The 45,545-nt window shown below is 33.7% G+C and carries 47 protein-coding genes (1 of these 47 cut by a window edge); 16 read left to right on the top strand and 31 right to left on the bottom strand.

Annotated elements, in window-relative coordinates; translation table 11 throughout:
• Positions 1-25 precede the first annotated feature (25 nt).
• From GQ40_RS17810 to GQ40_RS06940, 16 genes are all read right to left on the bottom strand, one after another.
• On the bottom strand, positions 26-262 hold the full coding sequence (locus GQ40_RS17810) for a DUF6095 family protein (protein WP_047546993.1): 237 nt from the start codon (positions 260-262) through the stop codon (positions 26-28).
• Positions 252-1,070: an N-acetylmuramic acid 6-phosphate etherase gene (gene murQ, locus GQ40_RS07010; RefSeq protein WP_047551629.1), complete on the bottom strand. Its 819-nt coding sequence runs from the start codon at positions 1,068-1,070 to the stop codon at positions 252-254. The genes GQ40_RS17810 and murQ overlap by 11 nt, the downstream gene beginning before the upstream one ends.
• 150 nt (positions 1,071-1,220) lie before the next feature.
• Positions 1,221-2,033 (bottom strand): DUF4249 domain-containing protein, encoded by an 813-nt coding sequence (locus tag GQ40_RS07005; protein WP_047546991.1) that lies wholly within the window; start codon positions 2,031-2,033, stop codon positions 1,221-1,223.
• Between the two features lie 3 nt (positions 2,034-2,036).
• Positions 2,037-4,412, bottom strand: a complete 2,376-nt coding sequence (locus GQ40_RS07000) for a TonB-dependent receptor (protein WP_047546989.1) — start codon at positions 4,410-4,412, stop codon at positions 2,037-2,039.
• A gap of 57 nt (positions 4,413-4,469) precedes the next feature.
• Positions 4,470-5,405, bottom strand: coding sequence for a threonine/serine dehydratase (locus tag GQ40_RS06995; protein WP_047546988.1), 936 nt, complete (start codon positions 5,403-5,405; stop codon positions 4,470-4,472).
• A 135-nt stretch (positions 5,406-5,540) separates the two neighbouring features.
• On the bottom strand, positions 5,541-7,760 hold the full coding sequence (locus GQ40_RS06990) for an NADP-dependent isocitrate dehydrogenase (protein ID WP_047546986.1): 2,220 nt from the start codon (positions 7,758-7,760) through the stop codon (positions 5,541-5,543).
• 865 nt (positions 7,761-8,625) lie between these two features.
• The gene (gene rplS, locus GQ40_RS06985; protein ID WP_047546984.1) at positions 8,626-8,976 is read right to left on the bottom strand and encodes a 50S ribosomal protein L19; all 351 of its coding nucleotides are present in this window, start codon (positions 8,974-8,976) and stop codon (positions 8,626-8,628) included.
• A 148-nt stretch (positions 8,977-9,124) separates the two neighbouring features.
• Entirely contained in the window at positions 9,125-9,802 is a 678-nt protein-coding gene (trmD, locus tag GQ40_RS06980) for a tRNA (guanosine(37)-N1)-methyltransferase TrmD (RefSeq protein ID WP_047546982.1), read from the bottom strand.
• Between the two features lie 122 nt (positions 9,803-9,924).
• On the bottom strand, positions 9,925-10,341 hold the full coding sequence (locus GQ40_RS06975) for a hypothetical protein (RefSeq protein ID WP_047546980.1): 417 nt from the start codon (positions 10,339-10,341) through the stop codon (positions 9,925-9,927).
• Between the two features lie 21 nt (positions 10,342-10,362).
• A complete protein-coding gene (locus tag GQ40_RS06970) occupies positions 10,363-10,707 on the bottom strand; it encodes a DUF2834 domain-containing protein (RefSeq protein ID WP_047551626.1) in 345 nt (114 codons plus the stop codon).
• Positions 10,708-10,765: 58 nt separating this feature from the next.
• Positions 10,766-11,032: a GNAT family N-acetyltransferase gene (locus GQ40_RS06965; RefSeq protein WP_081990182.1), complete on the bottom strand. Its 267-nt coding sequence runs from the start codon at positions 11,030-11,032 to the stop codon at positions 10,766-10,768.
• Between the two features lie 225 nt (positions 11,033-11,257).
• The gene (locus GQ40_RS06960) at positions 11,258-11,866 is read right to left on the bottom strand and encodes a hypothetical protein (protein WP_047546977.1); all 609 of its coding nucleotides are present in this window, start codon (positions 11,864-11,866) and stop codon (positions 11,258-11,260) included.
• A 133-nt stretch (positions 11,867-11,999) separates the two neighbouring features.
• The gene (locus GQ40_RS06955; protein WP_047551623.1) at positions 12,000-12,740 is read right to left on the bottom strand and encodes a hypothetical protein; all 741 of its coding nucleotides are present in this window, start codon (positions 12,738-12,740) and stop codon (positions 12,000-12,002) included.
• 19 nt (positions 12,741-12,759) lie between these two features.
• Positions 12,760-13,284 (bottom strand): hypothetical protein, encoded by a 525-nt coding sequence (locus GQ40_RS06950; protein ID WP_047551620.1) that lies wholly within the window; start codon positions 13,282-13,284, stop codon positions 12,760-12,762.
• Positions 13,285-13,398: 114 nt separating this feature from the next.
• Positions 13,399-14,847, bottom strand: a complete 1,449-nt coding sequence (locus GQ40_RS06945; RefSeq protein ID WP_047546974.1) for a glyceraldehyde-3-phosphate dehydrogenase — start codon at positions 14,845-14,847, stop codon at positions 13,399-13,401.
• A 143-nt stretch (positions 14,848-14,990) separates the two neighbouring features.
• Positions 14,991-16,409 carry a trypsin-like peptidase domain-containing protein gene (locus tag GQ40_RS06940; RefSeq protein ID WP_047546971.1) on the bottom strand — a complete coding sequence of 473 codons (1,419 nt, stop codon included), beginning with the start codon at positions 16,407-16,409 and terminating at the stop codon, positions 14,991-14,993.
• Positions 16,410-16,563: 154 nt separating this feature from the next.
• On the opposite strand from GQ40_RS06940, the gene dapF reads away from it, so the two are divergent.
• The 5 genes from dapF (at position 16,564) to GQ40_RS06915 (ending at position 20,619) form a co-directional block, all read left to right on the top strand.
• Positions 16,564-17,337 (top strand): diaminopimelate epimerase, encoded by a 774-nt coding sequence (gene dapF, locus GQ40_RS06935; protein WP_047546969.1) that lies wholly within the window; start codon positions 16,564-16,566, stop codon positions 17,335-17,337.
• Positions 17,337-17,861, top strand: coding sequence for a GNAT family N-acetyltransferase (locus tag GQ40_RS06930; RefSeq protein ID WP_047546968.1), 525 nt, complete (start codon positions 17,337-17,339; stop codon positions 17,859-17,861). Before dapF ends, GQ40_RS06930 begins: the two co-directional genes overlap by 1 nt.
• Complete coding sequence (gene mltG / locus GQ40_RS06925; protein ID WP_047546966.1) at positions 17,862-18,905, top strand: endolytic transglycosylase MltG; 1,044 nt, start codon at positions 17,862-17,864, stop codon at positions 18,903-18,905. It begins immediately after the preceding gene.
• Positions 18,906-18,910: 5 nt separating this feature from the next.
• The gene (locus tag GQ40_RS06920) at positions 18,911-19,825 is read left to right on the top strand and encodes a DUF2279 domain-containing protein (RefSeq protein ID WP_047551616.1); all 915 of its coding nucleotides are present in this window, start codon (positions 18,911-18,913) and stop codon (positions 19,823-19,825) included.
• Positions 19,826-19,932: 107 nt separating this feature from the next.
• Positions 19,933-20,619 (top strand): hypothetical protein, encoded by a 687-nt coding sequence (locus GQ40_RS06915; RefSeq protein ID WP_047546965.1) that lies wholly within the window; start codon positions 19,933-19,935, stop codon positions 20,617-20,619.
• Positions 20,620-20,663: 44 nt separating this feature from the next.
• On the opposite strand, the gene GQ40_RS06910 is transcribed toward GQ40_RS06915, so the two are convergent.
• The 4 genes from GQ40_RS06910 to dnaA all read right to left on the bottom strand — a co-directional run bounded on the left by GQ40_RS06910 (position 20,664) and on the right by dnaA (position 24,747).
• Positions 20,664-21,380: an SAM-dependent methyltransferase gene (locus tag GQ40_RS06910; protein WP_047546963.1), complete on the bottom strand. Its 717-nt coding sequence runs from the start codon at positions 21,378-21,380 to the stop codon at positions 20,664-20,666.
• Positions 21,381-21,383: 3 nt separating this feature from the next.
• Positions 21,384-22,778 (bottom strand): PQQ-dependent sugar dehydrogenase, encoded by a 1,395-nt coding sequence (locus GQ40_RS06905; protein WP_047546960.1) that lies wholly within the window; start codon positions 22,776-22,778, stop codon positions 21,384-21,386.
• Positions 22,779-22,854: 76 nt separating this feature from the next.
• Positions 22,855-23,310, bottom strand: coding sequence for a low molecular weight protein-tyrosine-phosphatase (locus tag GQ40_RS06900; protein ID WP_047546958.1), 456 nt, complete (start codon positions 23,308-23,310; stop codon positions 22,855-22,857).
• A gap of 9 nt (positions 23,311-23,319) precedes the next feature.
• Complete coding sequence (dnaA, locus tag GQ40_RS06895) at positions 23,320-24,747, bottom strand: chromosomal replication initiator protein DnaA (RefSeq protein WP_047546957.1); 1,428 nt, start codon at positions 24,745-24,747, stop codon at positions 23,320-23,322.
• 196 nt (positions 24,748-24,943) lie between these two features.
• Between dnaA and GQ40_RS06890 the strand changes: the two genes are divergently transcribed.
• Positions 24,944-25,354 carry an acyl-CoA thioesterase gene (locus GQ40_RS06890; RefSeq protein WP_047546955.1) on the top strand — a complete coding sequence of 137 codons (411 nt, stop codon included), beginning with the start codon at positions 24,944-24,946 and terminating at the stop codon, positions 25,352-25,354.
• Here GQ40_RS06890 and GQ40_RS06885 read toward each other — a convergent pair.
• Genes GQ40_RS06885 through GQ40_RS06865 form a run of 5 tightly spaced genes read right to left on the bottom strand, consistent with a single transcriptional unit; the run spans position 25,351 to position 28,901 of the window.
• Positions 25,351-25,971: an IMPACT family protein gene (locus GQ40_RS06885; RefSeq protein WP_047546953.1), complete on the bottom strand. Its 621-nt coding sequence runs from the start codon at positions 25,969-25,971 to the stop codon at positions 25,351-25,353. The genes GQ40_RS06890 and GQ40_RS06885 overlap by 4 nt on opposite strands.
• The gene (locus tag GQ40_RS06880; protein ID WP_047546951.1) at positions 25,972-26,835 is read right to left on the bottom strand and encodes an EamA family transporter; all 864 of its coding nucleotides are present in this window, start codon (positions 26,833-26,835) and stop codon (positions 25,972-25,974) included.
• Positions 26,832-27,449: an HAD family hydrolase gene (locus tag GQ40_RS06875; RefSeq protein ID WP_047546949.1), complete on the bottom strand. Its 618-nt coding sequence runs from the start codon at positions 27,447-27,449 to the stop codon at positions 26,832-26,834. Before GQ40_RS06875 ends, GQ40_RS06880 begins: the two co-directional genes overlap by 4 nt.
• On the bottom strand, positions 27,436-28,440 hold the full coding sequence (gene ribD, locus GQ40_RS06870) for a bifunctional diaminohydroxyphosphoribosylaminopyrimidine deaminase/5-amino-6-(5-phosphoribosylamino)uracil reductase RibD (RefSeq protein WP_047546947.1): 1,005 nt from the start codon (positions 28,438-28,440) through the stop codon (positions 27,436-27,438). The genes GQ40_RS06875 and ribD overlap by 14 nt, the downstream gene beginning before the upstream one ends.
• The gene (locus GQ40_RS06865; protein WP_047546945.1) at positions 28,437-28,901 is read right to left on the bottom strand and encodes an LEA type 2 family protein; all 465 of its coding nucleotides are present in this window, start codon (positions 28,899-28,901) and stop codon (positions 28,437-28,439) included. Before GQ40_RS06865 ends, ribD begins: the two co-directional genes overlap by 4 nt.
• Positions 28,902-28,954: 53 nt before the next feature.
• Between GQ40_RS06865 and GQ40_RS06860 the strand changes: the two genes are divergently transcribed.
• Complete coding sequence (locus tag GQ40_RS06860) at positions 28,955-29,455, top strand: GNAT family N-acetyltransferase (protein ID WP_047546943.1); 501 nt, start codon at positions 28,955-28,957, stop codon at positions 29,453-29,455.
• Between the two features lie 11 nt (positions 29,456-29,466).
• Complete coding sequence (gene prmC, locus GQ40_RS06855) at positions 29,467-30,336, top strand: peptide chain release factor N(5)-glutamine methyltransferase (protein ID WP_047546942.1); 870 nt, start codon at positions 29,467-29,469, stop codon at positions 30,334-30,336.
• A gap of 39 nt (positions 30,337-30,375) precedes the next feature.
• Here prmC and GQ40_RS06850 read toward each other — a convergent pair whose 3' ends face one another.
• The 3 genes from GQ40_RS06850 to GQ40_RS06840 all read right to left on the bottom strand — a co-directional run bounded on the left by GQ40_RS06850 (position 30,376) and on the right by GQ40_RS06840 (position 35,956).
• Positions 30,376-32,847, bottom strand: coding sequence for a beta-mannosidase (locus GQ40_RS06850; RefSeq protein ID WP_231565552.1), 2,472 nt, complete (start codon positions 32,845-32,847; stop codon positions 30,376-30,378).
• 34 nt (positions 32,848-32,881) lie between these two features.
• On the bottom strand, positions 32,882-33,589 hold the full coding sequence (locus GQ40_RS06845; protein ID WP_047546937.1) for a copper homeostasis protein CutC: 708 nt from the start codon (positions 33,587-33,589) through the stop codon (positions 32,882-32,884).
• A gap of 78 nt (positions 33,590-33,667) precedes the next feature.
• On the bottom strand, positions 33,668-35,956 hold the full coding sequence (locus GQ40_RS06840; RefSeq protein ID WP_047546934.1) for a beta-N-acetylhexosaminidase: 2,289 nt from the start codon (positions 35,954-35,956) through the stop codon (positions 33,668-33,670).
• Between the two features lie 48 nt (positions 35,957-36,004).
• On the opposite strand from GQ40_RS06840, the gene ligA reads away from it, so the two are divergent.
• Positions 36,005-37,999, top strand: coding sequence for an NAD-dependent DNA ligase LigA (gene ligA / locus GQ40_RS06835; protein WP_047546932.1), 1,995 nt, complete (start codon positions 36,005-36,007; stop codon positions 37,997-37,999).
• 98 nt (positions 38,000-38,097) lie between these two features.
• Positions 38,098-38,832 carry a hypothetical protein gene (locus GQ40_RS06830; protein ID WP_047546931.1) on the top strand — a complete coding sequence of 245 codons (735 nt, stop codon included), beginning with the start codon at positions 38,098-38,100 and terminating at the stop codon, positions 38,830-38,832.
• A gap of 3 nt (positions 38,833-38,835) precedes the next feature.
• Here GQ40_RS06830 and GQ40_RS06825 read toward each other — a convergent pair whose 3' ends face one another.
• On the bottom strand, positions 38,836-39,225 hold the full coding sequence (locus tag GQ40_RS06825; RefSeq protein WP_047546930.1) for a DoxX family membrane protein: 390 nt from the start codon (positions 39,223-39,225) through the stop codon (positions 38,836-38,838).
• Positions 39,226-39,371: 146 nt separating this feature from the next.
• On the opposite strand from GQ40_RS06825, the gene GQ40_RS06820 reads away from it, so the two are divergent.
• Complete coding sequence (locus tag GQ40_RS06820) at positions 39,372-40,148, top strand: hypothetical protein (protein WP_047546928.1); 777 nt, start codon at positions 39,372-39,374, stop codon at positions 40,146-40,148.
• A gap of 17 nt (positions 40,149-40,165) precedes the next feature.
• Here GQ40_RS06820 and GQ40_RS06815 read toward each other — a convergent pair whose 3' ends face one another.
• Positions 40,166-41,074, bottom strand: coding sequence for a bifunctional metallophosphatase/5'-nucleotidase (locus GQ40_RS06815; protein ID WP_047546925.1), 909 nt, complete (start codon positions 41,072-41,074; stop codon positions 40,166-40,168).
• A gap of 2 nt (positions 41,075-41,076) precedes the next feature.
• Positions 41,077-41,838 carry a 5'-nucleotidase C-terminal domain-containing protein gene (locus tag GQ40_RS06810; RefSeq protein WP_047546923.1) on the bottom strand — a complete coding sequence of 254 codons (762 nt, stop codon included), beginning with the start codon at positions 41,836-41,838 and terminating at the stop codon, positions 41,077-41,079.
• Between the two features lie 72 nt (positions 41,839-41,910).
• On the opposite strand from GQ40_RS06810, the gene GQ40_RS06805 reads away from it, so the two are divergent.
• The 5 genes from GQ40_RS06805 to coaBC all read left to right on the top strand — a co-directional run.
• Positions 41,911-42,429 (top strand): DUF6913 domain-containing protein, encoded by a 519-nt coding sequence (locus tag GQ40_RS06805; RefSeq protein ID WP_047546922.1) that lies wholly within the window; start codon positions 41,911-41,913, stop codon positions 42,427-42,429.
• Positions 42,429-43,307: a 4-hydroxy-tetrahydrodipicolinate synthase gene (gene dapA / locus GQ40_RS06800; RefSeq protein WP_047546920.1), complete on the top strand. Its 879-nt coding sequence runs from the start codon at positions 42,429-42,431 to the stop codon at positions 43,305-43,307. The genes GQ40_RS06805 and dapA overlap by 1 nt, the downstream gene beginning before the upstream one ends.
• A 135-nt stretch (positions 43,308-43,442) precedes the next feature.
• Positions 43,443-44,258: an outer membrane protein assembly factor BamD gene (locus GQ40_RS06795; protein WP_047546919.1), complete on the top strand. Its 816-nt coding sequence runs from the start codon at positions 43,443-43,445 to the stop codon at positions 44,256-44,258.
• Between the two features lie 12 nt (positions 44,259-44,270).
• Positions 44,271-44,600, top strand: coding sequence for a DNA-directed RNA polymerase subunit omega (locus GQ40_RS06790; RefSeq protein ID WP_047546917.1), 330 nt, complete (start codon positions 44,271-44,273; stop codon positions 44,598-44,600).
• A 5-nt stretch (positions 44,601-44,605) separates the two neighbouring features.
• Positions 44,606-45,545, top strand: the 5' portion of a protein-coding gene (gene coaBC / locus GQ40_RS06785; protein ID WP_047546915.1) for a bifunctional phosphopantothenoylcysteine decarboxylase/phosphopantothenate--cysteine ligase CoaBC. 275 nt of this gene lie beyond the right edge of the window; 940 of the gene's 1,215 nt are visible here — the first part of the coding sequence; its start codon is at positions 44,606-44,608; its stop codon lies off the right edge, out of view.

Genomic DNA, 45,545 nt, shown 5'->3' with positions numbered 1-45,545 from the left:
CTACACTTAAGGCCTAGGATTGTTTTTACTTTTTAAACATGCTATCCATTATGGTTTTTAAGCCTTTAAAAGCAAAGTAAATAGAAAGAAAGCATAGTATGCCAGCTACAAGGAGAATGGGTATGTACAAGGGTTTGTCGGGATTGCTTAATCCAATATAGAACAGGATAGGCCCAAGAAACATAAGTACAAGTGTTAGTCCCATGGTCTTAATTCCTTTTGCTAAGACCTCTTTATTGGTTCGTTTTGTTTCAGTTTGCATGCTTATAATTTTGAATAGCTGTTCTTACGTTTTTGTATTTTTCTAGTAAATGTTTAGCCTCTACTTCAGTTATATTTAATTCTTTGGAAAGCATTTTAATTCCTCTTTCTACCAGCTTGTGATTACTCAATTGCATGTCTACCATTTTATTTCCTTTTACTTTATTGAGCTTAATCATGGTAGCTGTTGAAATCATATTCAAAACTAATTTTTGTGCGGTACCTGCTTTCATTCTTGAACTTCCTGTTACAAACTCTGGACCCACCACAACTTCTATAGGATATATTGAGACGTTTGATAAAGGACTATTTTGATTACACGTGATACAACCTGTAATGATATTATTTGAATTACATTTTTCTAATGCAGAAATCACGTATGGTGTTGTGCCTGACGCAGCAATACCAATAACAACATCGTTTGAAGTCATATTGTATTCTTCTAAATCTTTCCACCCTTGAGTCGTTGAATCTTCTGCAAATTCGACAGCTTTTCTAATGGCTTTATCACCACCAGCTATGAGACCGACGACCATATTGTGAGACACACCAAAAGTTGGTGGACATTCTGAAGCGTCTAAAATACCCAAACGACCACTAGTGCCAGCACCAATATAGAATAAGCGACCTCCAGTTTTTAATTTAACAACTATTTGATCTACTAATTTTTCAATTTGCGGAATAACTTTTTCTACAGCTAATGGGACAGATTGATCTTCGCTGTTTATATTGGTTAATAATTCATTTATAGTCATTTTTTCTAAATGATTGTAATTTGAATCTTGCTCGGTAGTTTTTGTGAATGTCATATTGTAAAAATAGCCAAAATTTTCTTTCGCGTTAGTGGTAGAAGCGACATCCTTTTTGTTTTTCACAAAAAGATATAGCGGATGACACGACCCTTTAAAGTTTTTACTTTAAAGGGAAACGCCCAAATTATTATTTTTAAGATGAACGTTTTACTCTACGGTATATATTAACTCTGCTACTTCTGATAATCTAAAATACCCAAAAGGGAAATTTTCTGGATTTGTTTCATTGATGCAATTACCTCGAACAGTCGCAGGTTGGGTTTCAAATGGACCACCTCCTTCTTCGGAATTTTGCTGAAGTAAAATGAACATAAACTCATAAAACTGCTCAGAAACTCCATAATTTCTTATGGTGACTTGATCTCCGATTGCCAGTTCTTCTTCGGTGTAGAATCCAAAAATTTGATTGCCATCTGTAAATCGGTCTTCATAAACTTCAAGGCTTGGTATTTCTGGAATATCACTTATGAATTCAAAGAAATAGAAATTTTCTTCATTAGCAGGATCGGTGTAAAAGGCTTTGAGCTCTGTTTCTTCTCCTGTGAATCCGCCTTCATCGTTTTGCTCTACATAATCGATATCAACTACAGATTTTAAAGTTTCGGTAGCTGTGTAGGTTTCTCCTTGGTAGATGATTTCTAAGGTGTAACTTTCGTTAATTTGCGGAATAAAAATGTTGTTTTTATAAATCCCAGTCGATGCATCTTCGGTAAATATAAAAACATCATCGCTTGCTTTTGTAATGCTCACTTGAGCTCCATTTGCTGGAGGAACCTCGTCATTAAAATAGGGAGCAGATAGGGTTAATTTTATTTGTTGTTCATTACCAGCAGTACCCTTAAACCAGTTTATTGATGCATCAATAACCAACTTTGGTTCTGCATTATTGAGATCGACGTCTATAACATCTTCACATGAAAATGTAAAAAACACCAATAATATATATACATATTTTTTCATCGCTTAAAATTTAAAATTATAAGATACTGAAGGAATTATCCCAAATATCGCCAATCTAGTCGCATCATTTCTTCCTGTCATACGGTTTTCCCCAAAGGAGATTGATGCAGCATTTCTTCTATTATAAAGATTATAAATCCCGAAGACCCATTCACCTTTCAAACGTTTTTGAGAATCTGGATTTGGATTGTATGTGGCTGAAATATCTATTCTATGATAAGCGGGTAACCTACTTGAATTTCTGGATTCGTAGTTAGGAATTGTGATTCCGTTATATTCATATTGCCCGTTTGGAAATGTAGTTGGCTGACCGGTTTGAAACAGGAAATTACTACCAAATGTCCATTTTTTATTTAAATCATAACTAGTAGTTATAGAAATATCGTGCGTTTTGTCAAATCCAGTATTGTACCATTCGCCATTATTAATTCCTGTTTCTGCAGGTGTTCTTCCTTCGGTTTGTTGTTCAGATTTTGATAAGGTATATGCAAACCAGCCTTTAAATTTACCTTCATTTTTTTTGAATAGAACTTCCAGGCCATATGCTCGGGCTCTTCCATTTAAAATAACCTGTTCAATGGCATTATTGGCGATTAGGTTCGCACCATCGGTATAATCGATTCTGTTTTTAATGGTTTTATAGAAACTTTCTACTTCCAGAGAGTATAAATTATCTTTAAACGTTCTAAAATAACCAACAGCAACTTGATCTAATAATTGTGGTTTTACATATTTACCGCTAGGCGTCCAAACATCAAGAGGAGTTGGTGAAGACGTATTTGATAATAAATGTAAATACTGCGTCATTCTATTATAACTTGCTTTTACAGATGAGTTATCATTTAATTGATATGCAAGTGAGAATCGAGGTTCTAAGTTGGCAAAGGATTTAATTATATCTTTTCTTCGGAAATTCTCCGTCGCAATAGGCTCTGCTTTTTCATAGATTTGAAGCTGTTCATTGAAAATTAACGGATTATCATTTTCGTAAACATTGAGCTCATCTTGACCCAATCTTAAAAAGGAACTCAATCGCATGCCATACGATAATGCCAGTTTATCTGAAATATTATGCTCTGCATCCATATAAACTGCATTTTCAAATGCATACTTATCAATTAATTTAAAAGGATTTATTCCTGAAGTTTCGCTGGATGGCTTTATATCTCCAGGATTAAATTTGTAATAAATACTATTTACTCCATATTCTAACTTGAAATTATTAGTGATATAGTGTTTTAAGTCATACTTGAAATTGAAATTTTGAATTCCAGAATCCCAATCAAACTCAACAAAATTTAAATTTAGACCGTAGTAGTAATCGGAGTATATTAAAGACATGTTAGAAAATAACTTGTCTGAAAACAAGTGATTCCATCTAAAGTTTAACACCGTATTTCCGTAAGTATTTTCAAAACTATCTGAAATATTAAATACATCCCTTCCGAAGTAACCCGAAAGAAAAACACTATTTCTATCATTAAATCTATAACTCAATTTGGTGTTTAGATCATAGAAATAAGCAATATTATCAATATCAAAAAGAGGAAGGAATAAATGCGCATAACTACTTCGACCGCCAAATAAAAAAGAGCCTTTTCCTTTTTTGATTGGACCTTCAGCGAGTAATCTGCTCGATACAATGCCAATCCCACCATTCATGTGAAATTCGTTACTGTTTCCATCTTTTTGGTAAATATCCAAAACCGATGATACGCGTCCACCATATTTTGCGGGAATCCCACCTTTATACAATTTAATGTCTTTTATGGCATCTGGATTAAATACAGAAAAGAACCCAAAAAGATGTGACGAATTAAAAATCGTTGCCTCATCCAATAAAATCAGGTTTTGATCAACCGCGCCACCTCTCACATTAAATCCAGAAGAACCCTCACCAGCATTGGTAACACCAGGAAGTAGTGTAATCGATTTAATCACATCCACCTCACCCAAGACCACAGGCATTTGTTTGATGGTGTTTATAGAAAGCGCGTTGACACTCATTTGAGGCTTCTTTATATTGAGCTTTTCAACATCTTGTTTGATTACGACTTCGTCAAGACTTTGGGAAGATTCAACAAGTTTGTAATTGATGGTTTTATCTTCGGAAAAGGATATATTTTCAGTAATAGTCGTATAACCTAAATAGCTAATTTGAACTTTATAGTCCCCTTTTGGTAGAGAAATAGAGTAGAAGCCATATTCATTTGTATTGGTTCCTGTTTGTAAATCTGGAAAAATGACATTTACGCCAATGAGGGTTTCGTTACTATTGGCATCAGTAACTGTGCCACTTAAGGTGAATTTTTCTTGAGCAAAAGCAAAATTAACAGCTAAGAAAACTATAAATAAGAGGCTTTTTTTGAATGATAACATTTAGCAAAATTAAGAAAGAACTATCTGACGATTATATCTTTATAAGTTAATTAATTATTAAAAGGGTAAATTATTGACATCTACATTTCCGCCAGAAATAATAATGCCAATTTTTTTATTTTTGAATTGTTCTTTTTCTTTTAAAACAGCAGCAAAAGCTACAGCACTTGAGGGTTCGATAATGATTTTCATCCGTTCCCAAATTAATCGCATGCCTTCAATTATTTCAGTTTCGGTTACTCTAATAATTTGCTTGACGTGTTTTTGAATAATTGGAAAATTATGATGGCCTAATTGTGTTCGTAAGCCATCTGCAATAGTGTTTGCTGTTATGTTGGTTTCAATTTTTCCGCTTTTTAGAGAACGATAAGCATCATCTGCTTCTAGAGGTTCACTACCAATTACTTCACAATTATTACCAAAATATTCCGCAGCTAAAGCAGTACCAGCAATGAGTCCGCCACCACCAATTGGACAAAATACATAATCGAGATCTGATTGTTCGAAAAGTAATTCTAAGCAAGACGTCCCTTGTCCTAAAATAACATCCAGATCATTTGACGGATGAATAAATGTTGCACCACTATCACGAACTATGGCGTTTGAAGCTGCTTCTCGTGCTTCTAGAGTAGATTCGCATTCAATAATATGTCCTCCATATTCTTTGACAGCATTTTTTTTCACTATTGGAGAATTTGATGGCATAACAATAGTTGCTTTTACATCTAAACTTTGTGATGCTAGAGATAAAGCTTGCGCAAAATTTCCAGATGAATGGGTTACAACCCCTTTAGATCTCTGGTCTTCGCTAAGTTGCATTACAGCATTTGTAGCACCTCGCATTTTGTAAGATCCCATTTTTTGGAAATTCTCGCATTTAAAATAAAGATCTGCATTTACAATGGTATTTATAAGCCTTGAGGTCAAGACTGGTGTGTTATGGATATAGGGTTTGATTCTATTATGGCAAGCAATGAGTTGTTCTTTTGTCATAATGTAAAGTTACAATTTTGTATAATTTTTATTAGGATTGCATTTAGATTGTTTAATAAGAAATCAAAATTGGTCAAAATGAAAAAAAGACCGTCTCTGGGACGGTCTTTTTGTTTATTTCATTTGGTTATTATTCTAACCAATTATTTTATTCAACGTATCACTTGGTCTCATCGCTTTAGAAACCAAATCTTCATTCGGTTCGTAATAGCCTCCAATATCTATTAACTGTCCTTGAACTTTATTTAACTCTTTGACAATTTTAACTTCATGTGCTTGCAAGTCTCTGAATACTTCTGCAAATTCATGTTTAAGATCTTCATCTTTGGTTTGGTTTGCTAGTGCTTCTGCCCAGAAAAGCGATAAGTAGAAGTGACTTCCTCTGTTATCTAATTCTTTTACTTTTCTAGATGGAGATTTTCCGTTAGACAATAATTTCTCTGTTGCTTCATCTAAAGCTTCAGATAAAATGATTGCTTTTTTATTATTGTTTACATTTCCGAAGTGCTCTAAAGATACAGCAAGCGCTAAATATTCACCAAGGGAATCCCAACGTAAGTGATTCTCTTCGGTAAATTGCTGTACGTGTTTTGGTGCAGAACCTCCAGCTCCAGTTTCAAATAGGCCACCTCCATTCATCAAAGGAACGATTGATAACATTTTTGCACTGGTTCCCAATTCTAATATTGGAAATAGATCTGTAAGATAATCACGCAACACATTACCAGTTACAGAGATGGTATCTTTGCCATCTTTGATTCTTTCTAAAGTAAATTCAGTCGCTTTTATAGGGGATAAAATTTTGATATCTAAACCTGAAGTATCGTGATTTGGTAAATACTTATTCACTTTTTTGATTAACTCAGCATCGTGAGCTCTGTTTTTATCTAACCAAAAAACAGCAGGAGTTTTGGATGCTCTTGCACGAGTGACAGCTAATTTTACCCAATCTTGAATTGGTGCATCTTTTACTTGACACATTCTCCAGATATCTCCTTGCTCAACTTTATGTGATGTTAACACCTTTTCTGACGCATCGATAACTTCTACTTTGCCTTTAGTAGGAATTTCAAAAGTTTTATCGTGAGAACCGTATTCTTCTGCTTTTTGAGCCATAAGTCCAACATTAGGAACAGTTCCCATTGTTGTTGGGTCAAAAGCGCCATGTTTTTTACAGAAGTTAATTGTTGCTGTATAAATACCTGCATAACTACTATCTGGAATTACAGCTTTTGTGTCTTGTTGTTTTCCATCTGCATTCCACATTTTACCAGAAGTACGAATCATTGCTGGCATAGAAGCATCAATTATTACATCACTTGGTACGTGTAAGTTTGTAATACCACGATCACTATTTACCATTGCCAAATCTGGGCCATGGTCTAATGCAAATCTTATATCTTCTCTAACTTCGTCTCGTTTATCTTCTGGTAATTCGCCTAATTTAGATAAAAGACCTCCAAAACCATTATTAACATCAACACCAATTTTTTCAAAAGCACTGCCATGTTTTTCAAAAAGATCTTTGAAAAATACTTTTACCGCATGTCCAAAAATGATTGGATCAGATACTTTCATCATAGTCGCTTTCATATGTAAAGAAAACAATACACTTTTATCTAAAGCATCTTCAACTTGTTCTTCTAAAAATTCAACTAATGCTTTTTTGCTCATTACTGTAGCATCAATGATCTCACCTTTTAAAAGATTTAATCCATCTTTTAAAACGGTTTTATTTCCAGACCCATCGGTATGTACAATTTTTACTGTAGTTGGATCCTCTAGCGTTACAGATTTTTCGTTGTGTGCAAAGTCGCCTTTAGACATAGTGGCAACGTGTGTTTTAGAATCTGCAGACCATTTACCCATAGAATGTGGATTCATTTTTGCAAAATTCTTAACTGCTTTTGGCGCACGTCTATCGGAATTTCCTTCACGCAACACAGGGTTTACCGCACTACCTTTAATTTTATCGTAACGTGTTTTAATAGATTTTTCATCATCATTTTGTGGCTCGTCAGGATAGTTTGGCAATTTATAGCCTTTTTCTTGAAGTTCTTCTATAGCGTCTTTTAACTGCGGAAGGGAAGCACTAATATTTGGTAATTTGATAATATTTGCCTCTGGACTTTTTGCAAGCTCTCCTAATTCTGCTAAAGCATCTGGCACGCGTTGTGACTCTGTTAAAAAATCAGAAAAATTTGCCAAAATACGTCCAGCTAAAGAAATATCTCTGCTTTCCACATTTATATGTGACGATTTGGTAAATGACTTTATAATAGGTAATAATGAATGCGTTGCTAGTGCTGGTGCCTCATCTGTTTTAGTATAAATAATAGTAGGAGTATTTGCCATAAGAAATATTTAATTTATTGTATGAAATTTGAATGCTTTTTAAGCTGTGCGAATATACGAAATTACAGTGGGTTTGTAAAGTGGATTTAAATGCCTTTTAAAGAAAAACAATGCCAATTGTAATTTTAATTGAAATTGTGATTCACTTTGAAGTTATGTATAGTTGGTAAATATGCCAAATTCTAAAAAAGATTAAAATGGATATTAAAAATAAAAGCCATATCACTGTAGCTGACTACCTTGACATGGCTTTTTTTGATATAGTGTTAATGACCTAGTTAGCAAAGCTAACGTTTAGACTGTTGAACTTACGTTCGGTTGTCACTTTATGGTTCAAGTACCACTACATCAATGAAACTCTTTGTAACTTTCAAAATGTATTGACCTGTTACTACTGGGTTTCGTTTTGATTGCTTTTCTTGATCTTTATCTCTAAATCTTTCACTTGCGTGTTAGATATTTTAATAAACATTGCTCTTCCTATTCACATTCACTTTCGATCCTGTTACTTTTTCTAAGCTTTCCACTTCATATATATCAACTGTTTGGGCATTTAATATACATTAAGCTTCATGGTTTTTAAACTATATGTATACACATACAATCGTCAAAACCTCAAAAAACAATACAATATTAAAGAACGTTTCTTTAAACAATTAACATAAATTTGAAATAAAATTCAAAAACATATATCCTATGTTGTTAATTATTTAGCTAATTTACTATTTTGCTTAATAATTGCAAATTATATCTACATATAGATATTCACATTTTATAAACCATGGTTATTAACTTTTGTTGATAACCACAAATAAAAAAACCTTGATAAAGTATCAAGGTTTTAATAGAATTATATGTTTGAAGTTTATCTTCTAACTTCTTTGATTCTAGCTTTTTTACCAGTAAGACCTCTAAAGTAAAAGATTCTTGCTCTTCTAACTTTACCTTTTTTGTTGACTTCAATTTTTTGAAGTGCTGGTAAGTTAATTGGAAAAATACGCTCAACACCAACGGTACCAGACATTTTTCTAATGGTAAATGTTTGGGAACTACCTGTTCCTTTTACTTGTAGTACAACACCTCTAAAGAACTGTGTACGTACTTTTTCTCCTTCTCTAATTTCGTAGTAAACAGTGATTGTATCTCCTGCTCCAAATTCTGGAAAATCTTTTTTTGTTACAAATTCGTCTTGTACAAATTTTACTAAAGAACTCATCTTTTATTATTTATAATAGTTGTTTCGAACCAACATTCACGATTTTCGCCAGAGGTTAATCCAAAAGTGGGTGCAAAGATAATTAATTATTTGAATTTCCAAACAACAAAATTTAAATTGATTTTGAAAATTTCAAACTTGGCAAATTTCAATCCTCAAGCAAATCTGGGCGGAGTTTTTCAGTCCTTAAATAGGCTTGTTCTTCACGCCATTTTTCAATTTCAGGAAAATTTCCGCTAAATAAAATCTCAGGAACTTTCATTCCATCGTATTCTCGTGGTTTTGTATAGATAGGAGGAGCTAACAATCCATCTTGAAAGGAATCGGTCAATGCAGAGGTTTCGTTACCCAAAACGCCAGGTATTAATCGTATTACAGCATCGCATAACACAGCAGCGCCTAATTCGCCACCAGACAATACATAATCACCAATAGAAATTTCCCGTGTTATAAATTTATCTCGAACACGTTGGTCTACACCCTTGTAGTGACCACAAAGAATAATAATATTTTCTTTTAAAGATACTTGGTTAGCAATACTTTGGTTCAGACGTTCACCATCTGGAGTCATATAAATGATCTCATCATAGTTACGCTCGCTTTTTAATTTGGTAATGCATTTGTCAATAGGTTCTACCATCATTACCATGCCTGCGCCACCGCCAAACTGAGTGTCGTCAATAGCTTTGTAGCCACCAGTTGCAAAATCCCTAAGGTTATGAAAATGTACACTTACCAAATTAGCTTCAATAGCTCGTTTTAAGATAGAGGCTTCAAAAGGACTCTTAAGCAATTCTGGTAAAACGGTTATGATATCTATGCGCATGGGTATAATTTTAGAGAAGGCAAAGGTAACTTTAATTGAGGTATTTACGGAATTGTTTTTTTTGAATTGATTATTAGTAGGTCTTCGGAAATATGAAAATCCAAAGCAATTGCGTTTTAAACCTATTCCGGAGTTTCTTTATTATCAAAATGCAATTGGAAAAACACAAAAACGAAAAACACAAAAAACAGCCAATCATTAATACCGTAAACGGAAAAGAAAGCTCCAGCCATGATGTCTTTGTCAAAAACATCTGCCACAGAATTGTTGAACATCCACATTGTCCAAATAACACCATAGATCAATTTTTCGATAGCAAACACTAAAATTAGCCATTTAGCATGATGGTATGTTTTTGCGACAGAAATATACGCTAAACCCCAAATAACAATCATTAACAAACCAAAATTTGACATTACATCAGGATCAGATTGAGAAATAACAGGATTATTAAATAGTCTTGAAAATATTAAGACAGACATATTCATTATTCCTGCAGTGATAAATCCTCTAGTAATTGTTTTGGGTTTAATGTTCATCTTAATGTTTTAGATTTTATTTTAATTGTAACTTTTTTCAAACTCAATTTTTTCCAAACGATTGGCTCTCATATATAAAAACAACGGGAAACTGAAAGCAATAGCAACCAAAAACGTTAGCGGTATAATTACCCACCAAAATGGAATTTTCAATTTAAAAGATTCATAAATCATCCATACTAAAAATGTTATTACGACTACAGATAAGTCAGCAACAATAGATTGCGCTGGAAGTGTTGTTTTGGTCAAGGTAATAAAATTTGTTATAGATGTGTCTGTTTCCGTTAGGTAAAACTGAATATTAAAATACCATGTATAAGCAAATCCTAAAATGGCAAGTAGGAGGTATAGGTGTTTAAATTTCATTATAAATGTGTTATTCATTACTCCAAAAAAAAGTGGAAATCGGTAACCTTCGACAGCCTTATAGTTCACATAGTTGTTGCGTTGGGTTATTAAAAGCTGTTTGTATGGATAAACCTTTATTGTTCAATGATTTGCATGAATTTTTAACACGATTAACTAAAGTTTCGTCAATACCTTTATTATGGTGTTTTGAATTTACAAATAAATCGTTGAGCAAATACATTGATTTCATTGATACTGAAGAATAGAAATGATATAATTGCACAAACCCGATTGCTTGATTTTCTTGAAGCGCCATATCAATGATAGAATCATTTTTAATCATGAGTTGTTTTAAAACTTTTTTGGCTGCTTCAAAGTTAAAATCTTGTTTATGGAATATAAGACAGTTATTAAAAAAGGTACTAGCTCACTTAGGTCCTGTAATTTGTTGCGATTAAAAATTATAAAAAAATCTGTAATTAAAATTACAGATTTTTTTGACATTATAAAATTCCTTTATAGTAAAAAAAACTAATGGAATTGTTGATTCCATTTCATTATTAAATGATTAGCTCTTTTTCTGTTCATTGATCATATCCTGCAATTGACGTCTTACTTTTTGCTCACGCTCTAAAGCATTGCGTCTGTGCTCTTCAAATTCTTCTTCTATTTCTGCTAAACTTTTATTAGACTGCTTTGTAATAGCATTACTATTTCGGTATTTATATACAAAAAATAACAATAAAATAGCCAATATACCAACAATGCTCCAAAGTGTTAAACTATAATTTGGCTTCGTCATTGGGATACCAAAAAGCTCCATACTATCCTTTTCTGCAATGGTATCGTCTAAGTTGGTTTTTGTATTGCTTAGATTAGCCTTTAAATCTTCAATTTCTTTAGCTTGCGTTTCTACAACAGCTTGCGTATCTACTAAATCTTTACGTACTGCATTAAGAGAATCTATCGTATGCGCTTTTAAGGTATATAACCATGTTTTCTTTACGGTTTTATAATCTTGCCAACTGTTAGATCGTCTAATCACATATTCAAATTGGTTATCTATAGTGCCACTGTTTAATGACAGTTTTTCATCATCATCAGAGTTTTGGGCATTTGAGTTATTGAATACGAAAAGCGTTAATGCGGTGAATAAAAGGGTTTTAAAAAATTTCATTTTTGGTTTGGTTGAAAATTGATTGCTATTTAATAGTTGGCAATATAATAATTTATAGTGTAAAAAGTATATAATTTAGCCTCACAAAATGCAAGGCTAAATTTTATAAATTATATACGGTCAAAAATAAGATTTAGATGTTGATCGTGCTTAATTCTTGGGTGTTTTGAATATTGTTTGGATTGAGGCTGTATTGATAAAGTCCATTTTCTCCTATTAAAATAAGTGTATCATTATTCACAATAACATCAAAAGCATCTCTATTTATAGAATGCACGAGTGTGGTTTCCGTAGGATCTGAAACATCAAAAATCTTGACTTCGTCATCGCAAACAATAAGATAATCACCATATAAACCCAAACCAATTGGTTTTGTTAGGTTTCTTCTTGAGATAAAAACCGGTTGTAGTACATCGTTTACATCATAGATTTCTAGCACGTTTATGGTCGTTCCGCAACCAATATCCGCATGCAATGTCACATAAGCATGTGTTGCATTTGCGACAACGGGATCACAAGCAGTAAAATGCTGTACTTCGGAAAGATATAAAGGCTCCTCTGGATTTTGAACGCTATAAATGAACATTCCGTTTTGAGAACCAATATATAGATACTGTTTGTAGTTAAACAATGTCTCAATATTGAAACCTATTTGAACATCATTTATTTTTACCGGGTTTGACAGGTCTACAATGCTAAAGACATTTAGTGTTGAATTATCAACTGTGTACAAATAATCATTGTAGGTTGTGAAACGAGCAAGCGAACCTGCTTTTCCGGTTTCCGAAGAATTTTGGGAGATTCCAGAATCCGACGAATCCGAATCACATCCAAATGCGACTATCGCTAAAATTATAATTATATATGTTTTCATTTTGATCTTCATTTTTTGGTTAGTTGATAGTTTCGTTAAGAATCCAATCCACAACGATTTCATCCTCATTCACCCCATAATATTCGTTTCCAAAAGGAGAACTTATCTGCGGAAAAGCATTGGGCACACGTTTGGTAATCTGCATAGTGCCTTCTTGCAGGTTTAATGAAATAGCCAATAAATCGGTAGCGTTATTCACATAAATCGCATTTCCCTTTATCGTTAAATCTGAAGATCCCAAAACGTTGAGAAAAGCAATATTTTGCGGATTTGTAGGATCTGTATTATCAATGATATGAAATCCCTTATTGCGCTCATTTATAAAAATAAAATTATCCTTTACATAGATTTTCCCTGAGTTTACGATCATTTCGGGAGAGGTCTGTAATGATGTGGTTGTCATAAAATCAGACCGTTGCATCGTCACGGGTTCATAATAATCTTGAATTAGGGGAGGTAGGTCGTCTTCAGCATCTGTAAGCCAACAAGATTGAAGCGAGAAGCAGCAACACAAAAGTAGCGTTGCAATAGATTTTAATTTCATAGCGATTGATTTATTGTTATGTACCATAGATGCAAAAACATTAAAAAGGTTGCTTCAAGACAAAAAAAATCCCACCTTTTAAAGTGGGATTCATATTTTGAAATTTGAAGTAGATTAGTAGTAAGTAAAACGTCTTACTTTAGCAATGTATTTTGCCAATCTAATCACTTGATGGCTATAGCCATACTCATTATCATACCATACATATAAAATAGCATTTTTACCATCTTTACGTACAATTGTTGCTTTACTATCATAAATTGCAGGAGCAGAACACCCAACAATATCGCTAGATACCAGCTCATCATTCATTTCGTATTTAATTTGCTCTACCAAATCACCTTCAAGCGCATATTTTTTCATAATGGTGTTGATGCCTTCTACTGAAGTCTTTTTACCCAATTCCAAATTAAGAATTGCTAAAGATCCATTTGGTACGGGAACTCTAATGGCATTCGAGGTCAACTTGCCTTCAAAAGATGGCAACGCTTTGGTGACTGCGCTACCTGCACCAGTTTCGGTAATCACCATATTAAGCGCAGCAGCTCTACCACGACGGTATTTTCCGTGGAAATTATCTACTAAATTTTGATCGTTGGTATAAGCATGTATAGTTTCTAAATGCCCGCTTTTAACTCCATAAGAATCTTCCATCGCCTTTAAAATAGGTGTGATTGCATTTGTGGTACATGATGCAGCCGAAAATATATCAACCTTGTCTGGATCGTGTTCTTTTTGATTGACGCCATGCACAATATTTGGTACGCCTTTGCCTGGAGCTGTCAACAATACTTTATTTACACCTTTGGATTTCAAATGTCTTGCCAAAGCCTTATCATCTCTAAAAGCACCTGTATTGTCAATGACCAAAGCATTGTTGATGCTGTATTTTGTATAATCGATATCTTCGGGAGCGTTTGCAGAAATGATATTTACGGTAGTCCCATTGATAATGAGCGCACTGTTTTTTACGTCTGCAACCACAGTACCAGAGAAATCACCATGAACAGAATCGTTTCTTAGCAATGACGCTCTTTTCTCTAAAACGGTTGCGTCAATCGCACCGCGAGTTACAATAGCTCTCAATCGTAATTGGCTGCCTTTTCCGGTTTTAGTCATTAACTCTCTGGCCACTAAACGACCAATTCTTCCGAAGCCATAAAGAACAACATCCTTTGGGTCATTTATTTTATTCTTCTTAGCATCCTTAAGTTTTTGGGCAACAAAACCGGTAGCATTGCTATATTTTTGATCTTCTAAATGAAACTCATAAGTTAATTTTCCAATATCTAGTTTGGCAGGAGGAAGGTCAAGAGTTTTAATGGCTTGCGCAATCTCTACCGAATCGAATATTGAAATAGGTTTTTGTACAAATTCTCCAGCATATTCGTGAAGATTTAAGATTTCGCTTACGTTGCGGTCAATTAATTGATTTCTAAAAAGTACCAGCTCAATTGATTTGTCGTACCAAAGATCGCTAACAATTTTAATAAATTCTACTGTAGCTCTTCTTCGATCGGCTTGAAAAGCGAGTTCTTTTTCGTAAGTTCCGTTCAAACTCATTGTTTTTTAATTTAGGTTGTGTTGTTTAAATTTTTTGCAAAAATAGTATATTTCAAACGTTTTCGTAATGATTTTCAAAAAAATAAAAAACCCTTCAGAATTTTTTCTTCGGAAGGGTTTTCTAATATTATCTAAAAAATAATCTATTTAAATATAACTTCTTTTCTTTCTAGGTTAGTGTCATAAAAAGACAGCTTACCAATATTGTCTTGAGCGTTATTACCATATTTTTCAATAAATTCTGAAATATCCTGAATTGTTTTTATTGGCATATCATTTATACCAGTTATAATGTATCCTGGTCTAATACCTAATTTGGTGTATAAAAACATGTTTTTGTTAGATTGTACAACAACACCTTCTTTGATATTAGTTTGTTTCATGAATTTTGAGGGCAGATTACGTAATTCCATATCTAAAAATTCAACACTCATAATGTCACTTTTTGATAGTTTTACTGGAATTGATTTAAGTTCGTTATCTCTTAAGATTTCAACATTAACGACATCATTTGGACGCTTTGTTTTTAAGTAACCGCTTAAATCTGTGAATTTATTGATCTCTACATTATCTAATTTCTTGATAATATCTCCATTTTGAATACCTGCTTTTTTTGCTCCAGATTTATCCTCAACTTCAGACACATAAACACCTTCAATCTCATTGATTCCTTTTTCAAATGCTTCTTTAGAATTTCTATTTAATATTGAAATTCCTAGAACACCTTCCTGTACATCACCATATTCAATAATATCCTGAATTACTTTTTTCGCAATATTACTTGGTACTGCAAATGAGTATCCAATATATGATCCTGTTTGTGATGAAATAGCTGTATTGATCCCAATAAGTTGACCTTGTGAATTTACCAAAGCACCTCCTGAGTTTCCTGGGTTAACTGCAGCATCGGTTTGAATAAACGATTGTGAGTTTGTACCAGACAAATCTCTTGACTTAGCGCTAATAATACCAGCGGTTACCGTTGAGGTCAAGTTAAATGGATTGCCCACTGCTAGAACCCATTCTCCAATTTCCGCAGTATCTGAATCTCCAAACTCTATTGCTGGTAAATCATCTTCTGCATCAATTTTTAAAAGGGCGATATCTGTTTTTTCATCTGTACCTATTAGTTGTGCTTCATAAATACGGTTATCATTTAAAGTGATAGAAATTTTTTCAGATCCTGCAATCACATGATTATTGGTGATAATATAGCCATCTGGTGATATAATAACACCACTACCTGTGCCAACTTGCGCACGAGGTCTAGATTGACGACCATAAAATAAATCCTGTAATGTTGGACTTCCAGATACTAATGCGGTATTTTTTACATGTACAACAGAATGTATTGTGTTTTCCGCAGCAACTGTAAAATCTGTAGTTTCCGCAGCAAATAAATTGGATGTTTTAGTAGTGTAATTTGTATTTAAAAATGTTGGTTGTTCGTTACTTTCTTCTAAGGTTATAGCTTGATTATCATCTAAAATAAAAGTATATGTAGATAAAGCAATAACTCCACCCAACACAGAAGCAAGGACTAAGGTCAAAATCTTTTTCATTAGTTATAAGGTTTAAATATTTATATAATTAGATAACGATTAAAATTAATTATTTATTGAAGTGAAATTTCAACTTTAACGATTTTTAACTTCGTAATTAACGCTCATTTAACACTCCGTTTATCGATTCATTATTCATATATTTGCAGGATAAATGCAACTTACTTTTTACAAATATCAAGGAACCGGAAACGACTTTGTGATGATTGATAATCGTCAGCAATTATTCGACAAAAATGATACCAAACGTATCGCTTTTTTGTGCGACAGACGTTTTGGCATTGGAGCAGATGGATTGATTCTATTAGAAAAGCACGATACCTATGATTTTAAAATGGTGTATTTTAATGCTGACGGAAACGAAAGTTCCATGTGTGGCAACGGTGGGAGATGTATCACAGCTTTCGCTAATTTTTTAGGAGTTATTAAGGATGCTGCTACTTTTGAAGCCATTGATGGCAAACATAAAGCAACGCTAAAAAACCAACTCGTAAGCCTTCAAATGCAAGATGTCAACACAATTGAGAATCATAAAACACACGTGTTTTTGAATACTGGTTCTCCTCACCATGTACAAATGCAAGATGATTTATCAGATTTTGATGTTTATACCTTCGGAAAGAAAATTAGGTATGGAAAACCATACAATGAAAAGGGAAGCAATGTCAATTTTGTTGCTAAAATTTCCGAAGAAAAATTTGCTGTAAGAACTTATGAACGAGGAGTCGAGGATGAAACACTTTCCTGCGGAACAGGCGTTACTGCAGTTGCTCTAGCAATGAATTACATTGGTGAAACAGAAAAGAATATCATCACGTTGCAGACCCAAGGTGGAGAGCTGCAAGTGTCTTTTGAAACATCTGGAAATGGTTACAAGAATATTTGGCTTACTGGTCCTGCAACCCAAGTTTTTAAAGGAAATATATAATGATTAGTCTCAAAGGTGAACATATATATTTAAGAGCTTTGGAGCCAGAAGATCTGGATTTTATTCACGAGATTGAAAACAGTCAGGATATTTGGGAAATTAGTAATACGATTACACCATACTCTAAGTTTTTGATAAAACAATATCTAAAGCAGGCGCACAGAGATGTTTTTGACGTGAAGCAATTGCGTTTGGTAATTTCTAACTATGAGAATGTTGCTTTAGGAATGATAGACTTATTTGATTTTGATTTTAAAAACAAACGAGCTGGAGTTGGAATTTTGATCAAGGATTCGGTGAATAGGCAAAAAGGCTTCGGAAAAGAAGCACTGCAATTATTGGTAGACTATTGTAAATCACAATTGGACCTGCATCAATTGTATTGTAATATTTCCGAAGAAAATGAAAAAAGTTTAAAATTATTTAATAATCAAGGTTTTGAAGTCATAGGGCTTAAAAACGACTGGAACTATGTTAATGGTTCCTATAAAAATGAATACCTCTTACAATTAATATTGAATTAAATGTACATTAAAAAAATACTTTGGGCAGTTGCTATTATCGGTTTAGTTTTAGCTGCAATTTTTGGTTATTATATCTACAATGCAATGCTTTCTCCTAATACTGCATTCAATAATGACGAGGCTTATATATATGTTCCAACAAATGCAAACTATGAAGATGTGAGGTCGCAATTAGAACCTCTTTTAGATGATATAGAGGCTTTTGATGCTTTGGCGAAGCAAAAAGAATACACTACAAATTTGAAAGCAGGGCGTTTTATAATCAAAAAGGGAATGAATAATAATGATATTATAAATTCCATTAGAATTAATAATGTGCCTTTAAAGATAGCATTCAATAACCAAGAGTCCTTGGCAAAATTAGCAGGAAGAATCGGTTTTCAAATTGAAGCAGACAGTTTATCTCTCATCAATGCCATGACAGATGAAGCTTTTTTAAAAAAGAGCGGATTTACAAAGGCAACAGCACTCGGGATGTACATCCCTAATAGTTATGAGTTTTTCTGGAATACTTCCGCAGAAAGTTTTAGAGACCGTATGCTAAAAGAATATAATCGGTTTTGGAACGAGACTAGAAATGCTAAAGCAAAAGCTATAGGTTTGAGTAGAGATCAAGTTATGGCACTGGCATCAATTGTTCACGAAGAATCTAAACAAGCCAGTGAACAGCCCAGAATTGCTGGAGTTTATATGAACAGGTTGCGAATTGGAATGCCTTTACAGGCAGATCCAACTTTAAAATTTGCTGCGTATCAATTACCTGAATATAAAAACACAGTAATTAAGCGTGTATTGAATAAACATAAAGATATTGAATCACCATACAATACTTATATGAATGCTGGCTTGCCTCCAGGTTTGATTGCAATGCCAGATATATCGGCAATAAATGCGGTACTTAATTTTGAAAAACATAATTACCTGTATTTTGCTGCTAATGCCAAAAAATTAGGGTTTCATAAATTTGCGAAAACCTTGTCTCAACATAATGTGAATGCAAGAGAGTACCAACAATATTTATCATCTCAGGGAATAAATAGGTAATGTTTATGGGAGCTTGTAAGTTTTTGATTTTGTGTTTACTTACATTAATTAGTCTCAATTCTCATTCCCAGTCCAAATTAGATTCTTTTTTTAAGCCAAGTGATTCACTAAACACTTCAAGGCGAAATGCTGTGGTAATAACCGAAGCAACTTTGGGGTCTTTGACATTAATTGGTTTAGACCAATTATGGTATGCAGATTTCGAGCGGTCTAAGTTTAAAACGGTAAATGATAGTGATGAATGGCTTCAAATGGATAAAATTGGTCATGTCTTTTCTTCTTATCAACTCGGAAGGTTAGGTGCAAACTCTCTCAATTGGGCAGGAGTTCGCAAGAAAGATCAGCTTATATATGGAGCAACTTTAGGTTTAGGCTTTCTAACTGCGGTCGAAATTTTTGATGGCTATTCTAAAGAATGGGGATTCTCATGGACTGATATGGCTGCAAATGCTGCAGGAACCGGGTTGTATCTAGGGCAGGAGTTACTTTGGGATGAACAGCGCATCACATTAAAATATTCGTTTCACCAAACACAGTTTGCAAGCCAGCGACCAAATAAATTAGGAGATGGATTTCTGGAAGAGATGTTAAAAGATTATAATGGGCAAACGTATTGGTTAAGTTGTAATGTGCATTCTTTTTTTAAAGAGAGCAAAATCCCGAGATGGATTAATATTGCATTTGGTTATGGAGCAGAAGGGATGTTAACTGGTAAAAATGAGACTATTGATAATCTTTTTGCTGATCAAAATAGAAGGCGACAATTTTACTTAAGTTTAGATGTTGATTTATCTAAAATTGAGACGAATTCTCGCGTTTTGAGAACCGCATTTGACATTTTAAACGTTATAAAAGTTCCATTTCCAACGTTTTCGTTCGACGGTAAAAATGGCGCAAAGCTACACTACATCTACTTTTAACAACAGTTTAACAGCTTATTTTCAGTAAGTTAAAAAAAGTCGTATATTTGCATGCTGAAATTTAAGAAGGTCTACAGACTATTTTTTCTTAAAAAAAGTTAGCTTTTATGATAAAAAAAGTAAGTAATTATTTCGTTATTCCATTAGCTATTTGTGCCATGTTTTTTTTGGCACTTAAACCTCAAGAATCATTAAATATTGATGATTATTCAACAGAGGGTTTGGAACTTAATTATGACATGGAGCATGATCTAGCTTTTCTCAATCAAGATGGAAATGTTGATCACGTTCAACTTTCTAACCCATTCCAATCTACCCACACTTATTTTCCATATTTAGGGAAATCTTACATCGGTTTTAAAGAGGCATTGGCGTTTAAAGAATCAAGAGGAAATTACTTTACAGTAAACACTTTAGGATACTTAGGAAAATATCAATTTGGATCTGAAACTTTAAAATTGATAGGTATTCATAATGTAAATTCTTTTTTATATAATCCTAAATTACAAGAAAAGGCTTTTTTAGCAAATGCAGAGCGTAATAAATGGATACTTAGGAAAGATATCAAACGTTTTGTTGGGAAGAAAGTTAACGGTATTGAGGTAACAGAATCTGGAATTTTAGCTGCTGCCCATTTAGCTGGTCCAGGAAGTGTAAAACGATTCTTGAGAAGTTACGGAAGTCAAAATGTATCTGATGCTTACGGATCTTCTGTTCACTACTATATGAAGAAATTCTCTGGTTACGACACCTCTTTTATAGAAGCAGACAAGAAAGCTAAGGCTATTCTATAAGCTCGATAAGTTAGTTTTATGTAAATAATATTAATAAAGATTGCTTAATCTTTATGTATCACAAAAATAGCAGGTCTTTTGTGTAAATCGACATTTGCATTTTTCCATTCTCCAACGGTCATCGTTTTTATGTATTCTGTTGGTAAAGTAATATCGCATGCTATGCATACTCTAGTGTTTTGATGAAGCGTGGAGCATATATCCTCAAGAATTTTGTTATTCCTATACGGTGTTTCTATAAATAGTTGTGTTTGGTTTTGTTCGTGCGATATGCGCTCTAATCTTTTAAGCGTTGATTTTCGTTCAGCTTTATCGATTGGAATGTAACCATTAAATGCGAACGATTGACCATTCATGCCAGAACTCATCAATGCTAATACAATTGAAGAAGGACCAACTAATGGTACCACTTGAATATTATTTTGGTGAGCCAATTTAACAATATCTGCTCCAGGATCTGCAATACCGGGACATCCAGCTTCAGAAAGTAAACCCATCGATTTTCCCGCTTTGCAGTCGTCTAGAAAGTTTTGAGTCTCTTCAGGTTGGGTGTACTTGTTAAGGATCTTGAAATTAATACTGGATTGTTGTTTGCGAGAATCTATTTTTTTTATAAAACGTCTTGCTGTCTTTTCATTTTCTACAATATAATCGTCTACTGACTCAATTATTTTTTTTACTGAAATTGGCAGGACCTCTAAAGGAGGGTTGTCACCAAGTCTTGTAGGGATGAGATATAATTTTCCGAAGTTATTTGTCATAAATTATTGAACGATGAGTTTGCGAATGCTTTTGTCACCTTTGTTATTATTGATTTCTACAATATATAATCCGCTGTTTAAAAATTGCGTAGAAATAGTTGTTAATTGCTTATCAAAACTTGATTGAGATTGTATTATTTTTCCTTGAATATCGAGGATAACTATAGATTCTAATTGATTAGAACTGGTTAAAAGATCAAAGGTAACATTGTTTTTTGCAGGATTTGGGAACATTTTGATATCATTAATTGAGGTTTCCTCAATAGTTAAAACATCTTCCACAATTCTTGAGATGGTACCTTGAAACAAACTCACCACATAAAGTTCGCCATTAACATCCTCAGCAAAAGCAGATATTCCAATTCCAGACAGTTCTTCTATAAAAGAAAGTTGGTAATTATCTGTTGAGGTTTCTTCAACTACGCCAATATTATCATTACAATAATCTGCGAAAAAGTATAATCCTTGTAGATTGGTTTGTGTAGATCCTCTATACACATAACCTCCAGTAATAGAGCAGCCTCCTGTGCTTGAATGTGTGTATTGCGCTACGGGTGGCTGGTGAGTAATCGCGCTACATTCTGTTGAGTTTAAAAAAACACTATTGCCCTCAAAGCATTTCCATCCATAATTTTCTCCACCATTAGAATTAGCGTCCACTTTATTGACCTCCTCTATTAGATTTTGGCCAACATCTGCGATCCATAAATCTCCTGTTGTTCTATCAAAAGAAAATTTAAAAGGGTTTCTTAAACCGTATGCCCAAATTTCGTTGAGAGCTGCGGAGTCAGTTATAAATGGATTGTCTGCGGGAATTCCGTAGTTTCCAGCATCTGTAGCATCAACATCAATTCTAAGCATTTTACCGAGCAGTGTGTTTAAGCTTTGAGCTCTATTTCCAGGATCGCCTCCAGAGCCTCCATCCCCAAGTGAAATATATAAATAACTATCTTGACCAAAATGTAGATCACCACCATTGTGATTGGAAAAAGGTTGTGTTACAGTAATTAAAACTAATTCTGAGCTAGGATCTGCGGTGTCAATCGAACTTCTTGTAAACCTTGAAATAACCGTATTTTGAGAATTGTCAATATAGTTAACATAGAAAAAACCATTGTTGGCAAAATCTGGGTGGAAAGCCATAGCGAGCAAACCTTGTTCTCCACCAAAATCTGTAACTCTATCATCAATATCTAAAAATGGAGTAGTATTAACGGTGCCATCTCCGTTTAAAACCTTAATTATTCCTCCTCTTTCTACTACAAAAAGCCTATCATCTCCAGCATGTTTTACATTTACAGGACTTGAAAAACCAGTAGCAAAAATTTCTAGAGATATTTCTTGGGCGTTTATTATAGAAAATAAACAACAAGCTATAAAAAATGTAATTTTTTTCATAATCGTAAATTTTTGAAGAAATTTTCAACAAAATACGAAAAAAAACCTTCAAATTTTATCAATATTAAACTGTTGTTTAACTCAAAAGGTTGGTTGTGATTATGTTAGAGGCGTTATTTAAAAGTTGGTATACATTTTCAAAATCTGTTCTATCTCCATGATAGGGGTCGGGAACATGCTTGACTTTAATGCTGTCATCAACCTCTAAAATGAGTTTTACTTTGGCAATATCGTTAGTGTTTCTTGCTAATTTAATCACGTTTTCAAAATTAGATTGGTCCATTACATAGATATAATCGAACTTATCAAAATCTTCTAAATTAAATTGACGACATCTTTGAGTCGAAATATCTATACCATGTTTTTTTGCAACCTCAATTGAGCGATGGTCAGGTTTTTCTCCAATATGGTAATTTGCTGTACCTGCAGAATCTACATAAAATTTTTCCTTCGGAAGTTTGGACTCCAATATGCCATGAGCCAATGGGGATCGACAAATATTGCCTAAGCAAACCATTAGGATATTTGTCATGTTACTGTTTTAAAGCGATAATTTTTTTGAAAGATCTTCAACGTACTTTCTAAACTGCTTATCTGTAGAAGACAAATTATCAACAGTTTTGCAAGCGTGCAGTACGGTAGCGTGGTCACGTTTTCCTATTTGAGAACCAATACTTGCTAAAGAAGCTTTAGTGTATTTTTTTGCGAAAAACATAGCTAATTGTCTAGCTTGTACGATGTGGCGTTTTCTAGTCTTAGATTGTAAAGTGCTCACATCCATTTGAAAATAATCTGAAACCACTTTTTGTATGTAATCAATAGAAACTTCGCGCTTTGTGTTTTTAACAAATTTCTCTACAATTTCTTTTGCAAGACTTATGGTAATTTCCTTTTTATTGAAAGACGATTGTGCAATTAAAGAGATGATAGCACCTTCAAGTTCACGAACATTAGTCTTGATATGTTTTGCAACATATTCAATAATATCATCTGGCATTTCAACACCATCACGATACAATTTGTTTTTAAGAATTGAAACTCTGGTCTCAAAATCTGGACTTTGCAATTCTGCGGAAAGTCCCCATTTAAAACGAGATAATAGACGTTGTTCAATATCCTGCATATCAACAGGAGCTTTGTCACTTGTTAAGACAACTTGCTTTCCGTTTTGATGTAAATGATTGAATATGTGGAAGAAGACATCCTGAGTTCCTGATTTTCCAGATAAAAACTGAACATCATCAATAATCAATACATCTATAATTTGATAGAAATGAATAAAATCGTTTCTATTGTTCTTTTTGACGGAGTCAATATACTGTTGTGTAAATTTTTCCGCAGAAATATATAAAACCGTTTTTTCAGGATATTTATCTTTAATATCAACACCAATAGCATGAGCTAAATGTGTTTTTCCTAAACCAACACCACCAAAAATCAATAATGGATTAAATGAAGTGCCTCCAGGTTTATTGGCCACTGCTAAACCAGCATTTCTGGCTAAACGGTTAGAGTCGCCTTCTAGAAAATTCTCGAAACTGTAGTTGGGATTGAGTTGAGACTCAATCTTCACATTTCTAATTCCAGGAATTACAAAAGGGTTTTTTAACTCAGGACTTTTATTGTTTAACGGGACATCTACGTCTTGCGATTTTAAGGCACCACGATTAGAGCTAGGGATTTTTTCTGTAAAAGGTTGCTTGTTACCATATGTGTTTTCCATTTTGATAACATAAACCAATTTAGCAGTTTCGCCTATTTGTTTGGTAAGTGCAACTTTTAATATCTTTACATAATGTTCTTCTAACCACTCATAAAAAAATTTACTTGGAACTTGAATACTTAAAGCATTGTCTGTAAGTTTAACTGCTACGATAGGTTCAAACCAAGTTTTGTAGGCTTGTGGCTGTATATTGTCTTTAATAAATGAAAGACATTTCTCCCAAACCGATTGCGCAGTTACATCCATTATCTAAGTTAGTTTTTATTTTTGGTTGTTAGATTATTCAGAAAAAAAAAGAGAAATTCGAGTTTCTCTTGATTGATTTTAACACGACAAATATGTGAACAAATTTCTTAATAAAAAAATGAAATTTAGTTGAATTTATAGAAATTTTTCCTCATGTTTAATTCCTTTCGAAATTACAAAAAAAATATCAAAAACTATGGAGAATCTTTCTAAATCAGATGAAATACAATTTAGAGTTCGCTACGGTGAAACCGATCAAATGGGAATTGTCTACCATGGCAACTATGCTCAATATTTTGAAATGGGAAGAACTGAGTGGTTGCGTAAGATGGGGTTTTCATATAAAAACATGGAAGATGAAGGTGTTATGTTACCCGTTATTTCGTTGTCTATAAATTACAAAAAATCAGCACGTTATGACGACCTTATTAAAGTAAAAACTATACTGGTAAAAAAACCTGGTGTAAAAATCGAATTTGATTATGAAATTTCAAATCAAGATGGTGAGATTTTAACGACAGGAAATTCTGTTTTGGTATTTATGGATATTAATAAGAATAGGCCTACAAGATGTCCAGATTATATTTTAGATAAACTGCTAATTTAATCGTTTAAATTCTTGATGTTAATTTCGTAAAGTGCATCAAAAGTTTCAAATATTGCATGTGCTTCTTTTAATCTTACCGAGATTATAATTTCACAGCTCAATTCTAAAGTTTGATTGATGACGTTAATATTTTTTTCTTTGATAATTCTCATAACTTTATTCATGTTTTTATACTCAAAAGAAATAGCATATTCAATATTTACTGTTCTTTTAACAATTTTTGAAGCCTCTAAAGCCATTTGTGCTCCTGTACGATATGCGTTTATCAATCCGCCAACTCCTAGTTTAGTGCCTCCAAAATACCTTACAACTATGATGAGAACATTGGTGACTTCAAAGGATTGTATCTGTCCGTAAATTGGCATTCCAGCACTATTGTTGGGTTCACCATCATCGTTTGCCCTAAAAATATAATCTTGTTCAAGTTTTCCAAATTGATAAGCGTAACACCAATGTCTTGCTTGATGGTGTTGTTTTTTGAGATCTTCAAGATGTTGTTTGACGTCATCTTCCGAAGAAACAGGAAATGCATATCCAAAAAACTTACTGTTTCTATCTTTGAAAAGTACTTCGGGAGAGGGTTTGGTGATTGTTTTGTAACTGTCTGTGATTTCCATTTATGCTAAAGTAACAATAACGATAGAGATTATTGCTAAAATGATTCCGATCCAATTGGTTATTGAAATCTTCTCTTTAAAAAACATAAGCCCTAAAAGTGTAGAAATCATGACTATAGCTACATTATTTATAGTGAATAATGTGGAGCTTTCTAAAGTGTCATGATTAAGTGCCTTGAGCAAATAATATATCGAAAAATAATTTACAATCCCTAAAATAGCACCACCAAATAAGGTTTTAAGCGGAAATTTTAAAGACTCCTTTGAAGCTTTTATAATTAAAATTGTGACGCCTATCAAAAAAGCAAAAGCAAAGATCGTTGCTGAAAATATTGGAATCCCATTTTGGGACAAATAAGTGCTTTCTATATATTTAATAGATGTATCAATTACGCCAGAACCCAAAAATAAGGTGATTGGTAGCCATAAATCTTTAGCGAGATTTTTAGAAGTCTTCGGTTTTACAGAAGCTAAATATACAGCGATAAGTGCAATCAAAATACCAATAATTTTTTGAAAACCAACACTTTCATTATAAACATAAATCCCAAAAATCACTGGTATTATCACGCTCATTTTTGACGCAACCGATGCTACCGACAAACCATTGCGCTGAGCTGTCAACGCCATCACATTAAAAATCGCTATAAATAAAAAACCTAAGCCTATGGCTCCATAAATCCATTTAGAATCTATGATTTCACTCACAATTATTGGCGAGTCATAAGCCCATAAACCAAATAAGCAGGCAGTGAAATAATTAATGACTATAGCCTGTAACGTATCTATACCATATTTACTAAAAAGTTTAAAAATGATGAAAATACAAGTAGAAGCAAGGATGCTAAGGAGTAGGTATATCAAAATAAATGATTGTTAACAGTAAATAAATGTATAATATCTTGTTTGGTTTCGTCAATATTCCAAACGTGGATTCCAAGTTTTGAAGCAGCATCTGTATTGGCTTTTGTGTCGTCAATAAATAAGCATTCCTCTGGCTTTAGATGATTTTCTTTAAGTACAAATTCATAAATATCAGCATTGGGTTTTCTCAGGTTAATCTCATGCGATAAGTGAAATGCATTAAAATAAGATTTAAATTCATTAAAAAACGGAACATTCTCTATAATCCATTTGATGTGCAAATCATTGGTGTTGCTCAATAAAATGAGTTTGTATTGTTTTTCTTCGGAAAGTTGCTTAATAAAATCCAGGCGCTCTTTTGGGAAATCTTTGAGTATGACGTTCCATGCATCAATTATTTCAGATTTTGAAAGCTTCGGGAAGTTTTCAGTATAAAAATCCAGAAATTCTTCCGTAGAAATCAAACCTTGCTCATACAACGTATTGATCGCAACGAGTTCTTCTGGCAATTCATCAACTTCAAAAAGTTCATGCGCATTTTGCATAGCGCCTTGTTTATCCAAGTTGATAAACACATCTCCAAAATCGAAAATTATGGTTTTAATTGTTGGCATATATATGTAGTGTATCGTCTATTATGTTTTCTTCGGAAATAAGCTTTCCTTTAAATTTTGGCGCTTTGACACCGTCGTTAAATGTTTTAGAGCCTTTAAATACGCGAGCTTCATCCCAAACGTTTTCATCTATAAATGTTTGAAGCGTTTTTGCTCCTCCTTCAATTATCACAGAATTTATGGTTTTTGAATGTAAAAGACCAGCAATTTGCAAAGCAAGAGGTTTTTTGAAATCAACGTTATTATCTAATACTAAAATCGTTTCTGCATCCTCATTAAAAACTGAATGGCTTTTCGGTAATTTCAACTCACGATCAATAACAAGTCGAGTTGGATTTTTCCCAGTCCAATCCCTAACCGTTAAACTTGGGTTATCTTCCAAAACCGTATTAGTACCTACCAAAATCGCTTGCTCCTCAGCTCGCCATTTATGAACCAATTGTCTTGAGAATTCATTCGTGATCCAAACAGGTTTCTTTTCATCTTTAATTAAAGGAGCGATAAAACCATCTTTAGTTTGTGCCCATTTTAATATAATATAAGGACGCTTTTTATTATGAAACGTGAAAAAACGTTTGTGATGTTGTTTACATTCGGTTTCTAAAATGCCTAGAGTCACCTCGCATCCAGCAGCTTTAAGTTTTGCGATTCCTTTTCCTGCGACTTGTTCATTATCATCTTGGCAGCCAATTACAATAGTGGATATTTGATGTTTGATGATCAAATCACTGCAAGGTGGCGTTTTCCCAAAGTGAGAACACGGTTCTAAAGTCACATAAAGGGTTGCTTTTTTGAGCAATTCTTTATTTTCTACGGAATTTATCGCGTTAACTTCTGCATGGTTACCACCATATGCACTCGTGTAACCTTCGCCAATAATTTTATTGTTAAGTACAATTACAGCACCAACCATTGGGTTTGGAGCAGTGGTTCCCAATCCGTTTTTGGCGATTTCAATACAGCGTGTTATGTAGGTTTCGTGAGAATTCAATAGTCTATTTTTACCATTTCAGTTTCATCAATAGCATACGTGTAGGAAAATCCGAGCGTTTTATAAATGATATCACCTTTGTATTGCACCTTTATTTCTTTGTTGAGCAAACTGTTTAAAATCGTACCGATTGCTTCCGTACCTCTAATTTTTAAAATACTATCTGTACTAATATCTACTTTTAGGGGTATTATAAATTCCTTTCTTGCGGGAACATCAAAACTTTCCGAAGATAATTTTGCCAACTTAATGTCATTGACATAAATAGCAATGTCTTCACTCTGTAAATTGCCACCAACATCGTTAGGGTTTTCAAAAAGTGCCATCGCTTTTAAGGTCACCATTTGCGAGTTTGATTCTACAACTTCTACATCCTCAATGCCTTTAAATATTGGCTTTTCATTCACTGAGCAACTCAACAAAACAACGTTTAGTGTTAATAATAAAATGAAATTTCTCATCCTCTTAAAATAGATTTATCTGTATCTTCACAGCACAAAAATAGGATAATAAAGTGAGTCACGAAGCGATTAGAATTAGAGAAATTAGGGCAGAGGATAATCCGCAAGTAGAAGCAGTCATTAAAAACTGTTTTAAGGATTTTGGGTTACCAACGGTTGGCACAGCTTATGAAGATGCCGAAACTCCTTTTATGAACGAAGCCTATAGCGAAGATCGTGCTGTTTATTTTGTGGTAGAAAATGGTCTCGAAATTCTTGGAGGAGCAGGTATCAAGCAACTTAAAGATTATAGAGGTAACGTTTGTGAGCTTCAAAAAATGTATTTTTCATCAAAATTACGCGGACAAGGATTTGGAAAAAAATTAATGGAAAAATGTCTAGAGGCTGCAAAGGACTTTGGCTATGAGCAAGTTTATTTAGAAACCATCCCTACCTTAGAAGCAGCGATTCATATTTATGAAGAGTTTGGATTTAAACATCGTACCGAACCTTTGGGAAACACAGGTCATTACTCATGTGGTATATGGATGACAAAAGATTTGAAACAAGAATAAAAACCTAAAATTTGATCTTAAAAGAAATTTTAAATATCTATCATAAAGAACTCGATGATCTCTTCGGAAATGAGGAAGTCAACTCCTTTTTCAACCTGCTCATTGAACATTATTTAAATATAAAACGTATCCATTTAGTGATGCATCCAAATTATACAATAACGAAAGAGGAGGAGCAACCCTTATTTGAAGCCTTATCAAAACTGAAATTACAGCAACCTATTCAATATGTAATTGGTGAAACCGAATTTTACGGACTCCCATTTAAAGTCAACCAACACACCTTAATACCTCGTCCAGAAACAGAGGAGTTGGTTGATTTGGTCATTTCAAATTTCAAAAACCAAAATTCTAGTGCACTCAAGATTTTGGACATAGGAACAGGAACCGGTTGTATTGCCATTTCATTAGCAAAATACCTAGTAAACGCAAAAGTTTGCGCGTTGGATGTTTCTGAAGATGCTTTAAAAGTTGCAAAACAAAATGCGGAATTAAATGCGGTTGACGTTAATTTTATTCTTGATGATATTTTAAATCCCGATTGTCATGCTGAACTTGTTTCGGCATCTCAAGATTATGACGTAATTGTTTCAAATCCACCATACGTCCGCAATCTAGAAAAAACCGAAATACAACCCAACGTTCTCAATAACGAACCACATTTGGCATTGTTTGTAGAAGACGATAACCCGTTACAATTTTACAAGGCGATTTGCGAATTCGCGCAACATAGCTTAAAAGATAAAGGGACCTTATATTTTGAAATCAATGAATATTTGGGAGGGGAAATGATTCAGCTTTTAAAATCATTTAATTTTAAGGACATAGAATTGAAAAAAGATATGTTTGGTAAGAATCGCATAATCAAAGGCGTAAAGTGATTTTGTAGATCGTCATACTGAACTTGTTTTAGTATCTCACTAGATTAAATCATTTAATGTTTTAATCCTCAAATCTTTCAAATTATCAGCATCAGTTTTAAATTCAATTTCAATTTCAGTATTTGGCATTAAATCAAAAAAGTTATCGCTAAAATGACCTTTTGATTTAGAAAACATAAACACGTTTTTTTGAAGTGTGGTGCTTTTTATTGTGATTTTAAATCCGTTATTAGTTTTAGTAATTGTCTTTTCTATTGAAGCTTTTTCTAATTTTAGATGTTTTGGCTTTTCAAAATAAAAGTAGGATGTGTGATTTCCAATTTCTGAAATAAACACCGTTTGGGATGAATCAAAAGAAAGAGTGCTCAAATTTAATTGATGTACGATGTCATTTGAGTTTCCTAAAATAGAAACAGCTTTTTGATCGCTCCAAAGTTCTGTACCTTTAAAATCTATAATTTTTAATTTTAATTCATTATTTATATTGGATAGACTATCATTAATAATGTGCGTTTTTAACGTGTTATTTTCAATTTCCGAAGAAAGCAACACGTTCTCAAAACTCTTTTTGGCTTGGTAATGCAGAGCTTTCCAATTTCCGAAGTAATCCAAGCTCGACCACGAAACCGCTGGCCAGCAATCGTTAAGTTGCCAATACAAGGTTCCCATATTGTAAGGTTTTGCGCGACGATTGGCTTCGATGCCTGTTGTGATCCCGTGGGCTTGCAGTAACTGACTCACATAGACGTAATCTTCCGGATTGGTAGGAACGGGGAAATCTCGTTTCATGTAATTGTCAATGATTTGGAATCCACGACCATGCTTTTGGTGGTTTTTAAATCCTTCCGAAGAAATCTCAATTGAGTCACTATGGTTGATATATCTTATCGTTTCATAACCAGGAAACGATTGAAATCCAAACTCGCTCATAAACCTCGGGACATTCTCCTCTAAATGTTTAAAAGGATAGCCATCATGCCAAATCCACCAATCGTGAGCGTCGCCTTCGGTTTTGTATTTTGGGTTGCCTCGTCCGTATTTTGGAGAACTTTGCCAGTAACTGGTATTTGAATAATTACTCACTATTGCTGGAAGAATACTATCAAAAACTTTAAGATAATTATCCCAAATCTCATCCTTTTCTTCATCACTTCTACCTGCTTGCCAGCCCCAACGATGCCAACCTTCGGAGTTTTCATTATTGCCACACCAAAGTGCAATCGAGGCGTGATTGCGTAAACGCTTTACATTTTGAAGTGCCTCTGTTTTTATATTTTCTAAAAACGCATCATCTCCAGGATACAGCGCACAGGCAAACATAAAATCTTGCCAAACGAGAATGCCTTTTTCATCACAGAGATCGTAGAAAATGTCGTTTTCATAAATACCGCCTCCCCAAACTCTAAGCATGTTCATATTGGCATCAACAACATTGTTTAATAAATTTTCATAATGAGCATCTGTGACTTGGTTTTGCATACTGTTTTGCGGAATGTAATTAGCACCTTTTGCATAAACTGGAACATTATTAACTTTAAAATAAAAGGATTCTCCAATACTATCTTTTTCTGTCACAAGCTCAACAGTTCGCAATCCTTTTTTTATGGAAATGCTATCAAGAATGGTTTTGTCGTCTCTCACAACAACTTTAAAGGCATACAAATACGGTTCGCCTAAATTGTGTGGCCACCAAAGTTTTGGGTTTTTAATTTTGATGTGATCTATTGGTAAAAAATCGGTATTGATATTATTTATTGGTAAAGCGATTTTTTTGTTTTTAGGCGGAAAATAAGTGATTGATTTGTACAATGAATCGCCAACGTAAGTGTCAAATGTTAAGATGTTTTCTATGCCAAGTTTAAAATCTATTTCAAAAGACAATTCTGCATTATCTGTAGAAATTTCGTTTATTTTAATAAAGGTGTCTTTAATCTTAAAATCATTCCAAGCACTTATGGTTACAGGTCGCCAAATCCCACTCGTGTTGAGTTTTGGTCCCCAATCCCAACCGTATTGAAACTGCGCTTTTCGGGTAAAAATGCGATTGCCTTCAGGAAGTTGATAGCTTAGTTTTGCTTTCTCTTTTTCTTCGGAAATGGATGTGCGTTCAAATACAATGCGCAGTTCATTTTTAAGCTTCAGATTTTTTGTGACATCAACTGTAAATTCTCTAAACGCGTTATTGGTTTCTAAAATTAAACGATCATTCAAAAATACCGAAGCATAAGTGTCCAATCCTTCAAAATTAAGTTCGATATGTTTTTTGAGTAATATATTTTTATCTACGGAAAATTGCGTTCTATATTCCCAATCGGTTTCCGAAATCCATTGCAAGCTATCTTCATTCGCACCAATAAACGGATGCTTGATTAATTCATTTTCTAATAAGTCGGAATGTACGTTTCCAGGTACCGTTGCCGATTGCCAAATTGAATCATTCACAGCTTTAAATTGCCAATTATCATGGAGGTCTATAGAAATTGGAAGATCATGTTTTGGCTTACAACTCATTAACATTAACAAGCAGACAATAAAAACAGAAAATTTAGTCATCGATGGCTTTTAAAAGGGCTTTGATTTCTTTTACACTAGAAACGGTTTGAGGCGTATTGCCAAAATAAGAAGAGTTATCATTATTATTTGGTATCACTTGAGAAGCTGACGCATGGATTTCTTCAAAACCAGCAGTTTTAAATGTCTTTGCATTTGCTGATGAAACTCCGCTACCAACAAGAATCGTTATTCTATTTTGGGCTTGATCTTGTAAAACCTTTAGAGCATTTAAACCTTGAATCGCTCTTGGTTGTTGTCCGGAAGTTAAAACCCTCTCAACTCCCAAATCAATTAATTGCTCCAATGCTTTTTCTGTATCGGGAACTAAATCAAATGCACGATGAAATGTAAATGCCATTGGTTTTGAAAGCTCTATAAGCTCGAGAGTTCTTTCAGTATCAATAGTATTATCTTCTTTTAAAACTCCGGAGACAATACCGTGACAACCTAGCTCTTTGCATATTTCAATATCTTTTTTGATAATCTCAAATTCAGAGGTATTGTAGTTAAAATTCCCACTTCGCGGGCGTAATAAAACAAAAGTTTTGATGTCTAATTCGTTGATCACCTTTTTAATTAATCCGTAACTTGGTGTAATGCCACCAATCGATAATTCGCTACAAAGCTCGACGCGATGTGCTCCAGCGTCTTGGGCATTTTTTGCAGATTGGTAACTATTTGCGCAGATTTCTAATGTCATACTTATTTCCCACGAAAGTGGGAATCTTTTTTTTAGATACTTACAAGGTTTTTCAAACCTTGCAGGATAATTAGTCTTTTAATTAATTATAATTTCATCAATAAACGTCCAAGCTTTTTGTCCTGCACCTTGTTTGCCATCTGGGATGATTCCGTAGTTTGGGATTTTTAAATATATTCTTGAAGTTTTAAAATCTTTCAACTTCACTTTAAAATCAATTAATTTTTCATTTGAAGTCTCAATCAAAATTGGTTTCATTTTTTCTACAGTACCGCAGTCAAATGCAAAGTCCAAATAAATTTCTTTCGGAGCATAAATCCACTGCCCTTGTCCATTGTAAAAACGAGTTTCAATAGAATTAATCTCCATTTCCTCTCCCAAATCAATCACAATTTCAAGATCTTCTCCCCAAAATCCCAACCACTCTTTGTCACCATAACGAGAGTCACTTCCTGAAATCCCATTGATCAAACCTTCTGGTCCACTTCCCGAGTACGACTTATGAGGTGTTTTATCAATCGTAATGATTTTGCCAACTGCTTTGTGGTAGTTTATCGTTTCAGAAAAAATAGAACCCAAACGCTTTTCGGTATCAAAAACTGCTGCTTTGATTTTGGTGCTTTTGGTAATTGGGAAGGGTTTATTGTACACTAAAGAAGATTGATTTACCGAACTTCCATCTAAGGTATAGTAGATCTTTTTATTATCTAAAGTGGTAGATAGCTTGTAATAGTTTTTATTTTCTTCGGAAATGAGCGCACCTTCAATCTCATATAAATGGTTGGCGTAATTAACATCCAGAATATCCAATCGCTTGTTGAAATGTTCCACACGTTTGACAAAATCTGAGTAGTCTTTATTCTCGTTTTTGGACCAAACCACTTCGCTCATTGCCAATATTCTCGGGAAAATCATGTACTCAACTTGATCTTCGTTTGGGATATATTCTGTCCAAAGATTGCCTTGAGCTCCTAAAATATACTGCGCTTCTTCCGCAGATAATTCCGAAGGAATTGGATTAAAACCATACACTTTTTCCAACGGTAGAAATCCGCCAATTGCAGTAGGCTCCTCAGGATTTGTAGATTGATAATAATCAAAATAGCAGTGCGAGGTTGGTGTCATCACTACATTATGATTTTGTTTTGCAGCTTCAACAGCACCTTGGGTTCCTCGCCAAGACATCACTGTGGCATTTGGAGCGAGACCACCTTCAAGAATTTCGTCCCAACCAATAATTTGTTTGCCTTTTGAGTTGACATATTTCTCAATTCTTGTGATAAAATAGTTTTGGAGTTCGTGTTCATCTTTTAGGCTTTCGGTTTTGATTCTATTTTGACAGTCTATACACGTTTTCCAATTTGTTTTTGGCGCTTCGTCACCACCAATATGAATGTACTCGCTAGGAAATAAAGGGATGACTTCATCCAAAACATTTTCTAAAAATTCAAATGTCTCATCTTTTGAACAGAAAATATTCTCAAAAACGCCCCATTTTTCTGCCACTTTGATTTGTTCTCCTGGGCAACCCAGATTGGGATATGCACTTATGGCAGCTTGCGCGTGACCAGGCATTTCAATTTCTGGGATTACTGTTACGTGGCGATTTTGGGCATAAGCGACGACGTCTTTTATTTGCTCTTGTGTGTAAAAACCACCGTAGCGTTTTCCGTCAAATTGCTGTGGTTGGTCGCTATAGTGACCGATTAAAGTTTCGTCTCGATATGCAGCAATTTCCTGTAGTTTTGGATATTTTTTAATCTCGATTCTCCAACCTTGGTCATCGGTTAAATGCCAGTGAAACGTATTCATTTTTAACATGGCTATCGCATCAATATATTGTTTGATAAAATCTACAGTAAACATATGTCGAGCCACATCTAAATGCATGCCTCGATATTCAAATTTTGGTGCATCTATAATTGTCATACATTGAATACTTATATTTTCTTCGGAAATGGAACCAACCTCAAATTTTGCAGGCAATAATTGACGTAGGGTCTGTACTGCGTAAAACGCACCTTGATCTGTTTTTGCTTTGATTATTATTTGTTGAGGTTGGATGTCCAGCGTATAACCTTCATCGTTTTCTATAGTTTTATCAAGTATAAATTGAATCTCATTAGTGTTTTTTAACTCGATACCGCTTCCTTTATTTATAAATTTCCGAAGAAAATCTCCTGAAATTTTGAAGGTGTCGTCATAAGTAATTCCAACCGTTTCATCTAAAAGAAAATACCCTTCGTGGTCAATTTGAGATGTTGGTTTTGGAATGATTTGAAGAGTCTCTGTTTTTAAAACTTCAGATTTACAACTGTATAAAAAGCTGATAAAAACACAGAAAACGACAATTTTTTTGAAAGACATTTTAGTATATTAGATGCTTTAAATATAATCTTTTTTACTACGTTTTTAATGAGTATCCAACAAAAAATAGAAAGCCTTCGCGATGAGCTTCGTGAGCATAATTACAATTATTATATATTAGACAATCCTACGATTAGCGATTATGATTTTGATATAAAATTAAAAGAACTTCAAGCTTTAGAAGAAGCGCATCCTGAATTTTATGATGCAGATTCCCCAACATTACGTGTTGGAGGCGAGGTAACAAAAAATTTTAATACGGTTGTGCATGAACATCGTATGTATTCTTTGGATAATTCGTACTCGAAAGAAGATTTGTTGGATTGGGAGAAACGGATTAAAAAAATGGTTGACGGACAAGTTAACTACACTTGCGAGCTTAAATATGATGGTGCTTCAATTAGCTTGACCTATGAAAACGGAAGTTTGCTAAGAGCAGTTACTCGAGGCGATGGGACTCAAGGTGATGAAGTGACTGCGAATGTCAAAACGATAAAATCTGTACCGTTGCGTTTGAAAGGCGATTTTCCGCAGAAATTTGATATTAGAGGAGAAATCGTTTTGCCTTTTGAAGGCTTTATTAAAATGAATGAAGAGCGACTAGAAGCAGGAGAGGAGCCATACCGAAACCCAAGAAACACAGCATCGGGAAGTTTGAAATTACAGGATAGTGCTGAGGTTGCACGACGACCATTAGAGTGCTTACTTTATAATATTACTGGTGCTAATTTAGGATTTGACACTCAATTTGAAAGCTTAAAAAAAGCAAGGCAAATGGGATTTAAAGTTCCCGAGGCTGCAACATTAGCAACTTCTATTGATGAGGTTTTAGAATTTGTGGAGTATTGGGATGTGCATCGTCATGATTTGCCCTATGAAACCGATGGCGTAGTTGTTAAGGTAAACAGTCTTCAACAGCAAGAAGAATTGGGTTACACTGCAAAATCACCTCGTTGGGCAATGGCCTATAAGTTTAAAGCTGAGCAAGTGTCTACACGTTTAAATGAAATCACCTATCAAGTGGGTCGCACAGGTGCAATAACACCCGTTGCTAATTTAGAACCCGTAGAATTGGCAGGAACAACCGTGAAACGAGCATCACTGCACAATGCAGATCAAATTGAAAAGCTGGATATTAGAGAGGGTGATGAGGTGTTTGTAGAAAAAGGCGGAGAAATCATTCCGAAAATTATTGCTGTTGATTTGAGCCAGCGTCCAATTGATTCGCAACCTACAAAATACATTTCGCATTGCCCAGAATGTCAAACGGAACTCGTTAGACAAGAAGGTGATGCAAAACATTACTGTCCTAATTATAATGGCTGTAATCCGCAAATAATAGGACGAATCCAACATTTCATCTCACGAAAAGCAATGGATATTGAAGGTTTGGGAGGTGAAACGGTTGCGCTTTTGGTGAATGAGGGGTTGATTTCCAATTATTCGGATTTATATACGTTGACAAAAGAGGACGTTTTGCCTTTAGAGCGTATGGCAGAGAAAAGTGCAGAGAATTTGATTAATGGGATCGAGGCATCAAAACAAATTCCTTTTGAGCGCGTGTTATTCGCGATTGGTATTCGATTTGTTGGAGAAACTGTGGCAAAAAAACTAGCCAAACATTATAAAAGTATGGATGCGATTATGAATGCTTCGGAAGAGGATTTGGTTTCTGTTGACGAGATTGGTGGTCGTATAGCCGAGAGTGTTGTGGAGTTCTTTTCTTCCGAAGAAAATAAGGATATCATAGAAAAGTTGAAACAAAACGGGTTGCAACTTCAAATTTCCGCAGAAAAGTTAGCGAATCAAACCGATAAACTAAAAGGATTGAGTATTGTGGTTTCTGGAGTGTTTGAGAGTGTTTCTAGAACAGAGCTTAAAAAAATGATAGAGGATAATGGTGGAAAGGTCTCATCTTCAATATCTTCAAAAACTAATTATCTGGTCGCAGGTGATAAAATGGGACCGAGTAAGCTTGAAAAGGCGAAAACATTGGGAGTAGAGATGATTTCTGAAAATGATTTTATAAATATGTTAAAGTAAAATTCTTACCTTATTATGTTTTTTATCGATTAAATATGTGATTTTAACTGATTTTATTTTTTTGTTCATATATTTGTTTCGCTATTAATGAACAAGTTATGAACGTAAATAAAATTTTAGAGGTTATTCTTATCCTTCTATGCATCTTATTTGTCGGTCTCCAATCTCAAACTTTGGAGATTGAGGCTTCGGGTATTAGAGCTTTGGCTATGTTGTTATTAACTGCACTATATATTCTTAAAGTCGAGAAAAAGCATATATTTTTTATGTTATTTCTTTTTACGTTTATTATCGCAGACTTTTTTAATTTCATAACGTGGGTTGAGAATTTTGATATTGATCCTAATTTTGATTATTTCTATTACATAGGCAATAGTTTATATATTCTTGCTTATTTGTTTTTGATTTTTAGGGTATTAGATGCTGTGAATTTAATTAGGGTTATTTCTAAATTTCCCCTTCAAACTATTTTATTGTCTGGTTTAGGTGTGTTTGTTGCTTATATAGTAACAGATATTACTAAGCATGAGTTGTCAAATTCAGAATTTATAATGGAGTTGAGCTATAATGCAGTGGTTGTATTTTTAATGTGCTTATCTATGATAAATTACATGTACAAAGAGGATAAAAAGTCCATGAATTTACTAATAGGTTCTATATGTATTGTTTTTTCTGAAATATTACAACTTGCTTATTACTACATTTCTGAAACAAACAGCATGTTGAATATACTGTGCTCGCTGTTTTTTATAATTGCATTTATTTTTCTTTATTTACAGTCTATTACAAAGTCTAAATTTGTTCAAGCTGAAGAACCTATTAACTTAGAATAGATCTTAACCCTTTAGGTCCTTACCAAAAAACGGAATGTTTTTTCTATAAATAAAAAGTACAATTGATGCCATTGTAAATGTTGCAACTGCAGTAAAAAACAAGATGCCTCCATCTCCTTTAACGTCTATCCCCAATATTGTTAAGTGCATTATAATTGCGCCACCAATAACTCCCAAAGTTAGTAATGCTCCTAACCAAGCTGTTCTTTTTATGAGCAATAAAATACCTGCAATTAATTCTAAAATTCCAATTCCGATTCTTCCCATTGGTTCTAGTCCAATTTGTTTAAAAATATAAATGCTTTCTGGAGCTCCCGTAAACTTGAATCTTAGTGTTTGTATGAGGATTATTGCAATAATTAATCTCAATAGAAAAGGGATGTGTTTTTTCATAATTTAAACGTATTTATTTTTAGACGCTTAAAATTTGAATTCCTACAGTTGTACATTAATTTTGCATCAAAAATCGATAAAACGTATTGTTATCACGTTCAAATACAAATAATTTTATATATTTGCTTTTCCCATCATAATCTGCTATGCAAAAGACAACAAAAATAAGTCCTAATAAAGTGTTGGTGATATTGTTATTACTAATGTCTTTCGCAACAACAATGTCAGTATATTTTGATGTTGGATTAGTTACTAAAATTATTACCTTAATTACTGTTGCGCTGCTATTGACTGGGTATTTTTGCCAATTGTATAAAATGGCAAATGTTTTTTTAACTATTTTTCTCGTTTTTTTTATTGGTGATGCATTTTCGGTTTTTGATTTTGGTGATTTGTCTTCAAAGCTTTCAAAAGTGTTTTATATAGGAGCTTACTTGCTTTTAATATTTGTGTTGTTAGGTAAATTGAAAAAGGTAAAGTTTGAAGGACTCGTTACTGTTTATTTAATAGTAGTTTTATTATTAAACACTTATTTTCTTTACACTTTGTATGATGTTGCTAAAAGCAATTTTATTGATAATACAAATCTTATATTGTATATATGCCACGGTATAGCTCTAATTGCATTGACCTATTTTGGGTTTGCTGTTTATTTGAGCAGGGAAACTGCACAGTCTATCACTTTTTTATTGATGATATTTTGCTTCGTGTTTTCAGATGTACTAAACTATATATGTGATATGTACGTTTATTTTTGGGTATTTGAGTTGTTTCAAATAATCCTCCATACGTCTGGTTTATTTTTGCTGTACAAATATGTTTATGATTATCAAACGAATAGGCATACAAATGAGCGTGTTGATATTAGTAAATACTTTATTACCACCACTGAAAAGTTGCGCCAAATGCCCGTGAATTTTTAATTTTCCGAAGAAAAAATCTATACTATTATTGAAGTTCCATCTGCAGCTTTGTTTTTATCTGCATCGAAGTAGAAGTCTATTTTACCTAAGTTAATACCATAACAACCCACTTGGTTTACCAACATGTTTTTTCCTTCGGAATTTTTCACAACCGTAGGTTTTTTCAAAAACGTATGTGTGTGTCCACCAATAATCAGGTCTATATCTTTAGTGTTTTCTGCTAACTTTAAATCTGAAATTTTCTCAGAATTCCTATAATCATAACCCAAATGCGATAAACAGATGATGAGATCACATTTTTCGTCATCCTTGAGAATTTTAGTCATTTCCTGAGCAATTTCCGTGGGATCTAAATACACGGTTTCTTTATACATGTTCTTATCAACCAAACCGTCCAGTTTAATGCCCAAGCCAAAAATCCCAATTTTAATTCCATCCTTAATTATGATGCGATACGGTTTTACATGTGTATCCATGATGGTATTAGAAAAATCGTAATTTGAGGAGACGAAATCAAATTTGGCATGTGGTAATTGAGCGTAAAGTCCGCTGATACCATTGTCAAAATCATGATTTCCAATAGTTGCAACATCGTATTTAAGCATACTCATTAATTTGAACTCTAATTCTCCACCATAATAGTTGAAATATGGTGTGCCTTGAAAAATGTCTCCAGCATCTAATAAGAGTGTATGCGGATTTTCCTTTCTTATAGCTTCAACTAAGCTTGCTCTTCTGGCAACACCTCCCTGGTTTGGGTTTCGTCCATCTTCTGGTCCAAAGGCATCGATATGGCTATGTACATCATTTGTATGTAAGATGGTGATCTTTTTATTTGCTGGTTTAAATGAGGTGAGACCTAATCCACCAAGTCCAATTAAAGCTCCTGCAGCTGCTGTTTGTTGTATGAAATCCCGTCTTTGCATGCTTAATTTTTTAACTTTATAAATCGGTTATCAATAACCGGTTGAAGTGTATCAATTTTAGTAAAATAATCAATAAGTATATTTCTAATTTTGTAATCCAAGACATATAAACTGTCATTAGTTTTAAAAAAATCCATGCCATCACCACCATTAGAGAGGTAGTCATTTGTAGCAACATTGTAGGTTTTAGTAAAATCTATAGGCTTATCGTTTAATGCAGACGATTTTAAATGTTCATCTTTATCTAAAACAAGACTTAATCTAGAAATGGGATGTGCACGCCTTGCTTTGGTCAAGTAATCTAAAAGCTCTTGAACTTGAGCTCCTTTAAGTTTTGTCACCACCACCGAATTCTCAAAAGGCATAACCTCGTAAGCGGTTCTTGTTGTCACGTTTCCTTTAGAAATAATACCTCTTATACCTCCATGGTTAAGGAGCACAAAATCAATATCTTCACCAGTTCTGCTTTTAAAAACAGGATTGGATTGCTCGTAAACAGCATCTGCCATCATATTACCGATTGCTGTATTGTATTTTCCATCAGATTTTGAATAGGTATCTACGGAATAAGCAAGAACACTATCTAGATTTGAATTAACATGCTCGCGATAGGGTTTTATGAAGTTTTCAACACTTTGATCTATTTTTAAGCTATCCGAAATATTAATCTGCTTGCCTTCAATTTGGTTTAAATAAACCTTTCCTTGATGGCATGAACAAGCTATGGTCAAGCAAATAAATAGAGATAAATGTTTATAATTCATGAATTTTATTATGAAATGTTTAGAATGTCTTAAAAGGTGTTTTTACTACATTTGTACAAAGTATAAAGATAAATGATTTTAAAGGTATTTAAAGAAAAATCAAATCAAAAATACATCAACAAATTGTTAAATACTCGACAGGTGAGAGTTAGCAATACTAAAATGTCTAAAGTTGGTGTTATTTTGAATAGGAGTGAATTTTCAGATTTTGAAGCCTTTAGATTGTTTTTGAAATCATTGGGAATACAACGGGCAAATACAAAGATTATTACTTTTGTTGAAGACGATAAGGCTACAAATGAGCTTTGGGACACATATTTTAATCCTAAGGATTTTGGCTGGAAAGGAAAAATAAATAACGTTGATCTAAAAACATTTGTAGACAAAGACTTTGATGTTCTAATTAGCTATTATAGGGAAAACCACTTAGCACTTGATCTGGTTACAGCATCATCAAATGCAAGTTTTAAAGTAGGTTTGTCAAATGAAGATCAAAGGTTGTATGATTTGATTATTGATATAGAGCCTAAGGATTTTAAGTTGTTTTCCGAAGAATTAAAAAAATATTTAACAGTTTTAAATAAGATATAATGAATAAATTTCGTGGTACAGGTATAGCCATAATTACACCTTTTAATGATGATTTGAGTGTGGATTATGCTGCATTATCAAACTTAGTTAATTTTAATATTAATAACGGAACAGATTACATCGTAATTTCTGGAACTACTGGTGAAAGTGTAACGATCACTAAAGAAGAAAAGAAGGAGATTATAAAAACAATCATTAAAGCAAATAATGGAAGAGTGCCTTTGGTTTTGGGGATTGGCGGAAATAATACAGCGAATGTTATTGAAGAAATAAAATCTACGGACTTATCTGGCATCGACGCACTATTGTCTGTGTCGCCATACTACAGTAAACCACAGCAAGAGGGGATTTACCAGCATTTTAAGGCTATTTCCAAAGCGTCACCAATAGATATTATTTTGTATAATGTACCAGGTCGTACGTCATCAAATATGTCACCAGAAACGACAATACGGTTGGCAAAGGATTTTGAAAATATCATTGCGGTTAAGGAAGCAGGAAATAATGTACATCAATATTTAAAATTACTTCGTGATAAACCAGAGGATTTTTTGATCATATCTGGAGATGATGATTTAGTATTAGGAGTAGTGTTGGCTGGTGGAGCAGGAGTGATTTCCGTTTTGGCTCAAGCAGTTCCTAAGCAATTTACTAGGATGATAAATTTAGGTTTAGAAGGTAAAGCTAAAGAAGCTTACGATATGCATTTTCAATTAATGGATTTAACTTCACTTATTTTTTCTGAAAACAATCCAGCAGGAATCAAAGCTGTTCTAGAAGCATTGGACTTATCGAAATCTACAGTTAGACTTCCTTTGGTAGAAGCGTCAAAAGAACTTAAGAAAAATATTGCACAAGCACTGCAAAAACTCGATTAACACTAAAAAAGTTAAATATAACTTAAACATAGCGAGAGCCTAAATTCATCGGTTATTTTTGAAGTTTAATCAGCATATAATTATTGTTTTTATTATACGTTATAAATACGTACTTTTGCAACCTGTTTTTTATTTATGAAGAAATTATTTTACTTACTAGCAATTTTATTAGTTTTTAGCTCTTGCAGTGAATACCAAAAAGCACTTAAATCTGAGGATATTGCAACCAAGTTTAAACTGGGTACAGAATTATTTGAAGCAGGCAAGTGGTCTAAGGCCAATAAGCTTTTTGCTCAAATAGTCCCAAATTATAGAGGTAAGCCTCAAGCTGAAAAGCTCATGTACATGTATGGTAGAACCTTTTATGAAATGAAAGATTATATCACTGCTGGATATCAGTTAAATCGTTTTGAGAATGGCTACCCAACTAGTGAAAAAGTTCAGGAAGCGTCCTTTTTAGGTGCTAAAAGTTATTATCATTTATCTCCTGTTTATAGTAAAGAACAGCATGAAACTATTGAGGCTTTAGAAAAGTTGCAATTGTTTGTTAATAAATATCCAGATTCTGAATTTTTACCACAAGCCAATGCACTTATAAAAGAACTGGATTATAAATTAGAGAAAAAAGCATTTGAAATAGCAAAGCAATATAACAGTATCGCTTATTTTGAATCTTCAGATTATTTGGCAGCTATTAAAGCATTTGACAATTTTTTAGCTGATTTCCCAGGTACAAGTTTTAGAGAACAAGCTATGTTTTATAGGTTGGATTCTGCTTATAAACTCGGGATCAATAGTATAAAGTCAAAGCAAGAAGCCAGATTAAATACTGCGATGAATTATTATAATACCTTTAAAAAGTTTTATCCAAATTCAGAATTTATTTCAGAAGCAAATAAAATGAACGAAGAAATGATGACCGCATTTCAACAATATAATACAAAAAGCTAATTATTACATACGATGGATTTAAAAAAGACAAATGCTCCTGTATCTACAGAAACTTATGATAGAAATATCATAGATGCTTCAACAGATAATATCTATGAAGCAATATCAGTAATTTCTAAAAGAGCAGAGCAAATCAACACCGATATTAGACGTGAGTTGGTTGATAAACTTGAAGAGTTTGCAACATATAATGACAGTCTTGAAGAGATCTTTGAAAACAAAGAGCAAATTGAAGTGTCTAAATTCTATGAAAAATTGCCTAAGCCACATGCTTTAGCTGTTCAGGAATGGTTAGATGACAAGATTTATTACAGAAATACTGACGACGACATTCAGGAATAAACATCATGTCTTCAATACTAAGTGGCAAAAACATACTATTAGGCATAACTGCTGGTATTGCTGCTTATAAGACAGCCAGTCTCGTTAGACTATTCATAAAAGCAGGCGCAAACGTAAAGGTCGTCATGACGCCTGCTTCTAAAGACTTCATTACACCTTTAACGCTTTCAACATTATCCAAAAACCCTGTCCATTCTTCATTTACAAATGAAGATGATGACAATGCTATGTGGAACAATCACGTAGAGCTAGGTCTTTGGGCAGATTTTTTAATTATCGCCCCAGCAACTGCAAATACATTGTCTAAGATGGCAAACGGTACATGTGACAATTTGTTGATGGCGACCTATTTATCTGCAAAATGTCCAGTTTATTTTGCGCCAGCAATGGATCTGGATATGTACAAGCACCCATCAACCACCAAGTCTTTTGAGACTCTTTTTTCCTTCGGAAACGTGATGATCCCAGCAACATCTGGAGAATTGGCAAGTGGTCTAGTTGGTAAAGGGAGAATGGCAGAACCTGAAGATATCGTTGTTTTTATAGAAAATGATATTTTAAGTAAACTACCATTGAAAGGTAAAAAAGTATTAATCACAGCAGGCCCAACTTATGAAGCTATTGACCCTGTTCGGTTTATCGGAAATCACTCCAGCGGAAAAATGGGTTTTGAAATTGCAAAGGCAGCAGCTAATTTTGGAGCTGAGGTAATTTTGGTTTCTGGTCCATCACATCAAATAGTAGAGCATAGTTTAATTGATGTCATTCGTGTCACCAGTGCACAAGAAATGTATGATGCTTGTCATAATCATTTCGAAAACTCGCATATTGCCATACTTTCGGCAGCGGTTGCAGATTATAGACCAAAAAATGTTGCAGATCAAAAAATAAAAAAGAAAGAACAAACGTTTACTATTGAATTAGAGAAAACAAAAGACATCTTAA

Origin of the sequence: Psychroserpens sp. Hel_I_66, from assembly GCF_000799465.1 — a bacterium.
In the GTDB taxonomy this organism is placed as follows: domain Bacteria; phylum Bacteroidota; class Bacteroidia; order Flavobacteriales; family Flavobacteriaceae; genus Psychroserpens.
The sequence above is the reverse complement of the archived record's forward strand: the minus strand, read 5'-3'. Positions and strand labels throughout refer to the sequence as shown.

Bases quoted from the DNA above. Each gene is read 5' to 3' on its own strand.
- dapA (WP_047546920.1), top strand. From the start codon at position 42,429: ATGAATAAATTTCGTGGTACAGGTATAGCCATAATTACACCTTTTAAT.
- GQ40_RS06865 (WP_047546945.1), bottom strand. From the start codon at position 28,901: ATGAGAAATTTCATTTTATTATTAACACTAAACGTTGTTTTGTTGAGT.
- GQ40_RS06955 (WP_047551623.1), bottom strand. From the start codon at position 12,740: ATGAAAACATATATAATTATAATTTTAGCGATAGTCGCATTTGGATGT.
- GQ40_RS06960 (WP_047546977.1), bottom strand. From the start codon at position 11,866: ATGAAATTTTTTAAAACCCTTTTATTCACCGCATTAACGCTTTTCGTA.
- GQ40_RS06950 (WP_047551620.1), bottom strand. From the start codon at position 13,284: ATGAAATTAAAATCTATTGCAACGCTACTTTTGTGTTGCTGCTTCTCG.
- trmD (WP_047546982.1), bottom strand. From the start codon at position 9,802: ATGCGCATAGATATCATAACCGTTTTACCAGAATTGCTTAAGAGTCCT.
- GQ40_RS06995 (WP_047546988.1), bottom strand. From the start codon at position 5,405: ATGACAAAAGAACAACTCATTGCTTGCCATAATAGAATCAAACCCTAT.
- GQ40_RS06990 (WP_047546986.1), bottom strand. From the start codon at position 7,760: ATGGCAAATACTCCTACTATTATTTATACTAAAACAGATGAGGCACCA.
- GQ40_RS06910 (WP_047546963.1), bottom strand. From the start codon at position 21,380: ATGACAAATAACTTCGGAAAATTATATCTCATCCCTACAAGACTTGGT.
- GQ40_RS06825 (WP_047546930.1), bottom strand. From the start codon at position 39,225: ATGAAAAAACACATCCCTTTTCTATTGAGATTAATTATTGCAATAATC.
- GQ40_RS06885 (WP_047546953.1), bottom strand. From the start codon at position 25,971: ATGGAAATCACAGACAGTTACAAAACAATCACCAAACCCTCTCCCGAA.
- GQ40_RS06830 (WP_047546931.1), top strand. From the start codon at position 38,098: ATGAACGTAAATAAAATTTTAGAGGTTATTCTTATCCTTCTATGCATC.
- GQ40_RS06815 (WP_047546925.1), bottom strand. From the start codon at position 41,074: ATGCAAAGACGGGATTTCATACAACAAACAGCAGCTGCAGGAGCTTTA.
- GQ40_RS06905 (WP_047546960.1), bottom strand. From the start codon at position 22,778: ATGAAAAAAATTACATTTTTTATAGCTTGTTGTTTATTTTCTATAATA.
- dnaA (WP_047546957.1), bottom strand. From the start codon at position 24,747: ATGGATGTAACTGCGCAATCGGTTTGGGAGAAATGTCTTTCATTTATT.
- GQ40_RS07000 (WP_047546989.1), bottom strand. From the start codon at position 4,412: ATGTTATCATTCAAAAAAAGCCTCTTATTTATAGTTTTCTTAGCTGTT.
- GQ40_RS17810 (WP_047546993.1), bottom strand. From the start codon at position 262: ATGCAAACTGAAACAAAACGAACCAATAAAGAGGTCTTAGCAAAAGGA.
- ligA (WP_047546932.1), top strand. From the start codon at position 36,005: ATGAGTATCCAACAAAAAATAGAAAGCCTTCGCGATGAGCTTCGTGAG.
- GQ40_RS06975 (WP_047546980.1), bottom strand. From the start codon at position 10,341: ATGAACATTAAACCCAAAACAATTACTAGAGGATTTATCACTGCAGGA.
- GQ40_RS06850 (WP_231565552.1), bottom strand. From the start codon at position 32,847: ATGAGTTGTAAGCCAAAACATGATCTTCCAATTTCTATAGACCTCCAT.
- GQ40_RS06915 (WP_047546965.1), top strand. From the start codon at position 19,933: ATGATAAAAAAAGTAAGTAATTATTTCGTTATTCCATTAGCTATTTGT.
- GQ40_RS06875 (WP_047546949.1), bottom strand. From the start codon at position 27,449: ATGCCAACAATTAAAACCATAATTTTCGATTTTGGAGATGTGTTTATC.
- GQ40_RS07005 (WP_047546991.1), bottom strand. From the start codon at position 2,033: ATGAAAAAATATGTATATATATTATTGGTGTTTTTTACATTTTCATGT.
- GQ40_RS06940 (WP_047546971.1), bottom strand. From the start codon at position 16,409: ATGAAAAAGATTTTGACCTTAGTCCTTGCTTCTGTGTTGGGTGGAGTT.
- dapF (WP_047546969.1), top strand. From the start codon at position 16,564: ATGCAACTTACTTTTTACAAATATCAAGGAACCGGAAACGACTTTGTG.
- GQ40_RS06810 (WP_047546923.1), bottom strand. From the start codon at position 41,838: ATGAATTATAAACATTTATCTCTATTTATTTGCTTGACCATAGCTTGT.
- GQ40_RS06970 (WP_047551626.1), bottom strand. From the start codon at position 10,707: ATGAAATTTAAACACCTATACCTCCTACTTGCCATTTTAGGATTTGCT.
- rplS (WP_047546984.1), bottom strand. From the start codon at position 8,976: ATGAGTTCTTTAGTAAAATTTGTACAAGACGAATTTGTAACAAAAAAA.
- GQ40_RS06965 (WP_081990182.1), bottom strand. From the start codon at position 11,032: ATGATTAAAAATGATTCTATCATTGATATGGCGCTTCAAGAAAATCAA.
- GQ40_RS06845 (WP_047546937.1), bottom strand. From the start codon at position 33,589: ATGACATTAGAAATCTGCGCAAATAGTTACCAATCTGCAAAAAATGCC.
- GQ40_RS06795 (WP_047546919.1), top strand. From the start codon at position 43,443: ATGAAGAAATTATTTTACTTACTAGCAATTTTATTAGTTTTTAGCTCT.
- GQ40_RS06890 (WP_047546955.1), top strand. From the start codon at position 24,944: ATGGAGAATCTTTCTAAATCAGATGAAATACAATTTAGAGTTCGCTAC.
- GQ40_RS06805 (WP_047546922.1), top strand. From the start codon at position 41,911: ATGATTTTAAAGGTATTTAAAGAAAAATCAAATCAAAAATACATCAAC.
- GQ40_RS06930 (WP_047546968.1), top strand. From the start codon at position 17,337: ATGATTAGTCTCAAAGGTGAACATATATATTTAAGAGCTTTGGAGCCA.
- GQ40_RS06790 (WP_047546917.1), top strand. From the start codon at position 44,271: ATGGATTTAAAAAAGACAAATGCTCCTGTATCTACAGAAACTTATGAT.
- GQ40_RS06900 (WP_047546958.1), bottom strand. From the start codon at position 23,310: ATGACAAATATCCTAATGGTTTGCTTAGGCAATATTTGTCGATCCCCA.
- GQ40_RS06840 (WP_047546934.1), bottom strand. From the start codon at position 35,956: ATGTCTTTCAAAAAAATTGTCGTTTTCTGTGTTTTTATCAGCTTTTTA.
- mltG (WP_047546966.1), top strand. From the start codon at position 17,862: ATGTACATTAAAAAAATACTTTGGGCAGTTGCTATTATCGGTTTAGTT.
- GQ40_RS06920 (WP_047551616.1), top strand. From the start codon at position 18,911: ATGGGAGCTTGTAAGTTTTTGATTTTGTGTTTACTTACATTAATTAGT.
- murQ (WP_047551629.1), bottom strand. From the start codon at position 1,070: ATGACATTCACAAAAACTACCGAGCAAGATTCAAATTACAATCATTTA.
- GQ40_RS06820 (WP_047546928.1), top strand. From the start codon at position 39,372: ATGCAAAAGACAACAAAAATAAGTCCTAATAAAGTGTTGGTGATATTG.
- GQ40_RS06945 (WP_047546974.1), bottom strand. From the start codon at position 14,847: ATGAGTTTGAACGGAACTTACGAAAAAGAACTCGCTTTTCAAGCCGAT.